At 64.6% G+C, this 57,671-nt stretch carries 45 protein-coding genes and 7 pseudogenes (1 of these 52 running past the window's edge); 21 read left to right on the top strand and 31 right to left on the bottom strand.

Translation table 11 applies throughout. From position 1 onward, the window contains the following. The 10 genes from G3O00_RS05160 to G3O00_RS05115 all read right to left on the bottom strand — a co-directional run. Window positions 1-716, bottom strand: partial view of an FAD-dependent oxidoreductase gene (locus G3O00_RS05160; RefSeq protein WP_174933143.1) — the 5' portion only. It extends 634 nt beyond the left edge of the window; 716 of the gene's 1,350 nt are visible here — the first part of the coding sequence; the start codon lies at window positions 714-716; its stop codon lies off the left edge, out of view. A gap of 104 nt (window positions 717-820) precedes the next feature. After that, a complete protein-coding gene (locus G3O00_RS05155; protein WP_206142293.1) occupies window positions 821-1,786 on the bottom strand; it encodes a YCF48-related protein in 966 nt (321 codons plus the stop codon). A gap of 29 nt (window positions 1,787-1,815) precedes the next feature. After that, complete coding sequence (locus G3O00_RS05150) at window positions 1,816-4,176, bottom strand: efflux RND transporter permease subunit (RefSeq protein WP_206142292.1); 2,361 nt, start codon at window positions 4,174-4,176, stop codon at window positions 1,816-1,818. Between the two features lie 63 nt (window positions 4,177-4,239). Then, window positions 4,240-6,081, bottom strand: a complete 1,842-nt coding sequence (locus G3O00_RS05145; protein ID WP_174932893.1) for a DUF1302 domain-containing protein — start codon at window positions 6,079-6,081, stop codon at window positions 4,240-4,242. Between the two features lie 78 nt (window positions 6,082-6,159). Next, the gene (locus G3O00_RS05140; RefSeq protein ID WP_174932895.1) at window positions 6,160-7,524 is read right to left on the bottom strand and encodes a DUF1329 domain-containing protein; all 1,365 of its coding nucleotides are present in this window, start codon (window positions 7,522-7,524) and stop codon (window positions 6,160-6,162) included. 365 nt (window positions 7,525-7,889) lie between these two features. Beyond that, window positions 7,890-8,303 (bottom strand): RidA family protein, encoded by a 414-nt coding sequence (locus tag G3O00_RS05135; protein WP_206142291.1) that lies wholly within the window; start codon window positions 8,301-8,303, stop codon window positions 7,890-7,892. 18 nt (window positions 8,304-8,321) lie between these two features. Then, window positions 8,322-9,155 (bottom strand): phytanoyl-CoA dioxygenase family protein, encoded by an 834-nt coding sequence (locus tag G3O00_RS05130; RefSeq protein ID WP_011349526.1) that lies wholly within the window; start codon window positions 9,153-9,155, stop codon window positions 8,322-8,324. A 565-nt stretch (window positions 9,156-9,720) separates the two neighbouring features. Then, window positions 9,721-10,410: a hypothetical protein gene (locus G3O00_RS05125; RefSeq protein ID WP_174932901.1), complete on the bottom strand. Its 690-nt coding sequence runs from the start codon at window positions 10,408-10,410 to the stop codon at window positions 9,721-9,723. Window positions 10,411-10,444: 34 nt separating this feature from the next. Further along, window positions 10,445-11,101, bottom strand: a complete 657-nt coding sequence (locus tag G3O00_RS05120) for a c-type cytochrome (RefSeq protein ID WP_174932902.1) — start codon at window positions 11,099-11,101, stop codon at window positions 10,445-10,447. Between the two features lie 10 nt (window positions 11,102-11,111). Beyond that, the gene (locus G3O00_RS05115) at window positions 11,112-12,599 is read right to left on the bottom strand and encodes an FAD-dependent oxidoreductase (protein WP_206142290.1); all 1,488 of its coding nucleotides are present in this window, start codon (window positions 12,597-12,599) and stop codon (window positions 11,112-11,114) included. 251 nt (window positions 12,600-12,850) lie between these two features. On the opposite strand from G3O00_RS05115, the gene G3O00_RS05110 reads away from it, so the two are divergent. Then, window positions 12,851-13,891, top strand: coding sequence for a thioesterase family protein (locus tag G3O00_RS05110; RefSeq protein ID WP_206142289.1), 1,041 nt, complete (start codon window positions 12,851-12,853; stop codon window positions 13,889-13,891). 125 nt (window positions 13,892-14,016) lie between these two features. Here G3O00_RS05110 and G3O00_RS05105 read toward each other — a convergent pair whose 3' ends face one another. The 5 genes and pseudogenes from G3O00_RS05105 to G3O00_RS05085 all read right to left on the bottom strand — a co-directional run bounded on the left by G3O00_RS05105 (window position 14,017) and on the right by G3O00_RS05085 (window position 18,755). Next, window positions 14,017-14,688, bottom strand: coding sequence for a TetR/AcrR family transcriptional regulator (locus G3O00_RS05105; protein ID WP_174932909.1), 672 nt, complete (start codon window positions 14,686-14,688; stop codon window positions 14,017-14,019). Between the two features lie 473 nt (window positions 14,689-15,161). Beyond that, window positions 15,162-15,827: pseudogene (locus G3O00_RS05100) on the bottom strand (c-type cytochrome); the annotation flags it as partial. Continuing rightward, window positions 15,828-17,306: an FAD-dependent oxidoreductase gene (locus G3O00_RS05095; protein ID WP_206142287.1), complete on the bottom strand. Its 1,479-nt coding sequence runs from the start codon at window positions 17,304-17,306 to the stop codon at window positions 15,828-15,830. It lies immediately after the preceding pseudogene. 62 nt (window positions 17,307-17,368) lie between these two features. After that, window positions 17,369-18,046: a TetR/AcrR family transcriptional regulator gene (locus tag G3O00_RS05090; RefSeq protein ID WP_206142286.1), complete on the bottom strand. Its 678-nt coding sequence runs from the start codon at window positions 18,044-18,046 to the stop codon at window positions 17,369-17,371. Between the two features lie 10 nt (window positions 18,047-18,056). Then, window positions 18,057-18,755, bottom strand: a complete 699-nt coding sequence (locus G3O00_RS05085; protein ID WP_206142285.1) for a hypothetical protein — start codon at window positions 18,753-18,755, stop codon at window positions 18,057-18,059. Here G3O00_RS05085 and G3O00_RS05080 point away from each other — a divergent pair. From G3O00_RS05080 to G3O00_RS05020, 13 genes are all read left to right on the top strand, one after another. Further along, entirely contained in the window at window positions 18,754-18,975 is a 222-nt protein-coding gene (locus tag G3O00_RS05080) for a hypothetical protein (protein WP_206142284.1), read from the top strand. The two genes, G3O00_RS05085 and G3O00_RS05080, sit on opposite strands and share 2 nt — an antisense overlap. 512 nt (window positions 18,976-19,487) lie before the next feature. Beyond that, complete coding sequence (locus tag G3O00_RS05075; protein ID WP_174932920.1) at window positions 19,488-20,627, top strand: ATP-binding protein; 1,140 nt, start codon at window positions 19,488-19,490, stop codon at window positions 20,625-20,627. Window positions 20,628-21,026: 399 nt separating this feature from the next. Beyond that, complete coding sequence (locus tag G3O00_RS05070; RefSeq protein ID WP_206142283.1) at window positions 21,027-22,184, top strand: efflux RND transporter periplasmic adaptor subunit; 1,158 nt, start codon at window positions 21,027-21,029, stop codon at window positions 22,182-22,184. A 20-nt stretch (window positions 22,185-22,204) separates the two neighbouring features. Beyond that, entirely contained in the window at window positions 22,205-25,348 is a 3,144-nt protein-coding gene (locus G3O00_RS05065) for an efflux RND transporter permease subunit (protein ID WP_206142282.1), read from the top strand. 4 nt (window positions 25,349-25,352) lie between these two features. After that, entirely contained in the window at window positions 25,353-26,795 is a 1,443-nt protein-coding gene (locus G3O00_RS05060) for an efflux transporter outer membrane subunit (RefSeq protein WP_174932923.1), read from the top strand. Window positions 26,796-26,908: 113 nt separating this feature from the next. After that, window positions 26,909-27,598 (top strand): response regulator, encoded by a 690-nt coding sequence (locus G3O00_RS05055; RefSeq protein ID WP_011349512.1) that lies wholly within the window; start codon window positions 26,909-26,911, stop codon window positions 27,596-27,598. Between the two features lie 32 nt (window positions 27,599-27,630). Next, the gene (locus G3O00_RS05050) at window positions 27,631-27,852 is read left to right on the top strand and encodes a hypothetical protein (RefSeq protein WP_174932925.1); all 222 of its coding nucleotides are present in this window, start codon (window positions 27,631-27,633) and stop codon (window positions 27,850-27,852) included. A 124-nt stretch (window positions 27,853-27,976) separates the two neighbouring features. Then, complete coding sequence (locus tag G3O00_RS05045; RefSeq protein WP_206142281.1) at window positions 27,977-28,489, top strand: DUF3331 domain-containing protein; 513 nt, start codon at window positions 27,977-27,979, stop codon at window positions 28,487-28,489. 137 nt (window positions 28,490-28,626) lie between these two features. After that, a complete protein-coding gene (locus G3O00_RS05040) occupies window positions 28,627-30,201 on the top strand; it encodes a Na+/H+ antiporter (protein WP_206142280.1) in 1,575 nt (524 codons plus the stop codon). 145 nt (window positions 30,202-30,346) lie between these two features. Beyond that, window positions 30,347-30,973, top strand: coding sequence for a paraquat-inducible protein A (locus G3O00_RS05035; RefSeq protein ID WP_241024958.1), 627 nt, complete (start codon window positions 30,347-30,349; stop codon window positions 30,971-30,973). Beyond that, window positions 30,970-31,617, top strand: a complete 648-nt coding sequence (locus G3O00_RS05030) for a paraquat-inducible protein A (RefSeq protein ID WP_206142278.1) — start codon at window positions 30,970-30,972, stop codon at window positions 31,615-31,617. Before G3O00_RS05035 ends, G3O00_RS05030 begins: the two co-directional genes overlap by 4 nt. Continuing rightward, the gene (locus G3O00_RS05025; RefSeq protein ID WP_206142277.1) at window positions 31,614-33,284 is read left to right on the top strand and encodes an MlaD family protein; all 1,671 of its coding nucleotides are present in this window, start codon (window positions 31,614-31,616) and stop codon (window positions 33,282-33,284) included. Before G3O00_RS05030 ends, G3O00_RS05025 begins: the two co-directional genes overlap by 4 nt. Next, complete coding sequence (locus G3O00_RS05020) at window positions 33,281-33,922, top strand: PqiC family protein (protein ID WP_206142276.1); 642 nt, start codon at window positions 33,281-33,283, stop codon at window positions 33,920-33,922. The genes G3O00_RS05025 and G3O00_RS05020 overlap by 4 nt, the downstream gene beginning before the upstream one ends. An 87-nt stretch (window positions 33,923-34,009) precedes the next feature. On the opposite strand, the gene G3O00_RS05015 is transcribed toward G3O00_RS05020, so the two are convergent. Both G3O00_RS05015 and G3O00_RS05010 read right to left on the bottom strand, forming a co-directional pair. After that, on the bottom strand, window positions 34,010-35,170 hold the full coding sequence (locus G3O00_RS05015; protein ID WP_206142307.1) for an AraC family transcriptional regulator: 1,161 nt from the start codon (window positions 35,168-35,170) through the stop codon (window positions 34,010-34,012). An 11-nt stretch (window positions 35,171-35,181) separates the two neighbouring features. Then, on the bottom strand, window positions 35,182-36,816 hold the full coding sequence (locus G3O00_RS05010; protein WP_206142275.1) for an AMP-binding protein: 1,635 nt from the start codon (window positions 36,814-36,816) through the stop codon (window positions 35,182-35,184). Between the two features lie 301 nt (window positions 36,817-37,117). Between G3O00_RS05010 and G3O00_RS05005 the strand changes: the two genes are divergently transcribed. The 3 genes from G3O00_RS05005 (at window position 37,118) to G3O00_RS04995 (ending at window position 39,894) form a co-directional block, all read left to right on the top strand. Next, the gene (locus G3O00_RS05005; protein WP_174933147.1) at window positions 37,118-37,909 is read left to right on the top strand and encodes an HAD-IIB family hydrolase; all 792 of its coding nucleotides are present in this window, start codon (window positions 37,118-37,120) and stop codon (window positions 37,907-37,909) included. Window positions 37,910-38,198: 289 nt separating this feature from the next. Further along, on the top strand, window positions 38,199-38,654 hold the full coding sequence (locus G3O00_RS05000; protein WP_174932404.1) for a carboxymuconolactone decarboxylase family protein: 456 nt from the start codon (window positions 38,199-38,201) through the stop codon (window positions 38,652-38,654). A gap of 139 nt (window positions 38,655-38,793) precedes the next feature. Further along, the gene (locus tag G3O00_RS04995; protein ID WP_206142274.1) at window positions 38,794-39,894 is read left to right on the top strand and encodes an AraC family transcriptional regulator; all 1,101 of its coding nucleotides are present in this window, start codon (window positions 38,794-38,796) and stop codon (window positions 39,892-39,894) included. A 28-nt stretch (window positions 39,895-39,922) separates the two neighbouring features. On the opposite strand, the gene G3O00_RS04990 is transcribed toward G3O00_RS04995, so the two are convergent. The 8 genes and pseudogenes from G3O00_RS04990 to G3O00_RS04955 all read right to left on the bottom strand — a co-directional run bounded on the left by G3O00_RS04990 (window position 39,923) and on the right by G3O00_RS04955 (window position 46,942). Further along, window positions 39,923-41,428, bottom strand: coding sequence for a HAMP domain-containing sensor histidine kinase (locus G3O00_RS04990; RefSeq protein ID WP_174932945.1), 1,506 nt, complete (start codon window positions 41,426-41,428; stop codon window positions 39,923-39,925). Further along, window positions 41,428-42,147, bottom strand: coding sequence for a response regulator transcription factor (locus G3O00_RS04985; protein WP_039353478.1), 720 nt, complete (start codon window positions 42,145-42,147; stop codon window positions 41,428-41,430). Before G3O00_RS04985 ends, G3O00_RS04990 begins: the two co-directional genes overlap by 1 nt. 524 nt (window positions 42,148-42,671) lie before the next feature. Continuing rightward, window positions 42,672-43,274 carry a TetR/AcrR family transcriptional regulator gene (locus tag G3O00_RS04980; protein WP_011349498.1) on the bottom strand — a complete coding sequence of 201 codons (603 nt, stop codon included), beginning with the start codon at window positions 43,272-43,274 and terminating at the stop codon, window positions 42,672-42,674. Between the two features lie 607 nt (window positions 43,275-43,881). Next, the gene (locus G3O00_RS04975) at window positions 43,882-44,715 is read right to left on the bottom strand and encodes a hypothetical protein (protein WP_241024956.1); all 834 of its coding nucleotides are present in this window, start codon (window positions 44,713-44,715) and stop codon (window positions 43,882-43,884) included. 159 nt (window positions 44,716-44,874) lie between these two features. Further along, window positions 44,875-45,069 carry a hypothetical protein gene (locus G3O00_RS04970; protein WP_206142272.1) on the bottom strand — a complete coding sequence of 65 codons (195 nt, stop codon included), beginning with the start codon at window positions 45,067-45,069 and terminating at the stop codon, window positions 44,875-44,877. Between the two features lie 326 nt (window positions 45,070-45,395). Then, window positions 45,396-45,605, bottom strand: a pseudogene (locus G3O00_RS04965) (AsmA family protein); the annotation flags it as partial. Continuing rightward, a complete protein-coding gene (locus tag G3O00_RS04960; RefSeq protein ID WP_206142271.1) occupies window positions 45,604-46,050 on the bottom strand; it encodes a hypothetical protein in 447 nt (148 codons plus the stop codon). The gene G3O00_RS04960 and the pseudogene G3O00_RS04965, both read right to left, overlap by 2 nt. A 334-nt stretch (window positions 46,051-46,384) precedes the next feature. Beyond that, window positions 46,385-46,942 carry a TetR family transcriptional regulator gene (locus G3O00_RS04955; protein WP_346778956.1) on the bottom strand — a complete coding sequence of 186 codons (558 nt, stop codon included), beginning with the start codon at window positions 46,940-46,942 and terminating at the stop codon, window positions 46,385-46,387. 163 nt (window positions 46,943-47,105) lie between these two features. On the opposite strand from G3O00_RS04955, the gene G3O00_RS04950 reads away from it, so the two are divergent. Next, window positions 47,106-50,297, top strand: a complete 3,192-nt coding sequence (locus G3O00_RS04950) for a cytochrome P450 (RefSeq protein ID WP_206142269.1) — start codon at window positions 47,106-47,108, stop codon at window positions 50,295-50,297. 111 nt (window positions 50,298-50,408) lie between these two features. Then, window positions 50,409-50,724, top strand: a pseudogene (locus G3O00_RS04945) (acetyl-CoA C-acyltransferase); the annotation flags it as partial. A gap of 509 nt (window positions 50,725-51,233) precedes the next feature. Here the strand turns inward: G3O00_RS04945 and G3O00_RS04940 are convergent. From G3O00_RS04940 to G3O00_RS04920, 5 genes and pseudogenes are all read right to left on the bottom strand, one after another. Beyond that, window positions 51,234-52,856, bottom strand: coding sequence for an AMP-binding protein (locus tag G3O00_RS04940; protein WP_206142268.1), 1,623 nt, complete (start codon window positions 52,854-52,856; stop codon window positions 51,234-51,236). Window positions 52,857-53,350: 494 nt separating this feature from the next. Continuing rightward, window positions 53,351-53,551 (bottom strand): annotated as a pseudogene (locus G3O00_RS04935) (porin); the annotation flags it as partial. Window positions 53,552-53,556: 5 nt separating this feature from the next. Then, a pseudogene (locus tag G3O00_RS43265) lies at window positions 53,557-53,664 on the bottom strand (entericidin); the annotation flags it as partial. Between the two features lie 199 nt (window positions 53,665-53,863). Then, window positions 53,864-54,010 (bottom strand): DUF3096 domain-containing protein, encoded by a 147-nt coding sequence (locus tag G3O00_RS04925; RefSeq protein WP_081436544.1) that lies wholly within the window; start codon window positions 54,008-54,010, stop codon window positions 53,864-53,866. A 527-nt stretch (window positions 54,011-54,537) separates the two neighbouring features. Next, the gene (locus G3O00_RS04920) at window positions 54,538-55,050 is read right to left on the bottom strand and encodes a low affinity iron permease family protein (RefSeq protein ID WP_206142267.1); all 513 of its coding nucleotides are present in this window, start codon (window positions 55,048-55,050) and stop codon (window positions 54,538-54,540) included. Window positions 55,051-55,959: 909 nt separating this feature from the next. On the opposite strand from G3O00_RS04920, the gene G3O00_RS04915 reads away from it, so the two are divergent. Together G3O00_RS04915 and G3O00_RS04910 are read left to right on the top strand one after the other, a co-directional pair. Further along, window positions 55,960-56,835, top strand: coding sequence for a phytanoyl-CoA dioxygenase family protein (locus G3O00_RS04915; RefSeq protein ID WP_206142266.1), 876 nt, complete (start codon window positions 55,960-55,962; stop codon window positions 56,833-56,835). Window positions 56,836-56,941: 106 nt separating this feature from the next. Beyond that, a pseudogene (locus G3O00_RS04910) lies at window positions 56,942-57,165 on the top strand (3-hydroxyacyl-CoA dehydrogenase); the annotation flags it as partial. Window positions 57,166-57,370: 205 nt separating this feature from the next. Here the strand turns inward: G3O00_RS04910 and G3O00_RS04905 are convergent. After that, window positions 57,371-57,671: pseudogene (locus G3O00_RS04905) on the bottom strand (IS21 family transposase); the annotation flags it as partial.

Here is a 57,671-nt window from a genome sequence, read left to right as displayed (position 1 = left end):
ACCGGCGCGCTCGCACTGCCTCGCGCCGTCCGGATCCGCACGGTTTCGTTCGTGTCGAAGTCGAGCAATGCGGTGTTCTCGTAGAGCCGCACGCCCGCGACGAGGGCCGCGCGTCGCAGGCCCAGCACATACTTGCCGGGGTCGAGCGTGCCGCCGCCGGGGAAGTGACAACCGAACAGGAACGCCGGAGGAATGCCACGCGCACGCATTGCCGCGCCATCGAGAAACTGCGCGGGCGAACCCAGCGCGATGCCGGTCTCCATGTCCTCGCGCAAGCGCTTCTCCTGCGACGGATGCACACCGGCGCGAATGATCCCCGACGCACGATAGTCGCAGTCGATCCCGTGCTCGACGAGCTTGCGTTCGACGTAGGCGACGCCTTCGTCGTAAAAGCCGACGATCCGTTTCGCCTGCTCGCGCCCCACGCGCTTCACGAACAGATCGTATTCGAGCCCCTGCCCGCCCGCGAGATAGCCCGCGTTGCGCCCGCTCGCGCCGAAGCCCGCGAACTCGCGTTCGATCACGACGACGCTGGCGCCGCGCGCGGTCAGCTCCAGTGCGGTGGACAGGCCCGCGAAGCCGGCGCCGACGACGATCACGTCCGCGTGAACGTCGCCTTCCAGTTGCGGCTGCAAGTCGTCCGGCCGCTCGATCCATCCGCCGATGGGCCGGTAGGTTCGCAACGCACGGTCGGCCTGCGCCGTGTCGAACCGCATTGCCTGGCCGGTCGAATCATCCTGAATCCCGTACTGCATATTGCTCATGTGTGCCTCCTTCATTTCGTGCCACCAACAGGGATACCGCTCATCTCGGGTCGCCCTCAGCGTGACGTCAACACGCCGTCCTGCGAGAACAGCATCGGCGTGCCGCCCCTGGCCGGCAGCGCGGCGGTCAGCGTCGCGCGATCCGGGCGCTGCTCGACCTCGACCGTCGCCGCCCCCGCGGGCTGCTTCAACACCAGGCCATCGAGCCCGACGCCGATCAGGCCGTCGCCTGCCGCCACCAGGTCGGTGATCGAACTCCGCGTGCGACTGTCGACGGCGGTCCAGGTCTCGCCACCGTCGCTGCTCTGGTACAGACTGCCGAGCAGGCCGCCCACCACCACGCGGCCGTCCGCCATCGCTACGCCGGTCCACAGCGAACCCTTGCCGCCCGTCTGCAGGTAGCGCCAGTTCGCGCCGCCGTCGGTCGACTTCAGCACCGTGCCCTGCTCCGCCGAGATGTAGAGCGCGCCCTTCCGGTCGCCGAACGCGTGATAGAGATTGCGGTCCGCCTTGCCGCCGCCCGGCGGCTTCGGCAGCGTCACCTTCGCCCAGGTCTTGCCGCCGTCGTGGGTTTGCAGCATCAGCGACCACAGGCCGACCGCGAGTCCGTCCTGAGGCGACGTGAACAGCACGGAGAACAGCGGCTGGTCGACCGACGTGTCGAGGCGCTGCGTCGTCCACGTTTCGCCGCCGTCGTCGGTCGCGAGTATCGTCCCCCACTGCCCCACGGCCCAGCCGTGCTGCGCATCGGCGAACGCGACGGCCGACAGCGTCGCGGCAACCGGCACGCGCCGCGCCTGCCGCCAGGTCTTACCGTCGTCGTCGGACAGCACCACGATGCCGTGATCGCCGACGGCGACGACCCGCGAGCCGGCACGCGTCGCGTCCGTCAGCATCATGTGCGTCGGCGCGGGCCATGCGTGGGCCGGCTTCGCGGCCCATTCCGCGACCGTTCCGCGGGATTGCGCGAACGCGGCAGCGGCGGCGCACAGCCCGATACAGGCAACGAGTGTCTTGATCATCTGGAGATCTCCATGAAAGTGGGCGGGCGTCAGTGGCTGAAGAGCCCCGGCGCACGGGCCGGCTTGCGGCGCGGGAACCGGCGCTCCAGCACCGAGGCCAGTGCGGGCAGCGCCGTCATCGCCATCAGCAGGTTGACGAGGAACATGAACGCCAGCAGCTTGCCCATGTCGGCCTGGAACTTCAGCGCGGAGAAGCTCCACGTCGCCACGCCGATCGCGAGCGTGATCGCCGTGAAGATCGTCGCGACACCGACTTCGAGCAGCGCGTGCTGCACCGCCTTCACGATCGTCTGCCCGCTCGCGAGATGCACCTGCAGCCGGTTGTAGATGTAGAACGCGTAATCGACGCCGATCCCCACCGCCAGCACCATCACCGGCAGCGTCGCGACCGTCAGCCCGATCTGCAGTTCCTTCATGAACCAGTAGCCGATGAAGGTGGCGACCGACAGCGGCGCGCAGCAGGCGATCATCGCGCGCCAGTCGCGGTACGCGAGGAACACGAGGATCAGGATCGCGCCGTACACGTACAGCATCATCGGCAGCTCGCTGCCCGCGACTTCCTCGTTGGTGGCTGCCAGCACGCCCGCGTTGCCGGCCGCGAGACGCACGGTGATGCCGGGGAACGGATGCGACGCGCGGTACTGCTTCACGTCGTCGAGAATCCGGTTGATCGTCGTCGCCTTGTGGTCGGTCAGGAACAGGTGCACGGCCGACATCGAGCAGTCGGCCTTCATGAAGCCCTTCACGCGGCCGACGTCGACCGATACCGCGCCGTAGTTCTCCGGGTCGATCGGCACCACGTTCATCTTCGGATAGTCTTCGTTGTAGCCCTGGTTGTACGCGCGCAGCATGCCCGAGTACGACTGCACCGACACCACGCCCGGCTCGGTGCGCATCGCGGCCGCGAAATCGTCTTCGTACAGGCCGACCGCCGGGTTGTCGCAGGCCTTGCCGGTCGACTCGATCGCGACCGTCAGCCAGTCGAGGCCCATGTCGTAGTTGCCGGCGATCGCCGTCGCGTCGCGGTTGAAACGCGCATCCGCGCGCAGCTCCGGCGCGCCGGGCTGCAACGTGCCGATCACGCGGTCGCGGCTTTGCCACGCGGCCAGCGCGAACACGACGAGCGTCAGGGCAACGGTCGCGCCCGCATACTTCGGCTGCGCGATGCGCGCCAGCGGGCGCAGCCATGCCGAGCGCCGCTCGCCGCGCTTGAGCGCGCTGTCCGCATAGCGCTTCGTGAAGTTGAAGCACGATGCCGCCACCGGCAGCAGGATCAGGTTCGTCACGATCTTGTACGCCACGCCGAGCGATGCGGTGATCGCCAGCTCGCGCACCATCGGAATCGGGATCAGCAACAGCGTGATGAACGACACGAACGCGGTGATCAGCGCCAGCACGCCCGGAATCAGCAGCCCGCTGAAACTGCGCCGCGCCGCTTCATACGAGCTGTGCCCGTGCGAAATCTCGCGCACGATGAAGTTCACCTGCTGCACGCCGTGCGACACGCCGATCGCGAACACCAGGAACGGCACCAGCACCGCGAGTGGGTCGAGGCCGAAACCGAGCAGCTTCAACGTGCCGAACTGCCAGACCAGCGACGTCAGCGAGCAGAGAATCAGCAGCACCGTGAAGCGAACCGAATGGCAGTACCAGTACACCGCGAGCGCGGTCAGCAGCAACGCGATCGCACAGAAGCCGAGCACGCCCTTCGCACCGTCGGCGATGTCGCCGATCTGCTTCGCGAAGCCGATGATCTGCACGTCGTAACCGGCATCCTCGAACGGCTGGCGGATCTTCTGCTCCAGCAGGTGATTGAACGCGACGTAGTCGAGCACCTTGCCCGCGCTGTCGCGCTCGTTCAGCTCGGCCGTGATCATCGCGCTGTCCTCGCCGTGCGACACGAGCGTGCCGACATAGCCGCCGAGCGTCGTCGCGCGGCGGATCTTCTCGACGATCGCCGGCGTCAGTTGATCCGGCGTGATCGTGCCGGAGATGATCGGCTCCGCGCGAAAGCCCTCATCGGTGATCTCGTTGACGAACGCGTTCGACGTCCACAGCGAGCGCACGCCGATCCGGTCCACGTTCGGCAGGTAGGTCACGGCCTGCGTGACCTTGTACAGCCGCGTCAGGCCGTCCGGCGTCCAGATCGAACCATGCTTCGCGCGCACGACGACGGTGATCCGGTTCGCGCCGAGCAGGTCGTTCCGGTATTGCTGGAACGTGCGGATGTACTCGTGGCCGATCGGCATTTGCTTCTCGAAGCCGGCGTCCATGCGCAGTTGCATCGCGAACACGGCCATCGCGACGGTGAACAGGCCGATCGCCGCGAGCACGATCGCGCGATGACCGAAGAAAAGCCTTTCAAGGCGGCTGACCAGACGATTAAGCACTGCATGACCCCTTCATGTTTTCCGGCGATGCCCGACGTGCGCACTCGCTTCCACTGGCACCCGTCAGAAGTTCCGGGTGGCAAACACACCGATGAAATTGCGATCCGCGTACGGATTCCCCACCGACTGATGGCCGCCGAAGAACGCCGCGAAGTTGATGCCCGCCTGCCACGTCGGCGGATTCTGGTTGAACAGCACGTAGACGTTGACCGACTTCGCGCCTTGCATGTAGTTGGCCGTGAAGGTCGGCGTGTAGCCGTACAGGCCCGTGCTGAACGTCACGCCGGGCGTGACCTGCCAGCCGGGAATCAGCGAGCCGTCGTAGGTCCAGTTGAAGTCGATCGTCGCGCCCACCGAGCTCGACGTGCCCTGCCCCTGCGTGATCGGGTAGCCGAGCCCCGAGTTGTTGTTCAGCCACGGGAAATAACCGGTGGCCGGCACCTGCGTGACCGGCTGCCCGCCCACCGTGCGCGTGACGTCCGAACCGAGGCCCGGGTAGTAGATCCACGTGAGTTCCCAGGTCAGCGTCGCGGAATCCGCGGCGATCAGCTTCAGGAACGGATACTCGCTGCGCGTCAGGGCGAGCAGCCCGTTCACGTCGAGCTGGAGCTTCTTCTTGTCCGCCCACTGCTGGCAGTTGACGCCTTGCACGCCGTTCGTGATCAGGTCGGTCGGGCCGCCCGCGCCGTAACAGCTCGACAGCGCGACCGCATCGCGCGGCCGGTACGACAGCTCGGTGCCGATCGCCCACGGCCCGACGCCGAAGTTCGCGCTCGCGCCGAACAGCTGGCGGTTCTGCAGATACGACCACTGCGCGGTGCCGTTGGCCAGCGTCGACAGCACCGGCGATTTGTCCGTGTAGTTCAGGTAGTAGAACGCGAAGTTCGCGTCGAACGAGCGCGGCGAATAATTGAACTTCACGCCGAACTGCGGCCGGTATTTCGCGGGCAGCTGCGTCGAGACCGGTATGCCGAGGTCGTTGAACGGCGGCCCTGCGAACGCGCCGTTCACGAGCCCGTTCTTGATCGCGTTCAGCGTATCCTGGTTGCCCGCCGCAGCCCCGCCGCCGATCGCATTCGCGATCGTGCCCACGCCCGGTCCGGCCAGGTTGGGGTTGTTCGCGTTGATCGTGAACGGTTCGGCACCGCGGCCGACGACGTTCGCCAGCGACCAGTACGACCCGACCGGCGGAAAGCGGTTGCCGTTCCACTGAAACTGGTAATAGGCCTCGGTGCTGAAGCCGTGGGACAGATCGGCGGCGAGGCTCAGCATCGGCGCCGGCAGCAGCGCCTGCTTGAGCTGCGAACCAGGGATCAGCAGTTTCTGCGTGTCGAGCGAATTGGTCGCGTTGATGCCGCTCTGCGCGAACATGCTCTCGCCCCAGTTGATCACCTGGTTGCCGAGCCGAACGTGTGCGCTGTGCCCGTTGATCGTGAAATCCTTCTGCGCCCACAGATCGAGTAGCTGCGCGTTGTATACGACCTGCGCGGCAGCCGTGCTCGACAGCGGCGTCCTGGCCGTTCTCCCGGCGAGGAAGTCGTACATCCCCGTGCCGCGCACCATGAACTTGAGCCCTTCGCTCGGCATTTTCAGCAGCAGTTCGCTGGTCGCGCTCACGTAGGTGCTGAACGGCTGGCCCTTGCGGTAGTTCAGGTCGCCTTCGTCGCCGTAGCCCCACTGGTTCGTATTGGCGGCCGCGCCGCACCCGTACGCGTTCGGATCGCCGGTCAGCGAACAGCTCGGACTCTTGGTCCGGATTCCGCCACCCGCGGTGAGATTGGACACCCACGATCCCTGGACGCTGCCGTCCCCGAGCGTGAACTCGTAGCCGTACGCAGTCGACGTCGCCGCACCCAGCATGGCAATCGACACCGTAGTATGCCTAACTATATTGCTTGCTTTCATCGTCCCACCCATCTCCAGACCAGATACCGACGGCGCGAGCGCGCACGTCGGATTCATTTTTTTATATGTCTATGGCAATCAGCGTTCGCTGACCGATCTCAGCGATTCCGCCGTGAAGAAATCGGACTTGAAGCGCGGATCGTTGATCTCCTGGTACCAGCGGATGTCCTTGCCCTGGCCGATCGTCGACGAATCCATCACGTAGCGCCCGTTCAGGAGGTCGTATTGCGCCATCGGCTCGTTGTCGCAGGTGCCGCCCAGTTCCCAGACCGGAATCGGGTAGCTCTCGCGCACCTTCCACAGCTTGCCCTGCGCGTCGTAGTCCTCGCCGATGAGCGCGAGCCAGCTGTCCTCGTCCAGGTAGAACACCTTCTTCGATGCGACGTGGCGCGCGCTCGGCTTGACCGTCGCCTCGACGACCCACACGCGATGCATCTCGTAGCGCCGGTTCGCCGACGCGATGCCGTCGGGCGTCGCGACGTCGTGCAGCTTGCTCTTGAACTTGTACATGCCGAACGCGTTATACGGAACGAGCATGTCGCGCTTGCCGACCAGCTTCCAGTTGAACCGGTCGATCGAGCCGTTGAACATGTTGGCTTCGTCGATCAGGTACTGGTTCTCGAAACCGATCAGCGGGGCATCGTGCGTATAGGCCGGCATGCGTCTCACGCGGCGCTGGCCCGGAAAGTAGTAGTAGGTTTCCGAATCCTTGTTGAAATACTGGCGCTGCACGAAGGCCTGCCCGGCGAGCGCGGCCGGCGAGGTGGCCGAGAAGTACGCGGCCAGGCTGAGCTGGTCGACATCCTTCGGCCCGCTCTTGCCCGTCTTGCCCGACGGGAAGTAGAAGACCTGCGGCCCGATCCCGTCGATCCATTCACCGCCGCCCGGACGCGGCGAGATGGTCGTGACGTCCAGCGGCCATTCGATGCCGACGCCGCGATAGCGGTTCTCGTAGTTCAGGATCGCCTCGGCGCCGGTCTTCGGCTGGGGAAACGGCACGCCGGGCAGGACAGCCGCCTCGAGCGTCTCGCCGTCCGACGCGAGCTTCGCGGCCGTGAGGTTGGCCTTCGTATTCTGCTCGGCGAACTCCGGCAGCTGGCACTCACGGTGCGACGGATAGACATCCATCCGGTAGCCCTTGCGCTGCTTGATCAACGCGATCTGGCCGGGCGACAGCATGCTTGCGTACTTGTCGACGTTCGCGGCATCGATCGAGTAAAGCGGCTTCTCGCTCCGGTGCTTCCAGAAATCGCCGCGCGTCTTGCCGTATTCCCAGCCCGACTGCGGCTCCTGCCTGCCGGCAAAGGCAGGAATGGATCCGTCCTTGCTCGCGCCGCGTTCGGCCCCCACCGCGGTGAGGTCGTCGGCCATCGCACTGCCGGCCATCATCAACAACGCCGCCGCGATTGCGGACACGGTTCCGATCGTGTGCTTCTTCATCATGCTCTCCTTCCGAGACTCAGCCTTCATTCACCGGTTGTGTGGCCGTCGGTCAGCTGGCGTTCGTTTCGTTGCGATTTCTCGCGGCGAACGCGCCGTTTTCCGGCCAGCCGTCGCGGGACTTCCGCGACCGCGAAGCGCTCGGCATTGCTTTCTCCGACGCGCGCTATGTTGTAAGTAATACGAAATATATTGAATGCTCTTCCGTCACACATGCTGCATGCCCTGCGTGCCCCTTCCATCGCCAGTTCGGGGCTCGCCGCATCCGGCTGAACCAGCCTCAGGTGCCGGATGCAGCGGCTGAGAATGCTTCCTTACGTCGCAGTCGCAGCCGCCGCGCCGGCCGCGCTAACGGCCCGACTTTTTCCTCAAGCAGCGCCCGACCCGACCACCGCCACCGCCCGCACTTCGACGCACAATTCGGGCAGCGCGAGCTGCGTCACCCCGACTGCTGTCCACGACGGGTAGCGATCCGGGAAGTATTCGTCCTTCACGGCCCCGAAGGCTTCGACCTCGGCGCGCAGGTCCGTATGAAAAGTCATCAGTTCCACCACGTCGGCCAGACTCGCACCGGCCTCGACCAGAATCGCCTTCAGCGATTCGAACGCGATGCGCGCCTGCGCCTGTACGCCGTCGCCCGGCCGCATGTCCGCGCCGATTCCGACCTGGCCGGATACCCAGATCGTGTCGCCCACCCGCGTGGCCGGAGCGAAATGGTAGGTGTCGTACCACGCCTTGAACCCGGGTGGAATGATCGGTTGACGCTTGCTGGTTGTTGTCATGACGGGAATCCTCCGGATTCAGACGAGTTGACGGAAACACGGCGCGCGAAACGGGTCGCCCGCCTTCAATGACGCGATTTCCTCGACGAACAGGATCCCCGCCGGCGTAAAGCCCGACGCACTGTTGTCCGGCAGCGGGCTGAAGGTGGCGTCGTCGCCGAAGAAGCGCAGCACGAGCGTGTGGCGATCGGGGAAATCCGGATCGACCACGCCACCGCCGTGCAGCACGCCCGGGTGCAGCAACAGGACGTCGCCCGGCTTCGTGGCCCACGAGAGAATGTCGTACTTGCCCGGATCGGCGCGACGTTCGGCTTCGATGTCGGGCATCCGCGGCCAGACGCCACCGCCATGCAGCGGCTCGGTGGGATCGTCAACGTTCTGGAACGTGGTGCCGTCGTGACGCACGCCGCGATGCGAACCCCGCACGATCTCGAGCGCATTGCGCTTCGGAACCGCCTCGAAGCTGATCCAAGCGTTGCCGAAGTGCATCCCCGCCCACGGCAGGTACGAGGTGTCCTGGTGCCACAGCGAGCGGGCGCCCTTGCCGCCTTGCTTCAGGAAGAGTTCCTCGGCGAAATACCACGCGTGCTTCGATCCCCACAGGTCGGCGAACAGTCGACCGAGCGGCAGCGTGTCGACCAGCTCGTCGAGGCGCTGCTTCGCATACGGATTCGCGTTGTCGACGTGCGACCGGAATTCGGTGCCGTCGAGCATACTCGACGCCATCGGTCCCGGATTTTCGATACCCCAGTCGAACGCCCGCCGGCATTGAGCCAGTTGTTCCTCGTTCAGCAGACCTTCGATCAGAACCGCGCCGTCCTCTGCGAAAGCCCTGCGCTTGACATCATCCATCTGTCACCTCCTGTTGGTTCGCCCCCGCCCTATTTGCGGGTGCTGTGTACCGTCTCAAAAGTAGTTCGGAATAACAATGTTAGGTAATGATGATAAATTTAGAACGAAATAAAAAGAGCGGGTATTCCCGGTGCAGATGCAGTGCGTAGACCAAGCGGGATGACAGCCGCGCTCCCGGTCGGCCGCACCAACTGGCGCGCCGACTGGCGAGCAAGACGAAAGGTCAGGCGAGGGGCCAACGCCCCTCTTCCCTGTGACGATTACTTGACGGCCTTAACGTGTCGTCGACAGCGTCGTTTCGATACCCGTCGTCAATCCTGAATGAATGCGCATCACGATGCATTCAGGCTGCCGGTGGATCGATATCGAGACTGCCCCACGAAGATCCGGGGATACGCCAAGGCCCATGCCCGCGCGTCTCGCACCGAGCGCCGCCGGTCACACACGCTATCGGTCGCAGTACGCTCCGGAAGCGATTCAGCACTGCACGACCCGATGACACAGTGGCCGTCTCCGGCGTGTGTCATCGAGCGACGCAAATGCCCCGATGCGCTTCGCCACGCACTTACGCAAGGCGACGATTCCCGTTCCGGGTCGAGCGAAGCCGGCTGGCGTCATGCGTCTGACCTGCACGCTCCAGCGCGCAATAGGCGTAATAGAGCACGACCGTCACGTACGACCACGTCACCAGTGCGAATACGTAGAAATTGACCACGACGTTGTGCGCGTCTCCGGGTATCGGATAGAAATCGTAGATGCATGCGATCGCGAACGAGGTCACCATTGCCACGGTCGACGTCATCGCATGGAACCGCTCGCCGGCCGCCAGCAATTTCCGGACGAATCCCGCGAGATAGATCGTCAGCAGCCCCCACATCGCGACATAGAAGTAAGGCAGCGCCTTGCCGACGACGCCGGACACGAGCACGACGGTGCCGACAACGGAAATCGCGAACAGCGCGACGTCCTGCCACCCCGACGGCTTGTAGCCGCGCGTCACGGCCATCAGCCCCGCGACGGCGACGATCGGCATCCCGAAGCCCCGGGAGAACGCATCCAGAAAATGCGAGATGAGCCCCGACAGCTCGAAGTGAGTCGCGAAATAGATCAGCGCATTCGACGACGACACCGTCACGATGAACCACTCGATCCCGAGCAGGTAATTGCGCTTCTTGAGAAACTTCCAGCCATAGATGGCGGTGGTGGTCGCCAGCAACGCACTGGCAAGGCAAAGCACGAGAGTTCTGCTGTCCATGGTCAAACACTCCATTCCGATTGCGTACGGTTCATCATTCCTGCTCCGGATTCAAACTTGCCAGGTACTGGGCGACCGCCTCGCGGTCCTTCTGCGACAGCGCCGCGGTGACGCGCTGCATCGTGCCGGTCGCTTCGGTGCGCGTGCCGGCGGCAAACGCGTCCATCTGCTTCAGCAGATAGTCGTGCCCCTGGCCCGCCAGCCGCGGGAACTGCGCCTGACCCGTCAGGCGCGCGCCGTGACACGCTGCGCACGCCGCCTTCTCGACCAGCAGCTTGCCTTGCGCCGCGAGTTGCGGATCGGCCTCGAAATAGCGGTTGCGGCGGGCCGGCTGCCGCGCGTAGTAGTCGGACAGCGACTTGATGTCGGCTTCGCTCAGGCTCATCGCCAGCGGCGCCATGTTCGGGTTCGCGCGCTTGCCGCTCGCGAAGTCGTGAAGCTGGGCCGCCACGTAGGACGCCGGTTGCCCGGCGAGGCTCGGATAGCCCTGCTCGAGCGAGGTGCCCTTGTCGCCGTGACAGCCGAGGCACGTGTCGGTCTGGTGCGGCCACGGGCCGCCGTCGGCGCGATATGCGTCTTCCGACGCGGCGACGAACTGCTGGAGCCGGTACAGGTTCAGCAGGGACGGCCCGAAGACGACGAGCAACACGGCGACGAGCCCCGCAACGGCGAGCAAAATGCGTTTTTTCATGATTGCTCTCCTATGCGCGGCGCAAGCCGTTCAGCGCCTGCAATGCGCCCTGGTGGCCCGAGCGCACGGCGCCATCCATGTAGCCCGCCCAGATGTTCGCGGTTTCGGTCCCCGACCAGATCAGGTTGCCGCACGGCAAATGCAGCCCGTCGCCGTGCGCGCTCCAGAATCCCGGCGGAATCGCGGACACGCACGTGATCGTCCACGGATCGACGCGGCTCCAGTCGTGGTCGTGATACGACACGGGCGACAGCGCATCGTCGCCCCATGCCTGCGCATAGATTTCCGTGAGCATGCGTTGCGCGGCCTTCCGGTCCGACGGCAGCATTGCGTTCCGGACGAACGCATTGATGATCCCGATCTCGCCGCCGGGCGGCGAGTTGTCGTAGGCCCAGATGACCGGCCCGCCCGCCTGGAAGATATGGCCGTTCAGCCCCTTCTCGCGCCAGAACGGACGGCGATAGACCATCGCGGTCTTGCGCGCCGGCGAGTGAGCGGGCCATGCGCGCTGCAGCGACGCCCGCTTCTCCGGCAACGGCGGCTCGAACTGCACCTGGTTGCACAGGGCCGGGTGGATGGCCATGATGACCTTCCGCGCTCGCACGTCTCCGTGATCCGTATGCAGCGTGACGACGTCGCGATCCCAGTTTGAGATCCGGCGCACCGGCGTCGACAGGCGCACCTTGTCGCCCAGGTGCGCGGCCATCTTCGTGCTGAGAATTTGCGATCCGCCGACGAAACGCGTTTCCTGTGCGCTGTGCTTGATGGAGTCGAGCTGCGTGTAGTCGCACGACGCCGAGTTGATCATCGACAGGAAGTGCAGCAGCCCCATCTTGACCGGCGGAGCACCGCCGGACAGCGTGCACGAGCCGTCCCAACCGATCCGGTCCTCGGGCTTGATGTCCTGCTTCACCATCCAGTCGGCCACCGACAGCTTGTCCAGTTCGCCGACTCGAGGCGAGGTCCACGGCGCGCCCGACGGCACGTCGCGCGACATCGTGCTGAGCTTCGACGAAATGGCTTCGTCGGTGCCGAACGTGCCTTTCAGGTCGATCGCCACGCGGCCTTCGCCGCCCAGGATTACCGTCTTGCCTTCGTAGTAGCTCGGGAACGTGCCGACCTCCAGCTCGCGCGCAAGATCGGCGACAGCGGTCTGGCCCGGCCCGATCCACTGCCCGCCGACCTCGGTGACGTATCCGCCTTCGACGTTGTAGTTGAGGGTCCGGCCGCCGACACGGTCACGCGCCTCGAGCACCACGAACGATTCGCAACCGGCCTGGCGCAAATCGCGCGCCGCCGTCAGACCGGCCAGCCCCGCGCCGATGATGACCACGTCGAGCACGTCGCCCGCATTGCCGGACGGGCCGCCTTCGCCGGCGCTCGCCTGCCGTGCGCCGATCGCCAGCGTGCCCGCGACTGCGGCTGACGCACCGGCGTACTTGAGCCACTGCCGTCGATGCGGATCGGCTGCTCCATTGGGGAAAGACTTCTTTGGCATGGTGTGTTCGCTACTGCAATGAAATTCACTCGGGAGCCATCTATCAGGATGACGAACGATAGGCGGCCCGTTCGGCACGTCGTTCCGAACCGACCGGAATGCGGCCGCCATCCCTGCCCCGCTTTGGGGGCCAGGCAAGTCGACGAACCATGCAATCCATTTGTAGGAATATGTGACAAACGTAGGTCATGATACATACAACCAGAATAAAACAAAGACAGGGGATTACCCTGCCTTCGGCGTGTCTGTGCATGCCGGTACGCGACGCTGTTCGCAGCGAATCATTCATCGCACGAATACGAGCCGATTCACAAAATAAACTTCAGTGCGGCGCACGTGCTCGCTATGCTTGGCGTCACGAATTCATGCGTGAAAGCGCATCGAACCGCCGGCATTTGCCGTGCCGCGCGGCGTGGATGCGCCGGCCACCCACTTGCGCGGCGAATCGATTCCCCGTCTCGTCGGCGGGGCACGACTTCATGGGAACAGGAATGTCAGGCGCCTGCGTAGAAATCCCCGTCGATATCTCGTCGCGATTCAACGTCCTCGGCTATCCGAACGGGGGCTACCTCACCAGGCTCGCAGCCGAAACGCTCGGCGGCCGCAGCGCGCATCCCGATCTGCTGTCGATCAACGCGAGTTTTCTTGGTCATCCCGTTTCCGGCCCGGCAACGGCTCGCATCATTGAACTCGGATCGACGAAAAGCCTGTCGCGCGCGACGTTGTCGCTCATGCAGGACGGGGACCTCAAGGCGTTCTACGTGGCGACGTTCACCGATTTCTCACGGACAACCGGTGCCTCGGCATCGCATTGCGCGGGACCGCAGTTGCCCGTCACGCCTTATCACGCATGCGTGCGCATCGACACGCTAGCGTTCCCCGATCCGATGCGGTCGTTCATCTCGCAGTTCAACCTGCGCCTCGCACCCGGGGTATTGCAGAACAGCGCACCGGAATCCACCGCGACCATCGAGGGATGGATTGCTCTGGATGACGAAGCATCATCGACGCTCGCGTCGCTGACCCTCTTCGCCGATGCGTTCCCGCCACCGATCTACAACATCATCGATCGCGCCGAGTGGCAATCCGTGCCGACGATCGAATATGCGGTACACGTCAAGGCCAACCCCGGCCCCGGACCCATACACGCACGCTTCCTGACGAAGGAGGTTCGCCATGGCTTGCTGGTGATCGACGGTGAATTGCGGGATATGGATGGACAGCTCGTGGCGGAATCGCGTCAGCTCGCGAAATTCCGCGGGACGTTCGGCACGCCATCACGAGCCAGCTAAATGCCCCCGCACGTCGTCGGTGCCAGACATCGCGCCCATCGCGCGGGATCGCACGCGGCGGCTGCAAAAGAAAAAAGACAGGGGCATGCCCTGTCTTCTCGCGTCACCTGGCCCGGCTGCGGCCGCTATCGGCTCTTGCCGCCGGACACCTTGCCTTCCACCAGGCTGTATACCGACGCCAGGAACCTCGCATCGAGCCCCTCCGTCTGCCGCCCCATCGTGTACTGGAGCGCCAGCCCGTCAGCCATCGCGACGAGCAGCATCGCGACGTGCTCGCCGTCTGCCGCCTTGAGGCCCGGATTCACGGAGCGGACGAGCGCGGTGATGGCTTGCGTCAGGGACGCATACCATTCGTCGATCAGTCGCGCGCATTCCGGATCGATCGACGCGAACGACATGAAGTGTGCCCACAGGGCCGTGCCCTTGACGTCCTTCGCATTCTCGAGCGCCATCCCGAGCAATGCATCGAGCGTCTCACGCGGCGATGCGCCGCTTTCGAGCGCGCGCTTCAGCTCGGTCAGGTAGGCCTCGATCTCAGGCTCCATGACCGCGCGCAGCACCGCGAGCCGCGTCGGGAAGTAGTACTGGAGGTTGCTGACGCTGATGCCGGCACGCTGCGCGACCGCGCGCTGGGAAAACTCCAGCGCACCGCCCTCGAGCAGGAGTTTCCGCGCCACGCGCACGATGAGTTTGCGCGTACGAACGCCCTGGGCCCGAAGGCCTTCAGGCTGTGCGCCGGTGGGTGCAGCACTCGATGTGCGCCGTTTCCTGGTCGGTTGCTCAATAGGCACTGTCATCGTTTCCGTCGTGATCTGGGCGTTCCCGCCTTCCTGATGTGATGGGACCGGCACTTCGCCGGTCGCGAACGACTATACCCGATGCCGACACCAATTTCCATCCGGGGCGCCGTCGCCCGGCGGCGGCAGGCGGCAGCCGCGATTCGCCGCGTCACGTGTGCCGGGGCCGCGCCGAGCCTGACGGTTCCGGCGCGGTGCGGTGCGACCGCCCGCCCGCGTCGTCGCGACTCGCGGGCGGGATCGCCACATCGCGCCCGGCGTTACCTGACGCTGCCGCCTTCGTGCCCGGAAGACACATTGGCGAGGTAATACGCCACAGCGCGGATGTCGTCGCCGGACAACCTCGCGACCGCCGCATGCATCGCACTGGCCGAATCGGCACGATTCCCGGTCTTGATGGCCGTGATCTGCTTCACGAGATCCGCCTCATCGTGATTCGCGAGGCGCGGCGCACGATCCGTCGATGCGGTCGCCGCCGCGGCGTGCGCCGGCACGATACTCGCCAGATAATGCGCAACGGCCCGGATGTCCTCGTCCGACAACGCAGCGGCCACGCCATTCATCGCGCCCGTCTCGTCATGCCGCTTGCCAGCGCGGAACGCGACGAGCTGGTCGGCCAGATAGGCTTCGCCCTGCCCCGCAAGGCGAGGCGCGCGTTCGTTGCCCGTCAGGCCCGCGCCGTGACAGGCAACGCAACTCCTCGCCTGCACCACCGCCATGCCGCGCGCCGCGAGCGCCGCGTCGACCCGGATCTTTTCGTTCTGCACCGGTGCCTGCCGCGCGAAATACGCGGCCAGCAGCTTCATCTGTTGCTCGTCCATGCCGCGCGCAAGCGGCCCCATGGTGGGGTCCGGACGGCGGTCACTGGCGAACGCGCGCAACTGGGCCTCGAGGTAGGCCGCCGGCTGGCCGGACAGCGCCGGATATCCGCCGTTACCGGACTGCCCGCGCGGGCCGTGACAGATAAAACACGTCTCCTGCGGCTGCGGCCACGGGCCGGCATCGGCCTTGAGCGCGTCGACTTCGCCGTCCAGCGCTTTCCCGAAGCGGTAGTAGCCGTACAGATCGCGCCCGAACAGCACGCCGGCCGCCGACACCGCAGCCACCACGACTACGCCGATGATCCATGCTCGCTTCACTCAAGCCTCCTTCGTCCGGTGCGCGAGCGCACCCAATACCTGCAGCGCGGCGCGATGCCCCGAACGCACCGCGCCATCCATCGCGCCGGCCCAGATGTCGGCCGTCTCCGTTCCTGACCAGATCAGCCGCCCGACCGGCGGGTGCAGGTACTCGCCCCATTTCGTCCAGAAGCCGGGCGGAATCGGATGAATGCAGGTGAGCGACCACGGATCCACCTTGCCCCAGTCGTAATCGTGGAACTGCGTCGGGCGCAGCGCCTTGTCGCCGAGCGCCTGTGCGTAGATCGCGGAAAGCGTCTGCTCCGCCACCTTCGCGTCGCTCGCGAGCGCGCCCGGTGCGATGAAGCCGTTGATGACGCCGATCGACCCGTCCGGCGGCGAATTGTCATAGGCCCACAGCAGCGGGCTGTTGACCGGGATGACCTGCCCGTTGCACCCGTCGTCCCGCCAGAACGGCCTGTCGTAGACGTGCACCGTCTTGCGCATCGGCGCATAGGCGGGCCACCGGCGCTGCAACTGCGCGCGGCCGTCCGGCAACGGCGGGTCGAACACGACCTGGTCGCACAGCGCCGGATTCAACGCGACGATCACGCGGCGCGCGCGCACCACGCCCTGGTCGGTAGTGAGTTCGACCACCTCGCGATTCCAGCCGGCAATCTTGCGCACCGGGCAGGACAGCTTCACCCGTTCGCCAAGTTCGTTCGCCATCCTGATGCTCAGCACCTGCGAACCGCCGACGAAACGCGACTCCTGCGCGCCGCCCTTGATCGACTCGAGCTGGTCGTAATCGCTGTTCGCGCTGTTGATCGTGGCCAGGTAGTGCAGCAAGCCGAGTTGCGCCGGCGCCGTGCCGAGCGACAACCGGGCCGCCAGGCTGAACGAGAATTTCTCTTCGTTGGTCAGGCCTTGCTGCGCGAGCCACGCGCCCAGCGACATGGTGTCGAGCGCCGCCGCATTCGGCGCCTTCCACGGCGCCGCCGACGGCACGTGCTTCGCCATCGCGTTGAGCCGGGCCGCGATCACCGGGTTGCCGCCCACCGTGCCCTGCGTGTCCTGGGCCACCCGCGCACCGTCCGCGAGAAACACCGTCTTGCCCGCGTAGTAGGTATCGAAGGTATCGACCTTCAGCTCGCGCGCGAGATCGACGATCGCCGTCTGGCCGGGACCGAACCATTGACCGCCGGCTTCGGAGATTCGCCCGCCGCCGAGGTCGTGGTTGTAGGTGCGCCCGCCAACGCGATCGCGCGCCTCGAGCACCACGAACGATTCACATCCGGCACGCTTCAGGTCGCGCGCGGCAGTCAGCCCCGCGAGCCCCGCGCCGATGATCGCGACGTCGAGCACGCCGTCGCTCCCGGTTGCTGCGTTGGCCGCATGCGCGAGCGACACTTCGCCGGCCGCGAGCGACGCCGCGCCCACCGCCGCGAGGCGCAACAGGTTGCGCCGGGTCTGTGCATCCGGCCTGGGTTTGCGATTCATTTTTCTGTTCCTTCCGTCCTCGTCAGTTTGTCCTTGCACCGGCACGCCGCGATGGCGCGCGGTCATGCCATCGGCTCGCCGCACGGGCTGCCCGCGAACACCCGCGTCACCGCCGCGTCGATCCACGCGTCGGTCAGGTGCCACCGTCCGCTCGCGCCGTCGGGCAACACGTCGTCGCCGAGCCCCGTCAGGCCGAGCGTCAGCAACTCGATCGGCAACGGCAGCCGCCCGTCGGCCGGCTCGACACGCCAGGAGGCACGCGCCGCCACCTGGTCCCGCCGCTCGTTCAGAAATGCAGCGAACCGCACGCGAAACGACGGGTCGTGTACGGCAAGCAGTGCCGCTTCCATCCACATCACGCACGCGTCAGGCTGGCGATAGCGCTGCCTGAAGTACGCGTGCATCGCGCGCTCCGTCACCTCGCGGTCATGGCACGCTTCGACGATGCGCATCAGTTCACGCTCGACGTCATCGTGATCGCGCTTCAGCAGTTCGAGCAGCACGACCGTCTTGTCGCGGAAGTTCGAATAGAACGCGCCGCGCGTATAGCCCCCCTCGATGGCGATACGCTCGATGCTCGCCGCCGCATAGCCTCTTTCGGCGAAGATCGTGCGTGCCGCTTGCAGCAGACGCTCCCGTGTCTCGCCATCGCCTTTCTTGCCGCGTGGAGGCGTCGCCCTCACCGCATGCGCCGACTGATCCTCGACATTGATTCCACACTTCTCCAGATCCTCACTCATGTCAGGATTCCTATTCGAATGAGGTAAATTCATGCCACCGGAGCAGGCGTGCGGCCCCGGCCCTTTCGACATGCCGTGTCCGTTCCAGCGCGCAGTAGGCGTAATAGATCGCAACCGCGAAATATGACCACGTCAGCAACGCCAGCACGGGAAAGCTGAATACCGCGCCGTGCGCATTGCCGGGCATCTTGTACAGGTCGTCGACGTACGCGACGATCAGCGACAGCACGAGCGCCAGCGTCGTGGTCGTCGCATGCCATGCTTCCCCGGCGCGCACCAGCCGCACGACGAAATAGGCCAGATAGAGCGCCAGCAACGCCCACATCGCGACATAGAAATACGGCAGGACGACATCGACGAATTCGAGTGTCATCAGCGCCATCGTTCCCACCGCGGCAATCCCGCACAACATGACGACCTGCTGGGCCATCGGCCGGTATTCGTGCGTGACGGCCATCATGCCGGCCGCCGCAATCACCGGGATGCCGAACCCTCGCGTGAACGTGTCCAGGAAATGCGCGACGCCGGACGCGCATGACCAGCCCGTCGCCATGAAAACCAGCGCATTGACGGAGGACGCCGTCACGACCCACCAGGCGACGCCGAGCAGCGGGTTGCGCTTCCGGACGAACTTCAGTCCGTAGGTGCCGGTCGCCCATGCCAGCAAGGCGACGGCCAACCCGATGTCAGGAGATCTGAAATCCATCATGAAACTTCCCGTACCGATTCGGTTCGATGCTTCATTGCTTTCCCGGCTCAACGTTCGCCCGGCTCGATTGCGCGCGCCCATCGGCGTGCTCGTGTTTGCCGTTCGCATCGGCCGTGACAGCACAACCTTCGGCGCTCGCCGCCCCTTCCATCAAACACCGCCGGATCAAGCGAATCTGGATACCTCAAAAATAGAAAACGTTGACTACTGTAGGTCATGATACATAACAACTGATCATGAAAAAAAGCAGGGTATTCCCCTGCTTCGAAAACGCCTGGACCGCTTGAAATCATCAGGAACGGATTCAGACACCGACGGGCAACACGCCTGTCAGCCCGTTCCGCGCGGCAACGCCGGCGTCGCTCGCATTGCAACGCACGCCGAACCATCGTGTCATTTGATGGCCAATTTCGTGCGGTAATATTGCGATTCGATGGAATGAATAGCAGGATCCCAAGCGGACACCATGATTGAAGAACCCATACCGTCCCGCACACATCGAGCTGTTCGGCCGCTGCCTCTGTCGTTCGGGAACGTTTCCGTCGATACCCGCCCGGCCTTTTCCGGTCTCGAGCGACATCGCACCTCCGGCACACCTGCCGCGGGAAACCTCGACGCACCGCCGCATGCCTTTTACCCACCCCAATCACGCCCCTCCCCTGACGCCACCGCAATCCAGCCGCACGACCGTCCCGTCGTCAATCGACGCAACGCCACGCTTGGGAGCACGAAATGAAACTCAGTGGGCTGGGCCGCAAGATTGCGGTGTCGATGGCCGAGCTGGCGCTCGGCATCATGTTGGTCGTCGTACTGATGGTCTACGGGTTTTACTACATGATGTTCCGGCACTGGAGCGAGGTGTGTTACCAGTCGAGCTGGTTTCCGTCGAACACGGAGTGGGTATGGCTGAGCGCCACGCTGTTGATCGGCCTGGTCATCGCCATTGTCGTGTCGACCCGGCTCGCGCATCGCATTCTGGTGCCGCTCAACTCGGTCGCGGACAGCATTCGCCGCGTCGCCAAGGGCGACCTGACCGCGCGCGCCGTCGCCGGCGATCGATCGATTCGTGAAGCCGCGCTGATCGCGGACGACTTCAATGCGCTCGCGGCCCAGCTGCAGCGCATGACGGACGAACAGGCATTCTGGAATGCCGCGATCGCGCACGAACTGCGTACGCCGGTCACGGTCCTGCGCGGGCGGTTGCAGGGGCTGGCGGAAGGTGTGTTCCAGCCGGGCGAGGCGCTGTTCCGAAGCCTGTTGACCCAGGCGGAAGGACTGACGCGCCTGATCGAGGACCTCCGCGTGATCAGCCTCGCCGAAAGCGGGCACCTGAGCGTCAGCCTCCAGGCGACCGATCTGACGACGCACGTCAAGGCGGTTGTCGAGATGTTCGAGGATTCGCTGGCCGCGGCCGGTCAACACATGGTGCTCGATCTCGATATGCGGGCCGTCCACTGCGACCCGTTCCGGATGCGCCAGGCGCTGCTCGCACTGCTGGAGAATGCACGGCGCTATGCGGTGCCCGGCGCGATCCGCATTCACACGCGCGTCGAAAACGGTGCATGCCACTTGCAGGTCGAAGACGAAGGGCCGGGCATTCCGGCCGATTACGCCGCGCAGATTTTCGATGCGTTCAGGCGCGTGGACGATGCGGATTCCAGCCAGAAAGGCGGCAGCGGCCTGGGGCTGGCCGTGGTCGCGGCCATTGCGCAGGCTCACGGCGGAGCGGCATCGTGCCGTCCGACCGCACGCGGCGGCACGGTGTTCGAGTTGCGCTGGCCCGACAGCCCCGCTTCGCCGCGGATCGCACCATCGAACCGGAAGGACGTACCGTCCGCCACGCAGCGCGCCGTCGATACCGATCCACGGTAAGCCTCCCGGCGAGCGGTCGACGCACCTCGTGCGCCGGGCCGCCGCCCGCCACCACGGCAGAACGGGAGGCGCGCCGGCCGCCCATGCGGAAGCGCTCCTCGCAGTAACGGCACGTGGAGCACGGGGTCGGCGATGCCGACGGCAAGCTCGGCCCCGTCATTTCATCAGATGATTGCGACACACCGGGATTCTCGCGCCGCCCACCCCGCTTCCAGATAGCGCCGAGCCGCCCCGGAGCCCGTCATCGTCGGGCTCACCCCGCCTCCAGACCGCCCTCCCGCCAATCTTCCCCCCCCTCCATCAAACCTCCATCTTTCCGCACAAAAAACTCCATCGGGCGCACGCACACTTCGATCCGAAAATGCGGGCCACTGGGTGCCTGCGTCCCATGGAGTCCACATGAAAAATCAGAAACGAGCCTGCTACGGCGCCGTGTGCGCGCTGGTGGCGGCGATGCTGGCGGGCTGCGGGCCCTCCGAACAGCAGGCCGCTGCGCCGGCCCCCCCGGTTGCGGCGATGACGCTGGCGGGTACGCCCCTCGACCTGACCGAAGACCTGCCGGGCCGCGTCGCGGCCGTCCGGATCGCCGAGATCCGGCCGCAGGTCAGCGGCATCGTGCAGCGACGGCTGTTCTCACAGGGCACGGAAGTACGCGAAGGCCAGCCTCTGTTCCAGATCAACCCCGCGCCGTTCAAGGCCGACATGGACACGGCCGCGGCGGCCCTGCAACGTGCGGAAGCCGCGCTCGCACGGGCCAAGGTGCAGACCACCCGGCTCAAGCCGCTGGTCGAGGCCGACGCGATCAGCCGCCAGGTGTATGACGACTCGGTGTCGCAACGCGACCAGGCTGCCGCCGACGTCGCCCAGGCTCGCGCAACGCTCGCCCGCCGCCAGCTCGACCTGAAGTTCGCGACTGTCGAAGCGCCGATCACGGGCCGCATCGACCAGGCCCTCGTGACCGAAGGTGCGCTGGTCGCGAGCAGCGACAGCCAGCCGATGGCACGCATCCAGCAGATCGACCAGGTCTACGTGGACGTGCGCCAGCCGGCCGCGTCGCTCGAATCGCTGCGCGGCGCGCTCGCGGCCCAGCCGGACACCGCAGGCAACGGGCTGCCGGTCGACGTGCTGCGCGACGACGACTCGCGCTACGACGTGAAGGGCCGCATGCTGTTCTCGGGCGTCAACGTCGACCCGGGCACCGGCGACGTGCTGCTGCGCGTGCTGGTCGACAACCCGAAGCGTGAGCTGCTGCCGGGGATGTACGTGCGTGCCCGCATCCCGCGTGGGCACTACGAGAATGCGCTGACCGTGCCGCAACAGGCGATCGTCCGCGCGGGCGGCAAGCCGCAGGTCTGGGTGCTCGACGCGAAGAGCCAGGCACACCTGAAGGCGATCGAAGTGGGCGAGCTGACGAACCGCAGCTATCGCATCAAGTCGGGTCTGCAAGCGGGCCAGAAGGTCGTCGTCGAAGGCATGGAGCGCCTGAGCGACGGCGCGACCGTGACGGCGACCGCATGGAAGGCGCCTGAAGCGGTCAAGACCGCTTCGTCGCACTGAGTCACGGGGAGCCTCCAGTCATGTCCCAATTCTTCATCCGGCGCCCGGTCTTCGCGTGGGTGATCGCCCTCTTCATCATCCTGCTGGGCCTGATCGCCATCCCCGAACTGCCGGTTGCGCGCTATCCGTCGGTCGCGCCGCCGACCGTCACCATTACCGCCACCTACCCGGGCGCCACGCCGCAAACGATGACCGACAGCGTGCTGAGCCTCATCGAGCGCGAGCTGTCCGGCGTCCGGAACCTGCTGTACTTCGAATCGGCGTCGGATACCTCCGGCCAGGCGAAGATCACCGCGACCTTCAAGCCCGGCACCGATTCGGCGATGGCGCAGGTCGAAGTGCAGAACAAGCTCAAGTCGGTCGAACCGCGCCTGCCGCCCGTCGTGCGGCAAAACGGCGTGATCGTCGAGTCCGCCTCCACCGGCTTCCTGTTGTTCGTCGGCCTGAAGTCGGAAAGCGGCCGCTATGACGAAAACGCGCTGGCCGACTACATGGCGCGCAACGTCGTCGAGGATCTGCGACGTGTCGAAGGCGTCGGCAAGGTGCAGCTGTTCGGTTCCGAACAGGCGATGCGCATCTGGGTCGATCCGCAGAAGCTGATCACCTACGGCCTGTCGATGAACGACCTGACGACGGCCGTCGCCCAGCAGAACGTGCAGATCGCCCCGGGCAGCCTCGGTGCGGCGCCCGCGCTGCCGGGCCAGCGCGTGACGGTCCCGCTCACCGCGCAAGGCCAGCTCACGTCGCCCGAGCAGTTCGCGAAGATCGTGCTGCGCGCGAACGCGAACGGCTCGAAGGTCGTGCTCGGCGATGTCGCACGGGTCGAACTCGGCCCGCAGTCGTTCACCTTCGTCAACAGCGAGAACGGCAAACCCGCCACCTTCGCCGGCGTGCAGCTGGCGCCGGGTGCCAACGCGGTGAAGACCGCCGAGGCCGTGCGCGAGCAACTGGACATGATCGCCAAGACGATGCCGGCCGGCATGACCTACTCGATCCCGTTCGATACCGCGCCGTTCGTGAAGATCTCGATCGAGAAGGTGATTCACACGCTGATCGAAGCGATGGTGCTCGTGTTCCTGGTGATGTACCTGTTCCTGCAGAACGTGCGCTACACGCTGATCCCGGCGATCGTCGCGCCGGTGGCGATGCTCGGCACCTTCACGGTCATGCTGCTGACAGGCTTCTCGATCAACGTGCTGACGATGTTCGGCATGGTGCTCGCGATCGGCATCATCGTCGACGATGCAATCGTCGTCGTGGAGAACGTCGAACGCCTGATGGTGGAAGAAGGCCTGTCGCCGAAGGACGCGACGATCAAGGCCATGAAGGAAATCACCGGCGCCATCATCGGCATCACGCTGGTGCTGACGGCCGTGTTCCTGCCGATGGCGATGTCGAGCGGTTCGGTCGGCGTGATCTATCAGCAGTTCACGATGTCGATGGCCGTGTCGATCATGTTCTCGGCCCTGCTCGCGCTGACGCTGACGCCGGCCCTGTGCGCGACGATGCTCAAGCCGGTCGAGCATGGCCACCACGAGAAGCGCGGCTTCTTCGGCTGGTTCAACCGCCGCTTCGACCGCATGACGAACTGGTACGAAACGCGCGTCGGCAAGCTGGTCGGCCGCACGGGCCGCGTGATGCTGCTGTTCGTCGCGATTTCCACCGCGCTGGTGTTCGGCTTCCGCATGCTGCCGTCGTCGTTCCTGCCCGAGGAAGACCAGGGCTACTTCATGACCGGCTTCCTGCTCCCGTCGGATTCGACCGTCGAGCGCACGGGCGACGTGGTCAAGACCCTCGAGAGGCATCTCGCATCGCGCCCGGGCATCGAGTCGAGCATCTCCATCATCGGCTACGGCTTCTCCGGCCTCGGCTCCAACGCGGCACTGAACTACGCGGTGCTCAAGGACTGGGACAAGCGCGAAGGGGCAACCGCGATGGACGAAGCGATGCGCGCGCAGGCTGCGATGGGCGGCGTGACGGAAGGCACGGTCATGAGCCTGTTGCCGCCCGCGATCGACGGGCTGGGCACCAGCTCGGGCTTCACGATGCGCCTGCAGGATCGCGCGAACCAGGGCTACGCCGCACTCAAGGCGGCTGAAACCAAGCTGCTCGAACTGGCCGCGCAAAGCAAGGTGGTGACCGGCGTCTATCCGGACAGCCTGCCGGCCGGCACGAGCGTGAAGCTGGACATCGACCGCGAGAAGGCCGAAGCGCTCGGCGTGTCGTTCACGACCATCAGCGACACGCTGTCGGCCGCGATGGGTTCGACCTACGTGAACGACTTCCCGAACGCAGGCCGCATGCAGCAGGTGATCATCCAGGCCGATGCGCCGGCACGCATGCAGATCGAGAACGTGATGAAGCTCTACGTGCGCAACGCGACCGGCGGCATGGTGCCGCTGTCCGAAGTGGTGCGCCCGGTCTGGTCGGAAACCCCGCTGCAGCTGGTGCGCTTCCAGGGTTACCCGTCTGCACGGATCTCCGGCGGCTCGGCCCCCGGCTACTCCAGCGGCGCGGCCATGGCCGAGATGGAACATCTGGCTGCGCAGTTGCCGCCGGGCTTCACGGTCGCGTGGACCGGCCAGTCGCTGCAGGAGCGTGAGTCGGCTTCGCAGGCGCCGATGCTGATGGCGCTGTCGATGGTCGTCGTGTTCCTGGTGCTCGCGGCGCTGTACGAGAGCTGGGCGATTCCGCTGTCGGTGATGCTGGTGGTGCCGCTCGGCCTGATCGGCGCACTCGGCGCGGTGATGTTGCGCGGGATGCCGAACGACGTGTTCTTCAAGGTCGGGATGATTACCGTGATCGGCCTGTCGGCGAAGAACGCGATCCTGATCGTGGAGGTCGCGAAGCAGTTGCGCGAGGAAGGCATGGGGCTGATCGAGTCGGCCGTGCAGGCATCCAAGCTGCGTCTGCGCCCGATCCTGATGACCTCGCTCGCATTCGGCCTCGGCGTCGTACCGCTGATGATCGCGACCGGCGCAAGCGCCGAAACGCAGCACGCGATCGGCACCGGCGTGTTCGGCGGGATGGTGACCGCCACCGTGCTGGCCATTTTCTTCGTTCCGGTTTTCTACGTGTTCGTGATGAGCATCCAGGAACGCATCTCGGCCTGGCGCGCATCCGGCAAGAAGCCCGCCACCGTGCCCCACGAACATGAAGGTTGATGCCATGCGATCACTCATTCTTTCCGCCGCGGTTTCCGCCGCGCTCGCGCTGTCGGCGTGCTCGATGGCGCCGAAGCTGGTCAAGCCCGAAATGCCGGTGCCGACCGCCTATACGACCGCTGCCGCAGCCGACCAGCACGCGAACGCGGCCGATCTCGGCTGGCGCACGATGTTCGGCGACCGTCGCCTGCAGCGCCTGATCGAGCTCGCGCTCGAGAACAACCGCGACCTGCGCCTGGCCGCGCTGAACGTCCAGGCTGCCGAAGCGCAGTACGGCATCCAGCGTTCCGCGCGCCTGCCGTCGATCGGCGCCGGCGCAAGCTTCACGCGCCAGCGCACGGCGGCCGACTCGCAATCGAACCCGCCGCTGCTCGAAAACACGCAGAACCAGTACGGCGTGAACGTCGGCCTCAGCGCGTTCGAGATCGACCTGTTCGGCCGCGTGAAGTCGCTGTCCGACGCGGCGTTCGCGCGCTACCTCGCGACCGATCACGGCCGCCGGGCGGTGCAGATCGCGCTCGTCGGCTCCGTGGCCAACGCATATTTCGCCGAGCGTCTCGCGCAGGAACAGCGCGCGCTGTCCGAACGCACGCTGAACGACTGGCGCCAGTCGCTCGACCTCGCGCGCCGCCTCAAGCTCGCCGACCAGGCCAGCGGCGTCGACATCGCGCAGGCCGAAGGCCAGGTCGCGAGCGCCAGCGCCGATCTCGAGGCGCGTTCGCGCGCCGTCGAGCAGGCGGGCAACGCGCTGCGGCTGCTGGTCGGCACCGACCTGCCGAAGAACCTGCCCGATCCGCTGTCGCTGGAACGCCAGCCGGTGATGACCCAATTGCCGGCCGGGCTGCCGTCGGAATTGCTGTACCGCCGGCCGGACATCCAGCAGGCCGAGCAGAACCTCGTGGCCGCCAACGCCGATATCGGCGCGGCGCGCGCGGCATTCTTCCCGCGCCTGTCGCTGACGTCGTCGATCGGCTTCCTCAGCCCGGGGCTGGGCAGCCTGTTCGACGGCGGCCAGCGCGTGTGGAGCTTCGCGCCGCAGGTCACGCTGCCGATCTTCCAGGGCGGCCGGCTGCGTTCCGAGCTGAATCTCGCGGAAGTGCGCAAGTCCAGCGCGGTCGTCGAGTACGAACGCTCGATCCAGACCGCGTTCCGCGAAGTGGCCGACGGCCTCGCCGGGCGCGAGACCTTCAGCCGCCAGATCGACGCGCAGTCCCGCGTCGTCAAGAGCGCCGAGCGCCGTACCGATCTCGTGAACCTGCGCTATCGCGCCGGCATCGAGGATCGGCTGGAACTGCTCGACTCGCAGCGACAGCTGTATGCCGCGCGCCAGGCGTTGCTGGATCTGCGCAACGCCGAACTGGACAACGCGGTCGCGCTCTACAAGGCGCTCGGTGGCGGGCTGACCGACACCGACGTGCCGCCCGCCAACAACGTGGCGAAAAGCTGAGCCATGCACCGTCGCCGATCCGTTCGCGACGATTGAAAGCACGGTGAAGTCCGGCGGCGCACGTGCTGCGCCGCCGGCCCACCTACCGGTCACGCTCACTTCCAGTGAACCCGATGAACCCTCTGATACTCATTGCCGAAGACGATCCGGAGATCGCCGAAATACTCGACGCGTACCTCGCCCACGACGGCTTTCGCACCTATCGCGTCGGTCACGGCCAGGCCGTGCTCGACGTGCAGCCCGTGCTGAAGCCCGACCTGATCCTGCTCGACGTCAGGATGCCGCAGAAGGATGGCTGGGAAGTCCTGGTCGAACTGCGTCGCCGCGTCGACACGCCGATCGTCATCATCACGGCGCTCGACCGCGAGATCGATCGCTTGCAGGGGCTGCGTTTCGGCGCGGACGACTACATCACGAAGCCGTTCAATCCGGCCGAGGTGGTCGCACGCATCCGCGCGATCCTGCGTCGTCTCGAAACAGCCTCGTCCGGGCGTTTCATCAAGGTCGGCAACCTTGAAATCGACACGCAAAGCTACCTGACCACGGTCCGCACAGACAGCGGAGAAACCGGCGTCTCGCTGACGCTGACCGAATTCCGGCTGCTCGCGCACCTGGCCGGGTCGCCGAACCGCGTGTTCACGCGCAGCGAACTGATCGACGCCTGCCTCGCCGACGTCGATGCGCTCGAGCGCACCGTCGACAGCCATATCAGCCGGCTGCGCAAGAAACTCGAATGCGCGGGCGCGTCCGGGACGCCGGAGGTCATGCGCGGCGTCGGCTACCGGCTGCGCAGCACCCAGTGAATGCATGTCATGGATCGCGGCTGCGCATGGCGATGATGGTCGGACTCCTGACGATTTCCGTCGTGCTGACGATCGCGACCGGCTGGTTCGTCGTCTACGGTCTGTTTCTCGCCGTTTCGTCTGCTGCGACCGACAACCCGGTCGCGGTCGTGATCCGTGAGACGCCGAGCTACCTGATGCTCGCCGCCGTGCTGCTGACCGCACTGGTCGCAACGGTCGTCGACCTCGTCAGGCTGGCGCGCAGAACGGGCTGATGGCAGCAGGCCGACGCGCATTGCACGCCTGCGGCCACGCTGCGATTCCGCTGTTTTTGAATCGTTATCGGAAACCTTCTTTTCCAGAGATCTGATCAACTGCATGCGCGCAGCGAGGTACGAAATGAGCAATCAGGCAAATGTCTCTTCGTCAATCGATGGCGATTCTCGCGAACAGGAACGAAGCGATGATCCACCCGTTGGCTGCGCAAAGTTGATTCCGATCGACGCAATCGAACCCGAGCAACGCTGGCGCCACATGATGCACGCGCTCAACACCTGCAGCGACGGCACGCGAATCAACCGGCTGCGCAGGGATTGCGTGGTCGATTCACGTAGAAAAATGCCTTCGGGCGATCGATCGAAGTGCAGCGCAGCGATCGATATCCTCGATCAACCGACGGCCAGCACGGTGGTGCTTTCGTGGCGGGATTCAACTGGCGGACATTACGGCTATCAGAATTGGCATAAAGGATTTGCCAGACGGCCAGGGTTATGCGCGATGAGCGGCATGCCCATCACCCCGGGTGACGAGATTTTTCGGCCAAGCGTGCGGAATGGCCGACCGACGAACTGGTCCGCGATGATCCTCGCGATTCACATCTCCTGCATCGACTTTGCCCGGATCACGAAATAGAAGGCGCGCCCTTCAAACGCCCTGCCGGACGCCGAAGCTGTCCGGCCCCTGGAACCCGGCCTCTCATCGCGCCTTCCGTCCGGCTGAAGCGCTCATGGGCAGCCCACCGCTCAAGCGCTGACAACAGAACCCTCACCATGGCCATTTTCGAATTGATGATCGCGCTGCTGCTGGCGATCCTTGTCTTGCACTATGTCGGGCACAAGCTCGGGCTCCCTCCCGCCGTCGCCCTGATCATCGGCGGCGGTTTCATCGCCTTTCTGCCCGGCCTGCCCGAGGTGCATATCGACCCGGAACTGGTGCTGGTGATTTTCCTGCCCCCGTTGCTGATGGACAGTGCCCTTGGCATTTCGCTCGACCATCTGCGCCGGCACATGCTGGGCGTCGGGGCGCTGGCGATCGGTGCGGTGCTCTTCACGACCGTCGTGGTGGCCCTCGTCACTCACTGGCTCGTGCCCTCCCTGCCCTGGGCGGCCTGCGCGGCCCTGGGCGCACTGGTCGCGCCGCCGGATGCCGTATCGGCCCGCGCCGCGCTGCAGCAAGTGAAACTGCCGCGCCGCCTCCTGATCCTCCTGGAGGGAGAGAGCCTGTTCAACGATGCGACGGGCCTCGTGCTGTTCCGCTTTGCGGTGGCAGCGGGCGTGACGGGCCTGTTCAGTCCGGCCGAAGCCCTTGGCAGCTTCGCACTGCTGGCACTGGGCGGCGTACTGATCGGCGCCGTCGTGGGGGGCGCCTGGGTGATCCTGATGCGCCATCTCGACGAAGACAGCCTGGTCATCGCCGCCAGCCCGCTGTGTGCGTGGGGTTCCTATCTGCTGGCCGAACGCTTCCACGTCTCGGGGGTGATCGCCACCGTGACGACGGGCCTCATCTGTGCGTGGTTCCAGCATCGCGTGCTCAGCGCGTCGGCGCGCCTGTACGGCACGGGCTTCTGGACCGTCACGATCTTCATTCTCGAGGCGTTCGTGTTCCTGATCATCGGCTCCTCGCTGCACGAGTTGATCCAGCGGGGCGACGGACTCGACGCGATGCTCGCGGAGATGGGCGTACCGGTGCTGATCGTCGTTGTTTCCGTCATCGTCGCGCGGTTTGCCTGGGTGTATGTGTCGGACGCCGCGCTCATCCTGTTACGGAAGTTGGGCGTGACCCGCTTCCATCCGCTCGGGCTTTCCGATGCCACGGTCCTGAGCTGGGCCGGCATGCGAGGGGTGATCACCCTGGCGCTCGCCGCCAGCCTCCCGGACAGTTTTCCGGGGCGCGATTTCATCCTCGTCACCGCCATCGCCGTCATCCTCGCCACCGTGCTGGTGCAGGGCCAGACGCTCGGCGCCGTGATCCGATGGACGGGGCTCGCGGCGCCGGAAAGCGACAAGCCTCGCCTGAGCATGAGCGAGGCGGAGGCCGTGATTGCCAAGGTGCAGTACGAGTTGATGGCAAAGCGGGCCTACAACGCGGCAGGCGAACTCGTTCACCCGATGCTCCTGGACATCCACAAGCACAAGGCCGAAGACATGGCCCGCTACGCGCGGCACGCCGACGAATACAAGTCCGAGCTCGACGCGCGTTCGGACACCGTGCTGGAATTGATCGCGGCGGGACGGGCCGAGCTCATGCGCCTCTACCGCGCCGGCGACATCGACGAGCACACGCTGCACGAACTGACACGCGACCTCGATCTCGAGGAACTCCGCGCCATCTCCGCCAAGGCGTGACGAGATCGCGCTCGATGGGGACGCAACGCATTCAGGCCCGCCGCGGCTCCATCATTTCTCCATCGAACCGCACAAAAGCGTCCATCGACGCCGAGCACACTGCGAAGCAAGTCATCGAGTACGCATGCGCGAGCAACACGAACCCATGGACACGTTTCCGACCCTGATCGCCTGCGAGCATTGCGACAGCGTCTACCGACGCCGCGCGCTGGCGCCTCACGAGGTCGCGCGTTGCGAGCGATGTTCCGCCGTGCTGTTTCGATCGAGCTGGCTCGATATCGACCGGTGGCTCGCGCTGGCGATCGCGGCGGGCGTGGTGTTTGCCATCGCCAACCTCTGCCCGATCATGCGGATCAGCGTGCAGGGGCTGCATAGCGAAGCCACGCTGTGGCAATCCGCGCTCGCGCTGGCCCACGGTTTCGCCGCGCCGATCGCGATTCCGACGGCACTGGCCATCGTGGTGGTGCCGTTCCTGCAGATCGCCACGCTGATCTGGTTGCTGGCCTTTGCCCGTGCCGGACATCGCGCGCCCGCATTCGGCCCGCTGATGCGCTTGCTCGTCGCGCTGCGGCCCTGGAGCATGATCGAGGTCGGCTTGCTCGGCATCCTGATCGCCATCATCAAGCTGTCCAGCATCATGCAGATCATTCCCGGTGCCGGCTTGTGGGCCACGGCCGTGTTGATGGTGCTGATCCCGCTGATCGCGGGCCACGATGCGCGCCAGCTGTGGGACTGGGTCGTACCGGTGGAAACGTCCGGAGGCCGCCCGTGAGCCTGCCCGTGCGCGCCAGCCAGTTGGGCATGGTCGGGTGCCATGCGTGCGGCCTCGTCTGCCGCCCCCGCACCTCCGCCGCGCAGGATACCCATTCGCATGCCGCCGAAGCGGAACGCTGCCCGCGCTGCGGGTCCGCGCTGCACGCGCGTCGCTCGAACAGCCTCGTGCGCGCGTGGGCGCTCCTGATCGCCAGCCTGATCTTCTACATTCCGGCCAACCTGTTGCCGGTGATGCGCACCACGCTGCTCGGCAGCCACAGCGAATCGACGATCCTCAGCGGCGTCGTGGTGTTCTGGAAAGGCGGTTCGTACGGCATCGCGTCGGTGATCTTCATCGCGAGCGTCGTCGTGCCATGCACGAAGTTTCTCGCGATCGGCACGTTGCTCGTCACGACGGGCCGGCGCAGCGTGTCGGCCATGCGCGAGCGGGCCGTGCTGTACCGCGCGGTCGAGCTGGTCGGCTACTGGTCGATGCTCGACGTGCTGGTCGTTGCAATCATCTGTGCGCTGGTGAAGTTCGGTCCGCTGTCCGAGATCGAGCCGCGCGCCGGCATTTTGTTTTTCGGCATGGTCGTCATTCTCACGATGCTGTCTGCGATGAGTTATGACCCACGCCTCATTTGGGACGCCGAGGAAGCATGAATCCTGCATCCGGCCCGCAAGGCCTCGAACCCCACGACCCGCCCGTGACACGCAACCGCGCGCGGCTTTCGCTCGTCTGGCTCGTACCGCTCGTCGCGGCATTGATCGGCCTGTCGATGGTGATCCACGCGTGGTTGTCCGTCGGACCGGAAATCACGATCACGTTCAACACCGCGCAAGGCCTCGAAGCCGGCAAGACGCCGGTCAAGTACAAGGACGTCGTGATCGGCACCGTGACCGCGATCACGCTCAGCGACGACAGTTCACACGTGGTCGCCACGGTGTCGTTCGTGAAGAATGCGCGCAACCTGATTCGCGACGACACGCGCTTCTGGGTCGTGCGCCCCCGCGTCGGCATGAGCGGCGTATCGGGCATCGACACGCTGTTTTCCGGCGCGTACATCGGCATGGACACGGGCCGCTCGGAAAATTCGCGGAAGGCCTACACCGGGCTCGAAACGCCGCCGACCGTCATCAACGGCACGCCGGGGACGAGTTTCGCGTTGCGCGCCACCGATCTCGGCTCGCTCGATATCGGTTCGCCGGTCTATTACCGCCATCTGATGGTGGGCCACGTCGCGTCGTACAAGCTCGACATGCAGAGCCGCGACATGAACCTGCAGGTGTTCATCGATGCGCCGTACGATCGCCTGGTGACGACCGATACGCGCTTCTGGAATGCGAGCGGCATGGATCTGTCGCTCGACGCGAACGGCCTGAAGCTGAAGACCCAGTCGGTCGCGACGATCGTGGGCGGCGGCATCGCGTTCGCGACACCGGAAGACAGCGATGCGGCGGCCGCCCGTGCAGGCCGCCTGTTTACGCTCGCCGACAACGAAACTGCCGCGATGGCCGTGCCGGACGGGCCGTCCCAGCTCATCCGGCTGCGCTTCGAACAGCCGTTGCGCGGGCTCGCGGTCGGCGCGCCCGTGGAATTTTCCGGCATCGACATGGGCAAGGTCGTCTCGACCCAGCTCGACTTCGACCGGTCCACCCGGCGCTTCCAGTCCATCGTCATGGTGAAGGTCTATCCGTATCGGCTCGGCCCCGTCATCGAGAAGCTGCAGAAGACCGAAGGCAACGGCAATCCGCGCGCGGCCCAGTTCCTCGCGGGCCTGGTCGAGCATGGGCTCCGTGCGCAGGCGCGTACCGGCAACCTGCTGACGGAGCAGCTCTACATTTCGTTCGATTTCGTGAAAAACGCGCCGAAGGTGCCGTTCGATGCGAATGCGACGCCGCTGACCCTGCCCACCGTGCCGAGTACCTTCGACAAGCTGCCGGAGCAGCTCGCCGACATTGTCGACAAGATCAACAAGATGCCGCTGGATTCGATCGGCAAGCATGTCGATTCGAGCCTGACGAGCCTGGACGCGACGCTCAAGCAGGTCAACGGCCAGCTGCTGCCGTCGACGACGCGCATGCTCGACCAGGCGAACCAGACGTTCGGCACGTTGCGCCAGGGCATCGCCGACGACGGCCCGCTTCAGGAAAACCTGACGAACACGCTGACCGAAGTCCAGCGTACCGCCCGCTCGTTGCGCACGCTCACCGACATGCTGGGCCGCCGTCCCGAATCGCTGCTCCGGGGGACCGGGGCCGATCACGCGCCGAGCGCGCCTGTCGCCCCTTCAACCTCGCCTGTCCAGCAGGAGCCACGACAACCATGAACTTCCCGATTCGCGCCAGGACGATCGCCCTGGGCGCCGGCGCCGTCATCGCGCTGACCGCCTGCGCGTCGAACCCGGTGCATTACTACACGCTCGTCTCGCCGGCCACGGCCACGTTCACATCCACGACGCCGACAACCGCGCGCGCCGCCGCGCCGCTGGCGATCAACGTGTTGCCGGTCGGCATCCCCGCCCAGCTCGACCAGCAGCAGATGGTCGTGCGCAGCGGCACGGGCACCGCGGTGATACTCGACAACGAACGCTGGGTTGCGCCGCTCGGCGACGAGCTGCGCGCGGCGCTTTCGTCGGCGCTCGTCGAGCAACTGGGCGCGCGCAACGTCACCGGCCTGCCGCGTCCGTCGAACCAGACCGTCATGAGCATCCGCACGCAGGTGCGCCGCTTCGATGCGTGGCCCGGGCGCATGGCCCAGTTCGAAGCCGATTGGGTCGTCGGCGTGCAGCAGGACACGTCGGGCACGCGCATTTCGTGCAGCACGCGGCTCAACGAGGCCGCCCCTGGAAACTATGCGGACATGGTGCGCGTGCAACAGCGCATGATCGAGCAGTTCGCCGCGCGGATCGCGAGCACGGTGCGCAGCTTCGGCAACGGGCGCCCTGCCTGTCCGTCGGATTCGTAAACCGTCCCGCCCAGGGGAGCCGTCCATGGGAGCGCGCGAAGGTATACGGTTATGGGAACCGGCTACCTTGAAGCTTGACGCGCCTTGTTACGCGCGCCGCCGGTAAGTGCCCGGCGTGCTCCCGGTCCAGTGCCGGAACGCGCGATGGAACGCGCTCGGATCGTCGAAGCCGATGTCGGCGCCGATCGCCGCGATCGTATCGGGCGTATCGGTCAGCCGCTGGATCGCGATGTCGCGTCGCAGTTCGTCCTTGAGCACCTGGAACGTCGTCCCTTCGGCAGCGAGATGGCGGCTCAGCGTGCGCACCGAGCAATGCAGGTGCTCGGCCGCCTGGTCGATCACCGGCAGGTCAGGCAACGCTTCCGACAGGTACTGCCGCACGCGATGGCACACGAGCTGTTCGCTGAACGATTCGAAGATCCAGTCGCCCGGTGCGCGCGCGAGGAACTTGCGCAGGTTGCGCTTGCTCTGCCGGATCGGCGCGTCGAGGTAGTCCGCGCTGAAGCGCATCAGCGTGCGCTCGCAGTCGAACTGCACGGCGCCGGTGAAGAAGTACAGGTGATCGACCGCATGGCGCGGCCGCGGGCACGCGAACTCGATCTGCAGCAGCGGGATCTTCTGGCCGATCAGCCAGGAGCACACGCCGTGCACGAGCTTGAGCATCAGTTCCTGGCCGAGCGCGCCGATCGGGCCGATAGCGTCGTTCGGGCGCAGCACCGCCTGCGCGACGAGACCGTCGCGCTTCGATTCGACGAAGAAATCGTCGAGCAGGATATGGAAGAATTGCCCGAAACGATGCAGCGCCGTTTCGAGGTTGCGCGCATCGAGCAGGCTCAGGCACAGGTACTTCAGCGTGCCGCCGCGCAGCGGGCGCGAGAAGATGCCGGGCATCTCGTCGTCGAGGTCGATCGCGAGCGTGCGGTACAGCGTCGAGAACTGCTCCTCCGTCACGCGCGCATGCGGTTCGCCGAGCAGCTCGATCGGGATGCCGGCCCCGCGCAGGTAGCGCTCGACCACGTCGCGCTGCACGCCCGCGCTCGCGAGAAAGCCGTTGACGAGCGAGATCGGCACCGTCGCGCTCGGCGACGGCAGCGCACGCCCGGCTGCAGGCCCGGGCTGGGCGGAAAGTGAATCTGAACCGGTCATCGCGTCCCCGTCGATCGAACCGCTCGCATTGTACTTGAGCAGCCCGCGCGGAGCCTTCCGGGCCTTCGGCGCGCCGGATGCTGCTCGGCGCGCCGACGCCATCCGTCGAGGCATCAGTCGGTGCGGCTGAGTTCCCGGCGCAGGATCTTGCCGACGGTCGACTTCGGCAGCCGGTCGACGAAGCGAATCAGCTTCGGCACCTTGTAGCCCGCGAGGCTCTCGCGGCAATGCGCGACGAGCTGCTCTTCCGTGACGGTCGCATCCTGCGCCAGCACCACGAACAGCTTGACGGCCTCCCCCGTGCGCGCGTCCGGCACGCCGATGCATGCGCATTCGGCGACGCCCGGCACCCCGGTGGCCACGGCTTCCACTTCGTTCGGGTACACGTTGAAGCCCGACACGATGATCATGTCCTTCTTGCGGTCGACGATCCGCAGGAACCCGGCTTCGTCGAACACGCCGACGTCGCCGGTGCGGAAATAGCCGTCGGCCGTGAACGCGACCGCATTCGCGTCCGGTTTCTGCCAGTAGCCGCCCATCACCTGCGGCCCCTTCACGCAGATCTCGCCCGCGCTGCCGATCGCCACCTCGTTGTCCTGGTCGTCGAGCAGCTTCACGTCGGTCGACGGCAGCGGCAGGCCCGTGGTGCCCGTGAACGAGTCGATCGCCTGCGGATTGAACGACACGACCGGCGACGTTTCCGACAGCCCGTAGCCCTCGCGGATGAAATTGCCCGTTACGGCCTTCCAGCGCGACGAGATCACGTCGATCACGGCCGCGCCGCCGCCGGCCGACAGCTTCAGCCGCGACCAGTCGATTTCCGTCAGGCGCGGATGGCCGGCGAGCCCCGCGTACAACGTGTTCACGCCGACGAACACCGTCGGCCGCGCGGCCTTCAGCACGTCGATGAAGCCGTCCATGTCGCGCGGGTTCGCGATCAGCCAGTTCTGCGCGCCGATCGCGAAATAGGACAGGAAGTTCACCGTCAGCGCGAAGATGTGATACATCGGGATCGCCGTGACCACGACCTCCTCGCCCGGCGTGCGTGCGGCCGGCACGATCGCCCCGAACTGCTCGATGTTCGCGACGAGGTTGCGGTGCGACAGCGCGGCGCCCTTCGACAGGCCGGTCGTACCGCCCGTGTACTGCAGCAGCAGCAAGTCCGCGCCGCCGAGCGCGACCGGCTCGAACGCGAGCGCTTCCCCGGCGGCAATGGCATCCGCGAGCGGGATCGAACCGGGCGGCAGCGCGTCGCACGTACCGGCCGGCGCATCGACGACGCCGAGATCGCCGCGCCCGACGCTCAGCACGGTGCGCACGCGCGTGCCGCCAACCACCTCGGCGAACGTGCCCATCGACCCGCCGCACACCACGGCGACTTCGACGCCCGCGTCGTTCAGCTGATGCTCGAGTTCGCGCGCCGTGTAAAGCGGGTTCACGTTGACCTGGATCGCGCCGATCTTCGCGACCGCGACGAACGCGACCGGGAACGCGAGCACGTTCGGCAGCATCACGGCCACGCGATCGCCCTTGCGGACGCCCACGACCTGCTGCAGATAGGCCGCCAGCGCGGTCGACAGGCGGTCGACGTCGGCATAGGTGAGCGTGCGGCCATACGAGTGGAACGCCGGGCGATCGGCGTAACGGTGCATCGCGTCGTCCAGCAGCGCGCTTACGGAAGGAAAGCGATCGGCATCGATCTCGGCGGGGATCGAGCCATACGACCCGGTCCAGTGTCTCTTCGTCATGTCTCACTCCACGGGGGACGGCGCGCCGGCCGCGCCGTTCGCACGACGGCCTGCACGCCGGAAAAGCGCGGACCATCGCCTGATCGGCGACTATCGCCCGCGCGGCGCACTTTGAAAATGATCCGGGCGGCCGAAAAGATGATCGAAACGGACATGCGGGGGTGCGGACTTGTCCAGACAACTTTGCCTGCGGACGCTCGAGGCCGCTTATTCCCCGGTGCGAATTGCTAAGCAGGAAGCGGCGTGGCACGGCCACGCGGCCTTCTTCATAATCGACGACCGTCATTCCGCAGTCGAGACCATGCAGCCGCTTGCCCTGGCCCCCGCCGACACCTTCTCGTCCGTCCGCTTCCTGCTGACCGACATGGACGAGACCCTGACCCATCGCGGCCGGCTGGCCGCGCCGACCTATGCGGCACTCGAGCGCTTGCAGGCGCACGGCATCCGCGTGATTCCGGTGACCGCCGCGCCGGCAGGCTGGTGCGACCAGATGGCGCGCATGTGGCCGGTCGACGGCGTGATCGCGGAAAACGGCGGGCTCTTCATCCGGCGCAGCGCGGACGGGCACGGCGCCGAACGCCGTTACTGGCATGCGGACGATGCGCGTGCCGACGCCCGCACCGCACTCTGGCGCATCGCGCGGCAGGTCGAGACGGCCGTACCCGCCGCCCGTCACGCGGACGATCAGGACTTCCGGCTGACCTCGCTCGCCTACGCCCGCACCGGCAGCGACCAGGACGACCGGATACGCGACGCGCTCGTCGCGGCCGGCGCGGACGCAACCATCAACAACCTGTGGATCATCGGGTGGGTCGGCGGGTACGACAAGCTGTCGATGTCGCTGCGCGTGCTGTCCGACACTTTCGGCGTCGACGCCGACTCGGCGCGCGATTGCGTGGCTTATTCCGGCGATTCCACCAACGACGCGCCGATGTTCGGCTACTTCACGCACACGGCCGGCATGAGCACCGTGGTCGAGTATCTGCAGCGGTTGCCTGCGTTGCCGCGCTGGATCACGCAAGGCCCGGGCGGCAGCGGGTTCGTCGAGTTCGCCGACGCGATTCTGCGCATGCGTCCGGACGATCGGGGCTGACCGCTTTCGCGCGTCGACTATCGACTCTTCAGCATGAACAACATACGGGATCCGGCGATTCCTGTCGGCAGGCGCACCTGATACGATCGCTTCGCTTCCGGTTCACCACGGCCGAACGTGCCGCGCGCCGTCGCCCGTGAAGCCACTGCATCCGCACAACGGATCATGCCTGCCCCTACCGGTCCATCCCGCCGTCACATAATCAGGATTACTGCACATATGGTGCAAAAGGCGTCGGCGCGACGGACCGGAACAAGAAGCACAACAACTCTCTCAAAGGTCAGTCGCCATGCCAGAACGCATCTCGTTTGGACAACTCCCCGCCCGGCTGCTCGACGTCGTGCTCAACGTCGAGGAATACGCGAACCACACCGGCCACGATTTCAAGCTCGTGGAACTGGTGCGCGCACGCGTGTCGCAGCTCAACGGCTGCGCCTACTGCCTCGACCGCCACATCAAGGAGGGCATCCACGCGGGCGAAGATCCGCTGCGCTACAACCTGCTGCCCGTGTGGCACGAAACGCCCGCTCTCTACAGCCCGAAAGAGCAGGCGGCGCTACGTTGGGCGGAAGCGCTGACGCTGATCAGCGAGCACGCAATCGACGACGCACTCGTCGACGCGACGCGCGCGCATTTCGATCGCGACGAGCTGGCCACGCTCACGCTGATCGTCGCGCAGATCAACACGTGGAACCGGCTCGCGAAGCCGTTTGCGTGGGAGGCCGGCGTGTTTCAGGCGGGTTGAAGCGGGTTGAAGGCGGTCGACGCCGGTCGCGCCGGGTGGCGCCGGCGCGCGTATCAGGGTGAACCCTGTGGCATTTGGGACCGATCCCGAGCAGAATTGCGTGCCGTAAACGATATCGATTCGGACGCAGGATGTTCCCATGTCGCGCAGTGCGCTCTTGACCCCGACGACCGCCCGCGCAGCCCGCCTGCCGGACGTCGAGACGACCCACGCGTTGCACCAGCAGCGCTTCACGCCGGCCAAGCTGGCCGCGCTGCTCGACGTGGCGGCCCAAGCCGGCCTCGATTCGGTCGCGGTGCTCGACGGCACCGGCCTCACGCCGGCCGCCGTCGCGGACCCGTTCACGCTCACGTCGCCGCTGCAGTTCCTCACGGCCGCGCGCAATGCGGTCGGCCGCTACGACGGCTCCGATCTCGGCGTGCGCGTCGGCCACCGGCTGCACGTCACGAGCTACGGGATGTACGGCTACGCGATGCTGTGTTCGGAATCGCTCGCGCACGCGTTCGAATCGGCCGTCAAATATCACCGGCTCGCGAACGGCATGCTCGCGATCCGCTGGGTCGAACAGGGCGACACCGCGTCGTGGCAGTTTCCCGACCGGCACGAGGTCGCGCTGCCCGATCTCGACGAGCCGCTGTACCGTTTCCTGATCGACATGCAGTTCGCGTTGCATGTAACGATCATCAAGGACGTGATGGGTGCGTGGTGCGTACCGGCACGTGCGCAGTTCGCCCAGCCGCAGCCGGCGCACGCAGCGCTGCTGGCCGATGCGCTCGAATGCCCGATCGCCTTCGACCAGCCGCATCATGTGCTCAGCTACCCGGCCGCGTGGCTCACGCGCGCGCCGCAGCTCGCGAATCCGATTACCGCCGCGCAGGTGTCGTCGCATTGCGCGAGCCTGCTCGATGAATTGCGCAGCCAGGCCGGCATCACGCGGCGCGTGTACCAGGAGCTCACGCGCACGCCCGGGCAATTTCCGGACATCGACGCGATCGCGGACATCCTGTGCATCACGTCGCGCACACTGCGCCGCAAGCTCGAAGCCGAAGGCACGTCATACAGCGAACTGCTGGCGAGCGTGCGCAAGGCGCTCGCGATCGACTATCTCAGCACGACCACGCTCAGCACCGAAGACATCGCCCTGGCGCTCGGCTTCAGCGACGCGGTAGGGTTTCGCCACGCATTCAAGCGCTGGACCGGCGTGACGCCGAGCGACGTGCGGCGCAAGCGCGGCGGTTGAGCGCGGGCGATACCTGCATTGACGACGATCAGTGCCCGTCGCCGACAGCCGGCGTGGCCACCGCCAGCGCGAACTCGAACACCGCACCGCGCCCGGCCCGATCAACCAGCCGGATACTGCTGCCGTTGAGTGCCAGCATCCGGTGCACGATCAGCAGACCGAGCCCGCCGCTCGTCACCGCGCCGCCGCTCATCGGCCGCTGCGGCCGCTGGAACAACCCGTCGCGCCGGGCCGCCGGAATCCCTTCGCCGGTATCGGCCACGGTCACGAGCACGCGGTCGCCGCGCGGCTCCAGCGCGACCTCGACCTCGCCGTGCGCAGGCGTGTGCCGCAACGCGTTGTCGAGCAGGTTGGTCAGCACGCGCTCGATCATCCCGAGATCGGCCGACACGACCGGCACGCGTGGCGGAATCCGCGCATGCAGCGCGACGCCGCGCGCCTGTGCAGTCAGCTCGAATTTCTGGAACACGTCCTGCACGAGATCGACGAGCGAGAACGGCTCGCGCTCGGCCTGCACGCCGCCCGATTCGAGCCGCGCGAGCTCGAACAGCGCCTGCGCGAGCCGGCCGACCTTCGCGCTCTGTGCGAGCGCAATCGACAGGTAGCGCCGCCGTTCGTTCTCGGCGAGTGTGTCCGACTTCAGCGACAGCGTCTCCAGGTAGCCGTGCAGCGACGTGAGCGGCGTGCGCAGGTCATGCGAGATGTTCGTGATCAGTTCGCGCCGCTGCTGGTCCTGGTGCGTCAGCGCGCGCCACTGGTCGCCGATCCGGTCGGCCATCTGCGCAAACGCGGATTCGAGCACGACGATGTCGTCGCCGCGCCGGCCCGGCCGCGAGCGCGGCACCGGCGGCTGCGTGTCGGGCGTGCCGTTCGCGTCGAAGCGGCGCATCGCGTCCGTCAGCCGGCGCAGCGGACGCGTGATGAAGCTGAATGCGGTGAGGCCCGCGAGCAGGCCGAGCAGCGCGACCAGCGCCATCGACCACAATGTCGTGCGCAGCACGTTGCCGGCGTCGACGCGCGCGGCGAGCCGGTCGTGCGCCTCGCCGAGCAGCACCACGTAGATGTAGCCCGACGGCGGCTGCCCCGCGCGCTGCAGCGGCGCGGCGCTGAACACCTTGCGCGCATCGGGGCTGCGCGGGTCATCGCCGAGGATCGGCAGCGGCTCGCCCGCGATGAAGCGCTGCACGGGCGCGAGATCGACGCGGTCGCGCTTCACGTGGCCGGGCGGCGCATCGTCGCCCTTGATGCGCCCCGCGTTGTCGAGCAGATAGACCTCGACGCTCGGGTTCACGCCCATCAACTGGCCGAACAGCGTGCGCACGGCGTCCGGGCGCAGCCCGTTCGCGTCCATCAGCGGCGCGCTGTGGGTCACGCTGTTGACGATATTGGCGGCCAGGTCGCGCGACAGCCCCTGCACGACTTCCTGCTCGCGCATGTCGTTCGCGCGGATCTGCAGCCACGCGGACGCGCCCGAGCATGCAAGCAGCAGCACCGAGAACACGAGCGACAGCCGCTGGGTAAGGGTGAGCTTCATCATGCGTCCCGCTGGCCCGGCGCGGCGAGCTTGTAACCGCGGCCCCATACGGTGAGGATCCGCACGGGCTCGGCCGGATCGGCCTCGATCTTCGCGCGCAACCGGTTGATGTGGGTGTTGACCGTGTGTTCGTAGCCTTCGTGCTGGTAGCCCCACACGGCATTGAGCAGGTCCATCCTCGAGAACACCTTGCCCGGGTGCCGCGCGAAGAAATACAGCAGGTCGAATTCGCGCGGCGTGAGGTCGATGCGCGCGCCGTCGACGCTCGCCTCGCGCGCGATCGGGTCGATCGCCAGCCCCGCGACGTCGAGCGTGCCCGCGTCGATCCGCGAATCGCGCGCGAGCGCATCGACGCGCCGCAGCAACGCCTTCACGCGGGCGACGAGTTCGAGCACGGAGAACGGCTTGGCCAGATAGTCGTCGGCGCCGAGCTCGAGACCCAGGATCCGGTGCACCTCGCTCGAGCGTGCGCTCGTGATGATGATCGGCGTGTAGCGCGTCATCGCGCGCGCGCGCCGGCAGATCTCGAGGCCGTCGACGCCCGGCAGCATCAGGTCGAGGATCAGCGCATCCCAGCCGCCCTGCTCGAGCAGGCGCAGCCCTTCCGCGCCATCCGCGCTGTGCACGACCTCGTAGCGTTCGTCGCGCAGGTGCAGGCTCAGCACGTCGGCGATGTCGGCGTCGTCCTCGACGATCAGGATGCGTTTCGGTTGGTCCATGGCGGCAGGCGGCGGCACGTCGGTGCCGAGGTCGGGTATCGGTTCGGGCCGGCCCCGGTCCGGGCGGCCGGATACGCGGGGGCGAATCGCGGCAATGGGCCGCTCTGCCGCCATTGTGCAAAATTTTGGGGCGGGGAGTGATCACATTTCATTTAACTTTGAATTGTGACTGTGATCCGAGCCAATGCCCGCATGGCTTTCCGCTGCGGCCCCTAAAACGAAACGTCCCTTGCCCCGGCCCGAGCACCAAAAAAACACTCAAAGGCCGACGCGACACGTGCTGAGCGAGGAGCAAGCCCGCGCATCCCGATGAAAGTCCGTGGCGCTTGCTGCGGCCTCAGCGCCCCCGGTGCCACAACGTCTGTCGCCGTGCCGCCTGCGGCGACCACTTCTCCGACACGCAAGCCGTAACGTGTCGCTGTACAGCTGTACCGGCCAATCTACGTCTCTTCACGGACTGGGTGGGTCAGACCATATTCTCATGGGACCCATCGGTATCGGTACCGAGCAGGGTCCACAAACGATCAAGCGTGACGGCTGCGGGCTTTGCGCGTGCTTTCAGTTGCGACTTTGGACTCGTTCAGCAGCATCTCTGCCGCCTGCCACGCCCTTGCGGCAGCTCGCGGATCCCCGATCGCACGCGCATCCGCGGTTGCCCCGCTCAGCAACATCACGTACACGCCTGCAAGCTGACGGGCCTGGCGACGCGGAACGATCTCGGATAGCAGTTGCTCCATGAGGGCCAACAAGTCATCCCGATAGCGCACCGCCACGTCGGTCACCTTGGGGCAAGTCGCACCAAACTCGGCCAGCGCACGCTCGAACAGGCAGCCCGCGAACTCAGGGCTTCGGAACCAGGTTCCGTACCAGTCAAAAATCCCCTTCAGACGCGCAGCAGCGTGCGGCATGGGGCCGAGCTTGGCAGCGATGCTCTCCATGATGAAGGTGTAGCGCTGTTCCAGCACGGCCTTGATCAGGTCGTCCTTGCCCGCGAAGTGATGGTAGAGCGTCATGCGGGCAACGTCCGCTTCGGCGATGATCCAGTCGATACCGACCGGATGAAAGCCATGGCGAGAAAACAACTCACCTGCCTTGTCGACCACCTGCTGGCGTTTGCTCGCGCGCATTCATGCATCTCCTGACTACAGGGCGGCATCTTAGCACCGCCGCCAGCACGGCTCCGCTCAGCCAGTACGGCAAGTGTTGCCAACTGCCGGAGACGATCCCGCTCTTCACGGCAGTGAATACGGCATCTTCCACACGCCTCTCATGCGCCTTGCACCGGACAAGAAGGGGGGCATTCATGGATCCACGCGAAAAGTTGTACGGGGCAACGTTGGTACCGGGTACCTGTTCGTGCGATACGACGGGTCGTGGGATAGACAACACGTTGTTGACACCGGGTACCCGAGAAACACGATCACGCACGATGTCAGGACTGTTCGGCGGGCAGGAGCGATACGACGTGACACGCTGGGCGGACCAGCAAACCATCGTCGGCCACCATGAAATCAAAGGACGCTACGGATTTTGGAAGGCCGGCTTCGGCAACACGGGATCGCTTCACCGCCACGGCATCGACCGATTAAGACCCGCAACCGATACGCCATCAGCGAATATCGTCACCCGAGCCGACACAAGCACGATCTTTGACGCGGATGATCCCACGTGGGTCGTGTGTGCCGGCCCGGCTGTCATCCACTCGGGCCGCAATTGCCGCTGCGCGAAGCGGTTTCAGCAGGGCACCCGGCCACCGTTCATCATGCACCACCGCTGCGTCTCTTGTTGCGGGGCCGCATACGGCAGTCCGGTCCTCGGATCGATGTTGTCATACTGCCCCGTGGGGTGTCGCGCCCGCCACGCGGCCTGCTCGGCGTACTGTTGCTCGATCGCGCCTTGCTCTCGCGCCAGATCAGCCTTCTGCGCATCGTCTATTTTCTTCGTCATGCTCACGAGCCGCGCGAACTTTGGATCGCGAACATCCTGCAGGGGGGGAAACGGTGGCGCAGGCGGCATGATGAGCACCGGGCCGGTGTATTTCGGTATCGGCAACCTGGACGGCCGGCCAAAGTTCGCCGCCATGTCCATCTCCCACAAGGCAACGTCCATTCCGAGCACATGCTCGTAGTCGCGATTGACGACCGCCAGCGTGACCGGCCCCGACGGCGCCGGCAATGGCTGCAGGGAAGGCGGAAGCGTCTGTCGAGCCGGGGGATAGATGGTGCGGGCATAGGCGATTGCCGCAACGGAGTACTGCTGGAGGACCGCCTCGTACGCTTCGAGTATCTGCGCTCGACCATAGCCGCCGGGATTCTCGAACATCGGCTTATATGCCAGCACCTTCTTGCTATACAACGCGTTCGCATTCCGCTGCTCAGCGGCAAACTGTTGCTGAGGATCGGTCGGCGCAGACGCCGATAGGGGCGCACACCCCGACAATACGCTGGCGACAAGCAATAACCCGACTGCCGCGCGCACTGCCGACGGGCATTGACGCGACACATCGACGATCGCCTGGTTGACCGACGCGAACAAAACAGTGGTTTTCTTGGATGCGCTTGTTTGCATGGCAGGGTGTCCGGAAGGCTTGGTCACTTTAGCTAGGTCCTGATGGCGACTGTGAATGCGGTGCGTCGCAGTAAAAGGGAAATCGGCAAAATGCTCTCATTGGCGTCGAACATCAATCCAGCCCACATCGAATGAAGACGCCCCGATCGACGAACGACGTCAGCATCCCCGTGTCAGTCGGACATCCCCGGTCGCATTGGGCGCAAGCGCGCGGTCGATTTCCACCCTGTCATTGCGCCTGCATTCGTTCTGCCGCGCAGTGAATGGATGCAGCGATGCAAACGCCCCGCGCAAATGCACGAACGCAACAACTTCCTCGAACATTCTCGAATCGATCTCGATGGAGACCATCATGCCGGCGCCAGATCCGCACGCCGAATCCACCTTTGCCGCGTACGCCCGCATGTCGTAGACGGGCAATCTCACGGGCACTGGTTGTCAGTGTCATGGTGAAATTCCTGCCTGAACCGAACTCGACGTCCTGGCACGGGGTGGTCTCCGGTGCGCATCTTTATGAACCGAGAGGAACGATGTGATGAATGTATACCAGTCTATCTACTTTGACCAGAATCGCGATCAGTGAGATCGGAGCATTCGGCGCAGGTACAACGGCCGTCATGTTTGTACTTGTCGATCTATTTCCCGATCCTAATATTTGGGAAATGAACACGTTTCACACACTTGAGTTTCAGATGCCGCACCTGCAGCGAGAACCGCCCTTTGCGCGGTATGCCGCTGCCGTCCAGGTGGATGTTCGAGGCAAGCGTGCCGCCCGCGACACCGAAGTTCAGCGGGTTGAGCGTCAACACACCGTCATGCATCACGATGTCGGCCGACCGGTCGGTGATCGGCAAGTTCGCGGTCTTGACGATGCGCCTCGACGTTGATCTACACGACGTCGTCTAGTGCTTTGACCTCGGCAATTCGTGGCTCGGTGATCCAGAGTGCATCGATAATCTGAAACACCAACGGGGCCAGCGGCGTACCAATGACCTGCTCTCTGGCAAGCGCGAGTTCAAATAAGTCGGAAATATCAGCACCCCGTTCCGCGGCGTTCACGATGGAGACAGCACCACCTTTCTTGCGCGGCAGATAGACCAAAGAAACCAGGACACGGTCGGCAGGCCCGGCGCTTTCCCCCCAGTCACCCAACACAAGGTCAATGGTCGGTGGATGGTCCGGCCTTCCGATCGCCCATTGGACAAAATAGACGCCGACAACTGAATCGCCCTGGTGCAGTTCGCCCGTGATTCTCTTCGTCTCGTGACCGCAGCACGTGCAGTTGAAAGCAGATTCTTCCCCTGGGTACGCGTGTATCGATTCGGCGGCCGACATTGGGCGGAGTCCGAAATATAGTTGAAGGTGGAAGGCGGCGCTTCCCGTGGGAATCCGGGAAAAGCGCGTTTCCAGGACCAAGCTCCCGGACAGGAGAACCGCCGAAATGAAGCCTACCGAGAAGCCGGGTCACCGACCTCACAGCGCTCCACCCATTTACGCTGAGGGCCGTCGTTCGTGGATCGCATACGATTTGGGCGACTGCGCAAACTGACATGCGCGCGGCCTGACGATGCGCGCGCGAGATGACGACTTCACTGCCGGGCAACGACGCGTGTTCGATTAGGCGGCGCAAGTCGAGCAACCTCGCCGCTTCCCGTGCTTCTCTCTCCTGCTACGCTGCCCCCGCCTGGGTGAACCCGAGCGTAAGACCGAACGCATCGAGAATCGTCACCGCAGTGCTGGCCATTCGCTTCGCCATTGCCTCCGGGGTCTCGCGCGCGGCGCCCTGCCGAAGCCAGTGCACCGCCGTCCAGACCAATCCACCGCCAAGCACCGTCAGGCAGTCCTGTTCTGCTTCCGTGCGAACGCCTTCATAAGGCGGAAGGATACGGCCGGAAACGAACGTCACCAGTTCATCGAAAAACGCCGATGTCGCTGCGTCGTTGAATACGGTCAGATAGAAGGACTGGTGCGAATGCAGATGCTCGAGAATCAGCGCCGTCTCCACTTCCATTGACTTGATGAAGGTGACGTTCGACGGGTTCAGCAGTTTGCCTTGCTCCTCGACGAACGCAAAAGCGTTGTCGAGCCTCACCAGCGCCGCCCGCTGAGCGGCGGCCTGAAGATCCGGAAAGTGCTGATAGAACGTCGGACGCGCGACGCCCGCGCGCTGCACCAATTGAGCAATGCTGAGTGTGTTCAGCGGCGCGTCGTCGAGCAGTTCGGTCACGGCGCGAACGAGCGCGTCGTAACTCCGTTGAAAGCGAGGATCGGCGGTATTAGGGCTTACATCAGGTGGCATAAAAAGCTCTGGACACGTGGTTTTGTCTATTTTACATTTGTTCAATAGATTGAGATGCGATGCGCCGACACACCCCTGAAAGGCTATTGAAATGAAATCCTCATCCCTCGCCCCCCAGCCGCCCCTGAAACCCGTCATCGGTCATCTGATGGAGGTCCTCGGGCCGTCTCCACTCGCAAAAATGATGGATCTCGCGCGCACTTACGGGCCGGTCTACTGGTTCGAGGTGTTCGGGCAAGGTTACTACGTTGTCAGCGGACAAACACTTGTGGATGAAGTGTGTGACGAAACCCGATTTCAGAAGTGCGTACACCAGTCGCTGCTCGAACTCAGACCCGCGATCGGGGACGGGTTATTTACCGCATTCGGTGACGAACCGAACTGGGCCAAAGCGCATCGTGTGCTGATGCAGGCGTTCGGCCCGCTCAGTATCTGGTCGATGTTCGACAAGATGGTCGACATCGCCGACCAGATGTTTCTTCATTGGGAGCGGTTCGGCCCGGAGACGCCGGTCGATGTGTCCGATCACATGACTCGACTGACGCTCGATACGATTGCCCTTTGTGCGTTCGATTGTCGTTTCAACAGCTTCTACCGTGAAGACCAGCATCCGTTTGTCGATGCCATGGTCAACACCCTCAGCGAGGCCGGAAAGCGCGAATTGCGCCCCAAACTTGTTTCGAAGCTGATGGTCAAGCGCAGTCGACAGTTCGACGCGGACATCGAAGTCATGCGATCGCTCGCGACCAAAATGATCGAAGACCGGCGGAAGAACCCGCACGTCGACGAAGAGTCGATGGACCTGCTGGACCGAATGCTGAACGGCATCGATCCGGTGACGGGAGAAAAACTGGATGATGAGAACATCGTCTTCCAGATGATTACATTTCTCATCGCCGGACACGAAACGACGAGCGGGCTCCTGTCCTTTGCTACCTATTTCCTCCTCAAAAACCCGGACATCCTGCAAAAAGCACGGGACATGGTCGACGAGGTCGTTGGCAGCGAGACACCACGGATCGAGCATCTCGCACGACTTCGCTACGTCGAACAAATCCTCATGGAGACGTTGCGAATCTGGCCGACGGCGCCGGCATTCGCCGTGAAACCGCTTGCCGACACCACGTTCGGCGGGAAATATGCCGTTTCTCCCGACGACATCATCATGATCCTGACGCCCATGTTGCATCGGGATGTGAGCGTCTGGGGCGAGGACGTCGAGGCGTTTCGTCCGGAGCGATTTGCCCCTGAGAATGCGGAGCAACTCCCGCCCAATTCATGGAAACCCTTCGGCAATGGCGCACGTGCGTGTATCGGGCGTCCTTTTGCCATGCAGGAAGCCCATCTCGTTCTGATCATGCTGCTTCAGCGATTCGATTTCTCTTTCGCCGATCCGGACTACGAGCTGGACGTCGCCGAAACGCTGACGCTGAAGCCGGCGGGCTTCCGGGTGAACGTGAAACCGCGGGCCCGAGGTGCGCTTAAAGTGCCCGATACGGCCCTTCACGCCCGCTCGAACGCTCAAAGCCCCAGCGTCGCTCCGGTTCAGTCGATCGCACCCGGCGAAGATTTGTCGAATCTGCTCGTCCTCTTCGGGGGAAATACAGGCTCTGCCGAATCCTTTGCAAGACGCATTGCAGGGGACGCGAGTCGTCACGGCTTTCACGCCACGTGCGCGCCCCTCGACGACTTCACCGGGAAACTCGGCGGATATCCTGCAATCGTGATCGTCACCGCTTCCTACGAAGGACAGCCGCCAGACAACGCAAAATCATTCGTCCCGTATGTCGAAGCACTGGACGAGGGTGCGCTCGACGGCGTCCATTTTTCGGTTCTTGGGTGCGGCAACAAACAATGGGCACGGACGTACCAGGCGATTCCCAAGCGCGTCGATGAAGCGCTCGAGAAGGCCGGTGCTACGCGAGTGCACTTCAGAGGCGAACTCGACTCCGGTGGCGACTTCTTTGGTGAGTTTGACCGTTGGTACACCGAAATGTGGAATCGCTTTGCAATCAGCGCCGGGAAAGAAATCCCGGTTATTCAACATGACGATGTCGCATTGAAAGTAAGCTTCGCCGGGAATTCCCGTGAAAAGGTGCTTAATTTGGGCGACATGGCGCATGCGTCCATCGTCGACAATAGAGAGCTGGTCGACATTAGCGCGGCTGGCAGCCGCTCTAAAAAGCACATTGAATTGAAACTTCCGGAAGCGATGACTTATCGATCGGGAGATTACCTGGCCGTTCTGCCCCGCAACTCGAAAAACAACGTCGATCGCGTCTTGCGCCGGTTTCGCGTGAGCTGGGACACTCAGGTGGTGATCGAAGGAACGTCAAGCAATCCACGCCTTCCGCTCGGCCAGGCAATAGGTTGCGGTGAACTGTTTTCGAGCTATGTCGAACTTGCCGTTCCCGCAACGCGATCACAAGTATCCAGCCTGGCCGCTGCCACGCGTTGCCCACCCGAGAAGGTCGAGCTTGAGCGCCTGAGCGCCGACGATTTCGAATGCGAGATCCTGGGAAAGCGGACTACCGTCATGGATCTGCTCGAACGCTTCGGATCCGTCGACCTGTCGCTCGAAAAGTTCCTCGATATGCTGCCCGCGCTGAAAGCACGCCAGTACTCGATCTCGTCTTCCCCGCTCTGGAAAGCGGACCATGTCACGCTGACGGTGGCCGTGGTCGATGCACCGGCGCTCTCCGGCAATGGTCGTCATGAAGGGGTGGCATCGTCGTATCTCGCGCGACTCAACACGGGTGACAGCTTGTCCGTTGCAGTCAGGCCATCGAATGCACGCTTTCGGCCACCAGCCGAACCCGATCTTCCGATGATTCTGATCTGCGCCGGTTCCGGTATCGCCCCATTCCGCGGCTTTCTGCAAGAGCGCGCACTACAGAAACAGCGGGGAGAGAACGTCGGCACCTCGTTGCTGTTCTTCGGGATCGATGACCCCGACGTCGACTTTCTCTACCGCGACGAACTCGACGAATGGGCACGATGCGGTGTGGTCGAAGTGATGCCGGCTTATTCAAACCGCCCGGTGGAAGGTGCCCGATTCGTTCAAGACAAAGTCTGGCTGGAACGCGAGAAAATCGCCGCACTGTTTTCGCAAGGTGCGACCGTCTTTGTCTGCGGGGATGGAAAGAATATGGCGCCCGCCGTCCGTGCCACGCTTGGTCGCATTTATCAGGAGACTACTGGCGAGAACGATGAGAGCGCCAGTGCGTGGATCGACACGATGGAGCGGGAGCATGGCAGATATGTTGCCGACGTGTTTGCATGACGGTGACGGGGTTCATGTCGCTTCCGGTTGCTTCGGAAATTCGACCTGCCCCGCCACTGCTTTCCGGAACGGATGCGACTAGTTCTTCGATCCCGGCCTGCGTCCGAGTAGATGGGCATCGGTCCCATCTACTCGATCCCGAGCGCCTGAAGCTTCATGGCCTGACAGTCGACGACATCGGACCGTGGGAGCTCAACGAGGCATTTGCATGCCAGGTGCTGTACTGCCGCGACAAGCCGGGAATCGGTCCGGCCCGATACGACGTCGACGGCGGCGGCATTTCGATCGGTGATCCGTACGTGATGACAGGCGCCCGTCTGGTCGGACACGCACTGATCGAAGGCAAACGACGCGGTGCGCGCTACGTCGTCGTGTCGATGTGCGTGAGGGCAGGATGGGCGCAGCCGGCTTGTTCGAAGTTGTCTGACGGAACGCGCCGTTGCCCATAGAACGAATAGGGCGGCCGCTCCGCTCATGGCGGGCATTGCCTACCTTTCCGGGGATGCTTGCCGAACACGAACCGCCCGGCGAGTTGTTCGTGCTTCGGTCGACAGGTTTCGCACTTGAGCCGGCACGACGGTCCGTTGGCCCATGTGTCGCGACACGCGGACTCACGCGGCGAAACCTTCCAGGGGAATACGGCGCCAAATCCCGGCCAGCATCCCCACCTTGATTGCCTCTGTATCCCTGCTCGAAGGTTGAGCGGGGTCTCCCTTTCGCCTCACTCCCCGACCGTCGTTTGATGACGGCTGAAATCGGGGTACCGGGTGCGTGCTCAGGGATATCCGTGGAAGACGCCCGCCAGAGAAGCGACGGGGTGGGTACAACTGCTGTCGCCGACTTTGTGTCGCAAGCACGCCTGATACACCATCGCGCCGGCTCGGAGACGTGCGATGCGGGCCGCTCAACCTTCCCGCATCGCCTCGGTCGATCACGTCAATTGTTCGGCACCCGCAACTCGCGCCGAAGAATCTTCCCGACGTTGCTCTTTGGCAGGCTGTCGCGAAACTCGATGCTTTTCGGGCGCTTGTAACCCGTGAGCTGGCCTTTGCAGAACGCCATCAGGTCGTCGAACGTCAGATCCGGATCTTTCCTGACCACGAACAGCTTGACGGCCTCTCCGGAATGCTCGTCGGGTACGCCGATGACCGCGACCTCGAATACGCCAGGGTGGTTGGCAACGACCTCTTCGATCTCGTTCGGGTAGACGTTGAAACCGGACACGAGGATCATGTCCTTCTTGCGGTCGACGATTCGCACGAATCCATCCTCGGAGATCGACGCAATGTCACCCGATCGGAAGAAGCCGTCCGCGGTCATCACCTTCGCGGTCTCGTCCGGTCGCTGCCAGTAGCCCGCCATCACCTGCGGCCCACGAATGCACAGCTCTCCGGCTTCGCCTGGCGGCAACTCCTTGCCGTCGTCGTCCCGGATCGACACTTCGGTGGAGGGCAACGGCAGGCCAATCGTGCTGTTGAACTCACGACGGGCCACGGGATTGATCGCGACGCAGGGTGATGTCTCGGACAGCCCGTATCCGTCGATGATCGGCGCGCCGGTCATCTCCTTCCAGCGCCTTGCGACCGCTTCTTGCGTGGCCATCCCGCCGCCGTTGGCCAGCAGCAGATTGGAGAAATCGAGGCGCGAGAATTCGGGATGATGGAGCATCGCGTTGAAGAGCGTGTTGACACCCGGAAAGCTCGTGACCTTGTATCCGGCGAGCGACTTGATCATCCCCCCGATGTCCCGCGGGTTCGGCACCAGTACGCAAAGCCCACCCGTATGCATCGTCAACAGGCAGCAAACGTTGAGCGCAAAGATGTGATAGATCGGAAGTGCCGCCACCGTGATGAACTGCGTCACGTCAGGGCGCCAGTCGCGAGCGGGTTTGAGCCAGACGTCCGTCTGCAATACATTCGCGACGATATTCCGATGCAACAGCGTCGCGCCTTTCGACACACCGGTTGTCCCGCCCGTATATTGGAGAAAGGCGACATCGTCCGGCGACTGGGACGCCGGCACGAATTTGCCCCGACGGCCCTCCTCAATCGCGTCGTCGAATTTCACATGCGGGCTCGGCGTCTGTTCCGCGGCGGAAGCGTTACCCTGCGCGGCAACCAGAACATGCTTCACCTGCGTGTGCGCGATGATTGCATCCAGCGTTGCAGTGCAGCCGTCGAGAATGACGATCGCCTCCGCGCCACTGTCATTCAGCTGATGCTGCAGCTCGCGGGGCGTATAGAGCGGGTTCACGTTGACGACAGCGTAGCCGGCGCGCAGGACAGCACAAATCGAGATCGGGTACTGCAACACATTCGGCATCATGATAGCGACACGCGCACCATGTTCGAGCCCCCGTGACTGCAGCCACGCGGCCAGCGATCGAGACAGCACGTCGAGCTCACCATAGGTGATCTGCTTTCCATCGCACGCAAACGCCGGATTCGCGTGAAACTTGCTGAAGCTTTGTTCAATCAATGCACTGATGTTGCGATACGCGCCGGAATCAATCTCTGCCGGAACCTCCGGCGGATAGGCATCAAGCCAGATCTTTTCCATACCCAATCTCCTCTGTCCCGTTTGAATAATTGCGCGACGCGAATCCCCTCGTCACGCGCGTGAACAAGCCGGGGTGACTCGAACCACGCGAGATTCATCCCTGGTCGCAACGATATGGCTGCGTGGTCGACCGACAGTCGGCGGCGCCGCGGATCACGTTGTCGGCATACAGTCGACGGGCGACGGCCACCATCCTGTTTGTTTCGCCTCCATCGCACCCTGCTTGGCAGGCACATTCGTGCCCCCGAGACGCGACTTCCGAGTCAGGGGGCTATGCCAAAATTGGTCAATTGATATGGTCATTTGACCACACGGGGAAACTTGCGGCAACTTGGTAGTTCCACGAGGCTGCGACACGGGCCCTGTCGATGCCGTACTCGAACCGAAACATGGGCCATCGGTGTTGAAGTTCGTCGATGTTGCTCGTGGCTTCCGTCAAAACGCGAATCGAGCCCGTATGTTCCGCCAATGCAGGACGATACCCGTGACGCTTGGAAGCGGTGACGCAGGCCGACCGTTGCCGCAGTCTGGCTGACCTCCGAGCTCGGGAACGCGTTGATATCGCCGTTGTAGATCGATGCCCCCAAACCGGCACCCTTCGTACCACGCTGCTACACCATCTGAGCATAGACGTCCGTACGCTTCGACAGGAAGTAATCGGCTTGCACGCCGAACTGATTCCAGTGCGTGCTGCTGCTGATTTGGCTTCATACGCCTCGTGCTTGACCGCCCGGCCGCCCATGGCAATGTCCTGGCCTGCGCCCGCCACCGTCTCGCAGCCGGCGAGCACGGCAGTGCCGGCAACAAGAGGAGCCCCGGCGCCCTCACTCCTTACGCATCGGCCACTGTCACGCCGGAATACTTTTCCGTCACGTTCAACAAGGTGAAGCCGTTGAACCCGGACGAAGCCGCGCCCGCAGACGCACTGCTTGGCCGCACGCGATTGACGGTGCCCAGCGATTCAGTCGAGGTACGCGTCGAACATCTCTAGATTCCGGCGCGGCGCATCAGTGGAAATGTCCGCCGAAAAGCCCGAGCAATCCGATGACGATCAAGTAGATTGCAACGATGTAGTTCAGCAGGCGCGGTACCACCAGAATGAGAATGCCGGCGATCAACGAGACCAATGGGCTCAAGTTCGTGAATGCGTGCATGGCGTTGCCCTCTTGACAATGGATCGCGAAATCGCTGAATGAAGCGCCTCTCCTGAGACACCGGAAACGATGTCGCTTGAAAGCGCGCTTGCCGCCCATCGGCATCCGGTCACCCGGCGAGAGGCAAGCGCGTGACCGAATCATGCCGACGACGGATCTCCGGGTGCCAGGCAAACGCTGCCGGCTGCCACGGACCATACTGCATCGAGTCGAGTTGTGCTTCGTCGTCGCACGCGATCCCCCGCACATACGGAAGATTCGTTACCCACGCAAGCGATCTGAATGACGAATATCTGTCGTGCAGCATTCACTTTCGGAGCGATTTCCGTTCCCGGCGCAGCATGCGAGCCCCGGTAAAAAAAACGCTTGCAGGCCATCGGGCAACGGCGTTCGCGCATCTCACGGCGCGCCATCGTGCAGAAGCCGCACCCCGCCGCTGCGCCGGGACAGAATTGACAAGCGCTTGAAAAATCGTTCGCGGATCGCGTGCCGGTCGTTGCGCAGTCGCGCAGTCGCGTCGCCGCCCGTCAGGATTTCGACGAATGGTCGGCCTGCTTGCGATCGCGACCGTCGTCCTGTTTGTCGTCCCGGGCGGCCACCCGCTTCGCCAGGTCGAGGTAGGTCTGGGCCATCGCGCGCAATTCTTCCTCCGACGCGTCCTCGATCCCGATCAGCCGGTCGCTTGCCGCATGCGTGACGGCGACGAGTTCATCCAGCTTCAGGTGCATCGCGACACTGTCGCGGTTCTGGTTGCGCTGCAGCAGGAACACCATCAGGAACGTGATGATCGCCGTCCCGGTATTGATGACGAGTTGCCATGCGTCCGAATAGTGGAAAAACGGCCCGGTGACGAGCCACAGCACCGTCAGGACCACCGCACTACCGAATGCGATAGGCGAGCCGGCCCACACGGTCACGTGCGACGCGAACCGTTCGAACGCGCGCGTGACGGGATGCCTGACCGTAACCGCCCGTGGATCGGCCGAGGCCCGGTCGTGCGCGGCCGGCCGGGCACGGGATGGATGGTTCGCTTCGCGCATGGGCGCCTCCCGGAGAAGGATGTCGATCGTGGCGCACGCAATGGCACGGGAGCCCCGTACGCGGGCGCTTCCGACGAGCGAGCAGCTTGCATGCCCGATCGCCTGGCCCGCGCCACACCTCATTTGCAAAAGACATCAAAGCAACACCATGAACCGCTTCCCAAAATGTCCACTCCAGGCAGTACCGATGACTTTTTTGAAATCGGGTACCACACCGAATGAGCCTCGCGACCATCGGCATAAGTCAAACCCGGCTTGTTCCCGATATTTGTGACGATAGCGTTCCCGCCCAGCGAGTTCGAGCCCATCATCAACGGCGCGCGTTCGATTCGGTACAGGAGTGGCGCACGTCAGGCAACTAGGCCGACGCCCGCTCCCGAGACTCCAAGGCCATGCGCGCAAACCCGAATGCAAGACTTAAACCGCCGCAGATCGTCGCTACAGGTGTGGCTATTCGATCCCGGAGCGCGTCTCGTCACGCCGTGTCAGGCGTGACTACAACTTTCGCATCCACGCCGGAACGACCGCTCTCCGGTCATTGACTACACCATTCGAAAGCGACGGGTTAACCATGATCGACCGTCGAAAAACGCCATGTTAACTTCCTCGATCATACGACTTGGTCATTTGACCTGATTTGTCGCGAATACGCCAGATCGCCGGAAACCCGAGCGAATGCTCAATGTCTGTCGCTTCTGGAAACGGGCGCCGGATCACCCGAAGGTCGCGACAACGTCGGGAGGAACGTGCGCGTTCCGTCAACGGGCGTGAAAGGAATGTATGACGGAAAGCGAAAGTTTTTATGGTCATATGACTCAGTCAAATATTCAACTTGCTGCCTGTATCGCCACTCGAATCAGAACGAGACGTCGCATCTGATCTAACCGTCCACACAACTTTGAGGCAAACATGAACGCAAATATTCAGAACATTCAGGACTCCCTCCCCACCGTCTCCAAGCAGACCAGCGCGCAGGAGATCGTGTCGCTCATGAATCAATACGGCGGCGTCCGGATCAAGAATTATCTGACCCAGGAGCAGGTCGCGAACATCAACCGCGAGGTCGATGCCCCGCTCGAACGCCTGCGCGAGGGGTCGTCACACGAAAACGAACTGATCAAGGAATTCCACGGCACCTATACCAAGCGCCTGACGAACATGGTCACGCACAGCAAGACCTTTGGCGACGTGCTGGACGACGAACTCTTTCATGAACTCGGCGAGGTGCTCTACCGTGAAGAGTCCGGAGACTGGTGGCTTTCGACCGCGCAGGTCATCGACATCGGCCCGGGCAACACGGCACAGATGCTGCATCGCGATGTCGGCAATTTCCCGCCGCTGTGCGCGCTCGGAATCAACGGGCCGACGGTGTTCACCAACCTCATGATTGCGCTGACGCGCTTCACCGAGGAAAACGGCGCCACCCGGATCATTCCGGGGAGCCAGAACTGGGACGAGGACTACTTCGACAGCAAGGGCACGCCCGACATGACCATTGCTGCCGAGATGGACGCCGGCGACGCGTTGCTGTTCAGCGGAAAGGTGATCCACGGTGGCGGCGCGAACGTGACGCAGAACGAGCGCCGACGCGGGCTCACGATTCCGATGCAACCGTCCTACCTGACGCCGGAGGAAGCGTATCCGTTCATCGTCGACATGGACAACGTGCGACGCCTGTCGAAACGCGTTCAGCGAATCATCGGCTTCCGCTCGCAATATCCGGCTGGCACGCCGGGCCTGTGGCAAGTCGACTACGACGATATCGCAACGCACCTCGGCCTCTGAGCCACGAGCAGACGCCTGCATCGGTCCGGGAGGGGTGATCCCCCTCCGCGAATTGCCTGACGCACATGCGCGGGCCACGACGGGATCGCCACCAGCGAGGCACCCCATGACGCTCGACCTGACAAATCGCGTGGCGATCGGGACCGGCGCAGGCACCGGTCTCGGGCGCGAGCATGCGCTGTTGCTGCCCGGCTGGGGGCTACGGTCGTGATCAACGATCTGGGCAGCGACGTGAAAGGCAGAGGCGGCTCCGCCACGGCCGCCCAGCAGGTCGTCAACGAAATCGTCGCCGCCGGTAGCGAAGCGATCGCGGACAGCGCCTCGGTGACCGCCAATCGAATGCGGGGATTGCGCGCCGTTCCGCGTATGGCCCCCAAGAATCGACTTTCTATTGCACCTCATCCCACTCAGGAGCGTGATCATGGTGAAGCGTTTATTTGTCGCAATCTCTCTCGTTGCCGGGATCCTTCTGGTATTGAGCCCGGGATTCATGGTTCTGTACCACATTGAGCACTACGACTCGTCCCAATAGGCTCTACCAGGAACGATCGAAGATGCCGGCGTAGCCTTGCGCGCGGATCGTGTCGAACATGATCCGCGTCGTGCATTGCCCGCGCTTCAGTCGGCGGCTTTCGGTCTCGAACCGGCCCGACAGTTTACCGGGCCATGTGTCGATGACTCGCGAGCCCGCGCGCTTCGGATACTTCCGCCTGCGCGGATCAGTCTGCCCCTGCCATGCGCGTACCGGGCTTCTGAACACGCCCGTCCGTACCACGATCTCCCGCCGCGAAACTTTACGGCGGACGTACACCGCCGCCCCCTCAGCCCGCATCCCC

This window comes from Burkholderia sp. Ac-20384 (assembly GCF_017104605.1).
Classification (GTDB): Bacteria; Pseudomonadota; Gammaproteobacteria; order Burkholderiales; family Burkholderiaceae; genus Burkholderia; species Burkholderia lata.
The sequence above is the reverse complement of the archived record's forward strand: the minus strand, read 5'-3'. Positions and strand labels throughout refer to the sequence as shown.

Coding starts and splice junctions, on each gene's coding strand:
- G3O00_RS05145 (WP_174932893.1), bottom strand. CDS start 6,081: ATGAAAGCAAGCAATATAGTTAGGCATACTACGGTGTCGATTGCCATG.
- G3O00_RS04950 (WP_206142269.1), top strand. CDS start 47,106: ATGAAATCCTCATCCCTCGCCCCCCAGCCGCCCCTGAAACCCGTCATC.
- G3O00_RS05095 (WP_206142287.1), bottom strand. CDS start 17,306: ATGAATCGCAAACCCAGGCCGGATGCACAGACCCGGCGCAACCTGTTG.
- G3O00_RS05010 (WP_206142275.1), bottom strand. CDS start 36,816: ATGACGAAGAGACACTGGACCGGGTCGTATGGCTCGATCCCCGCCGAG.
- G3O00_RS05025 (WP_206142277.1), top strand. CDS start 31,614: ATGAATCCTGCATCCGGCCCGCAAGGCCTCGAACCCCACGACCCGCCC.
- G3O00_RS05050 (WP_174932925.1), top strand. CDS start 27,631: ATGATGGTCGGACTCCTGACGATTTCCGTCGTGCTGACGATCGCGACC.
- G3O00_RS05090 (WP_206142286.1), bottom strand. CDS start 18,046: ATGAGTGAGGATCTGGAGAAGTGTGGAATCAATGTCGAGGATCAGTCG.
- G3O00_RS05135 (WP_206142291.1), bottom strand. CDS start 8,303: ATGACAACAACCAGCAAGCGTCAACCGATCATTCCACCCGGGTTCAAG.
- G3O00_RS05070 (WP_206142283.1), top strand. CDS start 21,027: ATGAAAAATCAGAAACGAGCCTGCTACGGCGCCGTGTGCGCGCTGGTG.
- G3O00_RS04975 (WP_241024956.1), bottom strand. CDS start 44,715: ATGCAAACAAGCGCATCCAAGAAAACCACTGTTTTGTTCGCGTCGGTC.
- G3O00_RS05035 (WP_241024958.1), top strand. CDS start 30,347: ATGGACACGTTTCCGACCCTGATCGCCTGCGAGCATTGCGACAGCGTC.
- G3O00_RS05105 (WP_174932909.1), bottom strand. CDS start 14,688: ATGACAGTGCCTATTGAGCAACCGACCAGGAAACGGCGCACATCGAGT.
- G3O00_RS04925 (WP_081436544.1), bottom strand. CDS start 54,010: ATGCACGCATTCACGAACTTGAGCCCATTGGTCTCGTTGATCGCCGGC.
- G3O00_RS05005 (WP_174933147.1), top strand. CDS start 37,118: ATGCAGCCGCTTGCCCTGGCCCCCGCCGACACCTTCTCGTCCGTCCGC.
- G3O00_RS05140 (WP_174932895.1), bottom strand. CDS start 7,524: ATGATGAAGAAGCACACGATCGGAACCGTGTCCGCAATCGCGGCGGCG.
- G3O00_RS05055 (WP_011349512.1), top strand. CDS start 26,909: ATGAACCCTCTGATACTCATTGCCGAAGACGATCCGGAGATCGCCGAA.
- G3O00_RS04920 (WP_206142267.1), bottom strand. CDS start 55,050: ATGCGCGAAGCGAACCATCCATCCCGTGCCCGGCCGGCCGCGCACGAC.
- G3O00_RS05045 (WP_206142281.1), top strand. CDS start 27,977: ATGAGCAATCAGGCAAATGTCTCTTCGTCAATCGATGGCGATTCTCGC.
- G3O00_RS04960 (WP_206142271.1), bottom strand. CDS start 46,050: ATGTCGGCCGCCGAATCGATACACGCGTACCCAGGGGAAGAATCTGCT.
- G3O00_RS04985 (WP_039353478.1), bottom strand. CDS start 42,147: ATGGACCAACCGAAACGCATCCTGATCGTCGAGGACGACGCCGACATC.
- G3O00_RS04970 (WP_206142272.1), bottom strand. CDS start 45,069: ATGATGGTCTCCATCGAGATCGATTCGAGAATGTTCGAGGAAGTTGTT.
- G3O00_RS04990 (WP_174932945.1), bottom strand. CDS start 41,428: ATGAAGCTCACCCTTACCCAGCGGCTGTCGCTCGTGTTCTCGGTGCTG.
- G3O00_RS05080 (WP_206142284.1), top strand. CDS start 18,754: ATGAAACTTCCCGTACCGATTCGGTTCGATGCTTCATTGCTTTCCCGG.
- G3O00_RS05020 (WP_206142276.1), top strand. CDS start 33,281: ATGAACTTCCCGATTCGCGCCAGGACGATCGCCCTGGGCGCCGGCGCC.
- G3O00_RS05040 (WP_206142280.1), top strand. CDS start 28,627: ATGGCCATTTTCGAATTGATGATCGCGCTGCTGCTGGCGATCCTTGTC.
- G3O00_RS05110 (WP_206142289.1), top strand. CDS start 12,851: ATGCCGGTACGCGACGCTGTTCGCAGCGAATCATTCATCGCACGAATA.
- G3O00_RS05015 (WP_206142307.1), bottom strand. CDS start 35,170: ATGGCGTCGGCGCGCCGAGCAGCATCCGGCGCGCCGAAGGCCCGGAAG.
- G3O00_RS04980 (WP_011349498.1), bottom strand. CDS start 43,274: ATGCGCGCGAGCAAACGCCAGCAGGTGGTCGACAAGGCAGGTGAGTTG.
- G3O00_RS04940 (WP_206142268.1), bottom strand. CDS start 52,856: ATGGAAAAGATCTGGCTTGATGCCTATCCGCCGGAGGTTCCGGCAGAG.
- G3O00_RS05130 (WP_011349526.1), bottom strand. CDS start 9,155: ATGGATGATGTCAAGCGCAGGGCTTTCGCAGAGGACGGCGCGGTTCTG.
- G3O00_RS05075 (WP_174932920.1), top strand. CDS start 19,488: ATGAAACTCAGTGGGCTGGGCCGCAAGATTGCGGTGTCGATGGCCGAG.
- G3O00_RS05000 (WP_174932404.1), top strand. CDS start 38,199: ATGCCAGAACGCATCTCGTTTGGACAACTCCCCGCCCGGCTGCTCGAC.
- G3O00_RS05115 (WP_206142290.1), bottom strand. CDS start 12,599: ATGCCAAAGAAGTCTTTCCCCAATGGAGCAGCCGATCCGCATCGACGG.
- G3O00_RS04995 (WP_206142274.1), top strand. CDS start 38,794: ATGTCGCGCAGTGCGCTCTTGACCCCGACGACCGCCCGCGCAGCCCGC.
- G3O00_RS05065 (WP_206142282.1), top strand. CDS start 22,205: ATGTCCCAATTCTTCATCCGGCGCCCGGTCTTCGCGTGGGTGATCGCC.
- G3O00_RS04915 (WP_206142266.1), top strand. CDS start 55,960: ATGAACGCAAATATTCAGAACATTCAGGACTCCCTCCCCACCGTCTCC.
- G3O00_RS05120 (WP_174932902.1), bottom strand. CDS start 11,101: ATGAAAAAACGCATTTTGCTCGCCGTTGCGGGGCTCGTCGCCGTGTTG.
- G3O00_RS05125 (WP_174932901.1), bottom strand. CDS start 10,410: ATGGACAGCAGAACTCTCGTGCTTTGCCTTGCCAGTGCGTTGCTGGCG.
- G3O00_RS05085 (WP_206142285.1), bottom strand. CDS start 18,755: ATGATGGATTTCAGATCTCCTGACATCGGGTTGGCCGTCGCCTTGCTG.
- G3O00_RS05155 (WP_206142293.1), bottom strand. CDS start 1,786: ATGATCAAGACACTCGTTGCCTGTATCGGGCTGTGCGCCGCCGCTGCC.
- G3O00_RS05060 (WP_174932923.1), top strand. CDS start 25,353: ATGCGATCACTCATTCTTTCCGCCGCGGTTTCCGCCGCGCTCGCGCTG.